Annotated in this window: 40 protein-coding genes; 28 read left to right on the top strand and 12 right to left on the bottom strand. The window is 69.9% G+C overall.

From position 1 onward, the window contains the following. Positions 1-76: 76 nt before the first annotated feature. Positions 77-739 carry an HdeD family acid-resistance protein gene (locus AC0IY1_RS20825; protein ID WP_471772064.1) on the bottom strand — a complete coding sequence of 221 codons (663 nt, stop codon included), beginning with the start codon at positions 737-739 and terminating at the stop codon, positions 77-79. A 220-nt stretch (positions 740-959) separates the two neighbouring features. On the opposite strand from AC0IY1_RS20825, the gene AC0IY1_RS20820 reads away from it, so the two are divergent. Next, entirely contained in the window at positions 960-2210 is a 1251-nt protein-coding gene (locus AC0IY1_RS20820) for an HlyD family secretion protein (RefSeq protein ID WP_471772061.1), read from the top strand. A 13-nt stretch (positions 2211-2223) separates the two neighbouring features. After that, the gene (locus AC0IY1_RS20815) at positions 2224-3840 is read left to right on the top strand and encodes a DHA2 family efflux MFS transporter permease subunit (protein ID WP_471772058.1); all 1617 of its coding nucleotides are present in this window, start codon (positions 2224-2226) and stop codon (positions 3838-3840) included. Positions 3841-3858: 18 nt separating this feature from the next. On the opposite strand, the gene AC0IY1_RS20810 is transcribed toward AC0IY1_RS20815, so the two are convergent. Beyond that, positions 3859-5043 (bottom strand): transglycosylase SLT domain-containing protein, encoded by a 1185-nt coding sequence (locus tag AC0IY1_RS20810; protein WP_471772068.1) that lies wholly within the window; start codon positions 5041-5043, stop codon positions 3859-3861. A gap of 317 nt (positions 5044-5360) precedes the next feature. Here AC0IY1_RS20810 and AC0IY1_RS20805 point away from each other — a divergent pair, with 317 nt between their 5' ends. Genes AC0IY1_RS20805 through AC0IY1_RS20755 form a run of 11 tightly spaced genes read left to right on the top strand, consistent with a single transcriptional unit; the run spans position 5361 to position 17265 of the window. Next, positions 5361-6551 (top strand): inositol-3-phosphate synthase, encoded by a 1191-nt coding sequence (locus AC0IY1_RS20805; protein ID WP_055948149.1) that lies wholly within the window; start codon positions 5361-5363, stop codon positions 6549-6551. Beyond that, positions 6551-7474 carry an HD domain-containing protein gene (locus AC0IY1_RS20800; protein WP_103710670.1) on the top strand — a complete coding sequence of 308 codons (924 nt, stop codon included), beginning with the start codon at positions 6551-6553 and terminating at the stop codon, positions 7472-7474. Before AC0IY1_RS20805 ends, AC0IY1_RS20800 begins: the two co-directional genes overlap by 1 nt. Positions 7475-7505: 31 nt before the next feature. Continuing rightward, entirely contained in the window at positions 7506-8690 is a 1185-nt protein-coding gene (locus AC0IY1_RS20795; RefSeq protein ID WP_471772056.1) for a class I SAM-dependent methyltransferase, read from the top strand. Further along, the gene (locus AC0IY1_RS20790) at positions 8690-9703 is read left to right on the top strand and encodes a Gfo/Idh/MocA family protein (protein WP_471772054.1); all 1014 of its coding nucleotides are present in this window, start codon (positions 8690-8692) and stop codon (positions 9701-9703) included. The genes AC0IY1_RS20795 and AC0IY1_RS20790 overlap by 1 nt, the downstream gene beginning before the upstream one ends. Before the next feature lie 19 nt (positions 9704-9722). Beyond that, on the top strand, positions 9723-11312 hold the full coding sequence (locus tag AC0IY1_RS20785) for a YcaO-like family protein (protein WP_471772052.1): 1590 nt from the start codon (positions 9723-9725) through the stop codon (positions 11310-11312). Next, positions 11309-12154: a sugar phosphate isomerase/epimerase family protein gene (locus AC0IY1_RS20780; protein WP_471772049.1), complete on the top strand. Its 846-nt coding sequence runs from the start codon at positions 11309-11311 to the stop codon at positions 12152-12154. Before AC0IY1_RS20785 ends, AC0IY1_RS20780 begins: the two co-directional genes overlap by 4 nt. After that, complete coding sequence (locus tag AC0IY1_RS20775; protein ID WP_471772047.1) at positions 12151-13374, top strand: glycosyltransferase family 4 protein; 1224 nt, start codon at positions 12151-12153, stop codon at positions 13372-13374. The genes AC0IY1_RS20780 and AC0IY1_RS20775 overlap by 4 nt, the downstream gene beginning before the upstream one ends. A gap of 4 nt (positions 13375-13378) precedes the next feature. Then, positions 13379-14143: a PIG-L deacetylase family protein gene (locus tag AC0IY1_RS20770; protein WP_471772045.1), complete on the top strand. Its 765-nt coding sequence runs from the start codon at positions 13379-13381 to the stop codon at positions 14141-14143. Further along, positions 14133-14843, top strand: coding sequence for a uracil-DNA glycosylase (locus AC0IY1_RS20765; RefSeq protein WP_471772043.1), 711 nt, complete (start codon positions 14133-14135; stop codon positions 14841-14843). Before AC0IY1_RS20770 ends, AC0IY1_RS20765 begins: the two co-directional genes overlap by 11 nt. Before the next feature lie 57 nt (positions 14844-14900). Then, positions 14901-15944: a lysylphosphatidylglycerol synthase domain-containing protein gene (locus AC0IY1_RS20760; RefSeq protein ID WP_471772041.1), complete on the top strand. Its 1044-nt coding sequence runs from the start codon at positions 14901-14903 to the stop codon at positions 15942-15944. A 28-nt stretch (positions 15945-15972) separates the two neighbouring features. After that, positions 15973-17265 (top strand): ATP-binding protein, encoded by a 1293-nt coding sequence (locus AC0IY1_RS20755; protein WP_471772039.1) that lies wholly within the window; start codon positions 15973-15975, stop codon positions 17263-17265. Between the two features lie 40 nt (positions 17266-17305). On the opposite strand, the gene AC0IY1_RS20750 is transcribed toward AC0IY1_RS20755, so the two are convergent. Further along, positions 17306-18799: an AMP nucleosidase gene (locus AC0IY1_RS20750; protein WP_471772037.1), complete on the bottom strand. Its 1494-nt coding sequence runs from the start codon at positions 18797-18799 to the stop codon at positions 17306-17308. A gap of 257 nt (positions 18800-19056) precedes the next feature. Between AC0IY1_RS20750 and AC0IY1_RS20745 the strand changes: the two genes are divergently transcribed. Continuing rightward, positions 19057-21432, top strand: coding sequence for a bifunctional diguanylate cyclase/phosphodiesterase (locus AC0IY1_RS20745; protein ID WP_471772035.1), 2376 nt, complete (start codon positions 19057-19059; stop codon positions 21430-21432). A 156-nt stretch (positions 21433-21588) separates the two neighbouring features. Then, positions 21589-22086 (top strand): tRNA (N6-threonylcarbamoyladenosine(37)-N6)-methyltransferase TrmO, encoded by a 498-nt coding sequence (gene tsaA, locus AC0IY1_RS20740; RefSeq protein WP_471772033.1) that lies wholly within the window; start codon positions 21589-21591, stop codon positions 22084-22086. Between the two features lie 27 nt (positions 22087-22113). On the opposite strand, the gene AC0IY1_RS20735 is transcribed toward tsaA, so the two are convergent. Genes AC0IY1_RS20735 through AC0IY1_RS20725 form a run of 3 tightly spaced genes read right to left on the bottom strand, consistent with a single transcriptional unit; the run spans position 22114 to position 27493 of the window. Beyond that, complete coding sequence (locus tag AC0IY1_RS20735) at positions 22114-25227, bottom strand: efflux RND transporter permease subunit (protein WP_471772031.1); 3114 nt, start codon at positions 25225-25227, stop codon at positions 22114-22116. Positions 25228-25286: 59 nt separating this feature from the next. Continuing rightward, positions 25287-26393 carry an efflux RND transporter periplasmic adaptor subunit gene (locus tag AC0IY1_RS20730; RefSeq protein ID WP_471772028.1) on the bottom strand — a complete coding sequence of 369 codons (1107 nt, stop codon included), beginning with the start codon at positions 26391-26393 and terminating at the stop codon, positions 25287-25289. Next, positions 26390-27493, bottom strand: a complete 1104-nt coding sequence (locus AC0IY1_RS20725) for an efflux RND transporter periplasmic adaptor subunit (protein ID WP_244477187.1) — start codon at positions 27491-27493, stop codon at positions 26390-26392. Before AC0IY1_RS20725 ends, AC0IY1_RS20730 begins: the two co-directional genes overlap by 4 nt. Positions 27494-27738: 245 nt before the next feature. Here AC0IY1_RS20725 and AC0IY1_RS20720 point away from each other — a divergent pair, with 245 nt between their 5' ends. Beyond that, positions 27739-28311, top strand: coding sequence for a TetR/AcrR family transcriptional regulator (locus tag AC0IY1_RS20720; protein WP_055948107.1), 573 nt, complete (start codon positions 27739-27741; stop codon positions 28309-28311). Positions 28312-28784: 473 nt separating this feature from the next. Next, a complete protein-coding gene (locus tag AC0IY1_RS20715) occupies positions 28785-31775 on the top strand; it encodes a PAS domain-containing protein (RefSeq protein ID WP_471772025.1) in 2991 nt (996 codons plus the stop codon). A gap of 41 nt (positions 31776-31816) precedes the next feature. Here the strand turns inward: AC0IY1_RS20715 and AC0IY1_RS20710 are convergent, their stop codons facing one another. Both AC0IY1_RS20710 and AC0IY1_RS20705 read right to left on the bottom strand, forming a co-directional pair. Beyond that, entirely contained in the window at positions 31817-32719 is a 903-nt protein-coding gene (locus tag AC0IY1_RS20710) for a histone deacetylase family protein (RefSeq protein ID WP_471772023.1), read from the bottom strand. Between the two features lie 52 nt (positions 32720-32771). Next, entirely contained in the window at positions 32772-33719 is a 948-nt protein-coding gene (locus AC0IY1_RS20705) for an NAD(P)/FAD-dependent oxidoreductase (RefSeq protein ID WP_471772021.1), read from the bottom strand. Between the two features lie 176 nt (positions 33720-33895). Here AC0IY1_RS20705 and AC0IY1_RS20700 point away from each other — a divergent pair, with 176 nt between their 5' ends. The 3 genes from AC0IY1_RS20700 (at position 33896) to AC0IY1_RS20690 (ending at position 38741) form a co-directional block, all read left to right on the top strand. Then, a complete protein-coding gene (locus tag AC0IY1_RS20700; RefSeq protein WP_471772019.1) occupies positions 33896-35080 on the top strand; it encodes a ceramide glucosyltransferase in 1185 nt (394 codons plus the stop codon). Between the two features lie 146 nt (positions 35081-35226). After that, positions 35227-36603, top strand: a complete 1377-nt coding sequence (gene eat / locus AC0IY1_RS20695) for an ethanolamine permease (protein WP_471772017.1) — start codon at positions 35227-35229, stop codon at positions 36601-36603. 308 nt (positions 36604-36911) lie between these two features. After that, positions 36912-38741, top strand: coding sequence for a glycosyltransferase 61 family protein (locus AC0IY1_RS20690; RefSeq protein WP_471772015.1), 1830 nt, complete (start codon positions 36912-36914; stop codon positions 38739-38741). 435 nt (positions 38742-39176) lie between these two features. Here AC0IY1_RS20690 and AC0IY1_RS20685 read toward each other — a convergent pair whose 3' ends face one another. Together AC0IY1_RS20685 and AC0IY1_RS20680 are read right to left on the bottom strand one after the other, a co-directional pair. Further along, on the bottom strand, positions 39177-39578 hold the full coding sequence (locus tag AC0IY1_RS20685) for a response regulator (protein ID WP_471772012.1): 402 nt from the start codon (positions 39576-39578) through the stop codon (positions 39177-39179). Positions 39579-39690: 112 nt separating this feature from the next. Further along, the gene (locus AC0IY1_RS20680) at positions 39691-41343 is read right to left on the bottom strand and encodes a sensor histidine kinase (RefSeq protein ID WP_471772009.1); all 1653 of its coding nucleotides are present in this window, start codon (positions 41341-41343) and stop codon (positions 39691-39693) included. 367 nt (positions 41344-41710) lie between these two features. Between AC0IY1_RS20680 and AC0IY1_RS20675 the strand changes: the two genes are divergently transcribed. From AC0IY1_RS20675 to AC0IY1_RS20640, 8 genes are all read left to right on the top strand, one after another. Continuing rightward, the gene (locus AC0IY1_RS20675; protein ID WP_471772007.1) at positions 41711-42409 is read left to right on the top strand and encodes a glutamine amidotransferase-related protein; all 699 of its coding nucleotides are present in this window, start codon (positions 41711-41713) and stop codon (positions 42407-42409) included. A gap of 143 nt (positions 42410-42552) precedes the next feature. Continuing rightward, positions 42553-42762 carry a hypothetical protein gene (locus tag AC0IY1_RS20670; RefSeq protein ID WP_471772005.1) on the top strand — a complete coding sequence of 70 codons (210 nt, stop codon included), beginning with the start codon at positions 42553-42555 and terminating at the stop codon, positions 42760-42762. Beyond that, positions 42722-43030 (top strand): hypothetical protein, encoded by a 309-nt coding sequence (locus tag AC0IY1_RS20665; RefSeq protein WP_244477186.1) that lies wholly within the window; start codon positions 42722-42724, stop codon positions 43028-43030. Before AC0IY1_RS20670 ends, AC0IY1_RS20665 begins: the two co-directional genes overlap by 41 nt. 3 nt (positions 43031-43033) lie before the next feature. After that, positions 43034-43690, top strand: a complete 657-nt coding sequence (locus AC0IY1_RS20660) for an SOS response-associated peptidase (protein ID WP_471772002.1) — start codon at positions 43034-43036, stop codon at positions 43688-43690. A 167-nt stretch (positions 43691-43857) separates the two neighbouring features. Beyond that, positions 43858-44310: a BLUF domain-containing protein gene (locus tag AC0IY1_RS20655; RefSeq protein WP_055948072.1), complete on the top strand. Its 453-nt coding sequence runs from the start codon at positions 43858-43860 to the stop codon at positions 44308-44310. A 307-nt stretch (positions 44311-44617) separates the two neighbouring features. After that, a complete protein-coding gene (locus AC0IY1_RS20650; protein WP_471771999.1) occupies positions 44618-44878 on the top strand; it encodes a hypothetical protein in 261 nt (86 codons plus the stop codon). Positions 44879-44950: 72 nt separating this feature from the next. Beyond that, the gene (locus AC0IY1_RS20645; RefSeq protein WP_103710690.1) at positions 44951-45490 is read left to right on the top strand and encodes a DUF2059 domain-containing protein; all 540 of its coding nucleotides are present in this window, start codon (positions 44951-44953) and stop codon (positions 45488-45490) included. A 40-nt stretch (positions 45491-45530) separates the two neighbouring features. Continuing rightward, positions 45531-45716 (top strand): hypothetical protein, encoded by a 186-nt coding sequence (locus tag AC0IY1_RS20640; protein ID WP_471771995.1) that lies wholly within the window; start codon positions 45531-45533, stop codon positions 45714-45716. Between the two features lie 59 nt (positions 45717-45775). On the opposite strand, the gene AC0IY1_RS20635 is transcribed toward AC0IY1_RS20640, so the two are convergent. Together AC0IY1_RS20635 and AC0IY1_RS20630 are read right to left on the bottom strand one after the other, a co-directional pair. Beyond that, entirely contained in the window at positions 45776-45985 is a 210-nt protein-coding gene (locus AC0IY1_RS20635; protein ID WP_471771992.1) for a hypothetical protein, read from the bottom strand. A gap of 205 nt (positions 45986-46190) precedes the next feature. Next, positions 46191-47060 (bottom strand): outer membrane protein, encoded by an 870-nt coding sequence (locus tag AC0IY1_RS20630; protein WP_471771989.1) that lies wholly within the window; start codon positions 47058-47060, stop codon positions 46191-46193. Positions 47061-47132 lie beyond the last annotated feature (72 nt).

Here is a 47132-nt window from a genome sequence, read left to right as displayed (position 1 = left end):
GTCACGGGGGGCGGCGCTCAGCAGCGAAGCGCCGCGCGGTGTCGGGTCGGGTCTAGACCATCTCGCGCGAGCAAAGCTACGCCGTTCCGGGACGCCCCAGGGGGCCGGGCCGGCCCGCCTCCGCATGGCGGCCGCGCAGGCGGAAGGCCAGGAGGACCAGCAGAAGTCCGAACACCATCGCGTAGCTGCCGATCCACCAGGTCAGCACCAGGGCCGACAGGCCGGGATTGATCAGGAGCGCGATGCCGAACAGGATCGAGACGCCGCCGCCGAGCACCAGCCACCAGCGCCCGTAATGGGCATGCAGGCGGAAGCCCGCCGCGACCATCAGGCCGCCGGTGACGAGGGCCCAGAACGCCACGAGATAGACGAAGGCCCAGACGGCCGCCGCCGGCACGAGCACGGCCGCGACGCCGACGACGATGTCGAGGAGCCCTTCGAGGAGGAGGAAACCCCAGCGCGCGTGGCGCTGGGCGGCCCGCACCGAGGCGACGATTCCGACGATGCCGTCCACCAGCATGTAGGCGGCGAAGAACAGCACGAGGGAGAGGACGAAGGCGCCCGGCGCCACGAAGGCGATCAGCCCGAACAGGATGGCGACCACCCCGCGCAGCGCGATCAACCACCAGTTGCGGGCCAGCACCGTACTCATCGCATCGCGACGCGCCCCTGCGTCGCGGCGATCAAGGCCGCCCGGGCCGGCGGCACCGGGTGGCGACAGGGGAGAACCGGCGGTCATGCGCGCCTCCTGCAGCTCGGGGACGGACCGCGACCCGGCCCTTCGAGCCCGAAAACGCGCGCCGGATTTCGGACGTTCCGTCCGGTCGCGGACGCGGTCCGCAAATGTGATCCGCCTCCGGAACAATCGCCTGCGCTACTTCTTGTTGTCGCCGAGGCGGGAATTTCGGGCGGCGCGGTTTCGATTGCGCGGCCCCTGGACGCGTTCGGACGATCAGTCGATGCTTCAGGATCAGCAGGCCGTGGGGAGCCAGCCCGCACGGGGCGAGTCGGTGCGGCCATCCGATGCGGACGGCTCCCAAGCGCATGCATCGAACGCGCGGGCGCCTGGAGAGGCGCCGCTGGAGGATACCGGAGCGCGCGACCGCGCCGGCGAGTCCGCGCCTGCCTCCACCGGCGAGACCGATCCGGCCCAGGAGTCCGACGGGACCGCGGACAAGAAGCCGAACATCCTGCGCCGGCATCCGTTCTGGGCCCTCGGCATCGCGCTCGCGGTCGTTGCCCTGGCGGCCGGCGCGTATGTCTATTGGCTGACCCGCCTGCACCCGTTCGAATCCACCGACGACGCCTTCGTCGATGCGCGGCAATTCTCCATCGCGCCGAAGGTCGCCGGCTACATCGTCGACGTGCCGGTCACCGACAACCAGCATGTCGAGACCGGGGCCGTCCTGTTCCAGATCGACCGGCGCGACTACGAGGTCGCCCTGGCGCAGGCCCGGGCGCAGGTCGCCTCGGCGGAGGCCTCGATCCGCAACTTCGACGCGCAGATCGAGGGCCAGAGGGCGCAAGTCTCGGCCTCCCAGGCGGAGGTGACCCAGGCCGAGGCCTCGTTGAAGTTCGCCCGGGAGGACGCGGCCCGCTACCGCGACCTCGCCGAGAAGGGCGCGGGCACGATCCAGCGCTCGCAATCCTCCGCCTCGACCCTCGACCAGCAGCAGGCCGCCTACGACCGCTCGAAAGCCACCCTCGTCGCGGCGCGCACCCAGGTCGGCGCGCTCGCCGCCCAGAAAGCGGGGGCCGAGGCCAGCCTCGCCACCGGCCGGGCCCAGGTGGCGCAGGCCGAACTCAACCTCGGCTACACCACCGTCACGGCGGCCCAGCCGGGCCGGATGGTGCAGCTGTCGGGGGCCCGGGGACAGTTCGCCCAGGCCGGGCAGACGCTGTCGACCTTCGTGCCCGACGACATCTGGGTGATCGCGAACTACAAGGAGACGCAGATCACCGACATGCGGCCGGGCCAGCACGCCGATATCGCGATCGACGCCTACCCGGACCGCAAGATCACCGGGCACGTCGATTCGGTGCAGCCTGGCTCCGGCACCGCCTTCAGCCTGCTTCCGGCCCAGAACGCCACCGGCAACTACGTGAAGGTGGTCCAGCGCATCCCGGTGAAGATCGTGGTCGACCAGTGGCCCACCGACGTCGCCATCGGGCCCGGCATGTCGATCGTGCCGCGGGTGCACGTCCGGTGACGGGCATCGCACGATGAGCGCCGCCGCGGCGGAGGCCGGCGGGGCCTCGGACGCCTCCGTCAAGGCCCCGGGCGGGCACAACCCCTGGGCCATCGCCCTCGTGGTCTCGCTGGCGACCTTCATGGAGGTGCTCGACACCACCATCGCCAACGTGGCCCTGCGCTACATCTCCGGCGGCCTCGCGGTGGGCCCGGACGAGGCGGCCTGGGTGGTGACGAGCTACCTCGTGGCCAACGCCATCGTGCTCACGGCCTCGAGCTTCCTCGCGAAGCGATTCGGGCGAAAAGCCTTCTTCATGTGGAGCATCGCGCTCTTCACTGTGGCCTCGGTGCTGTGCGGCTTCGCCTGGAACCTCGAATCGCTCCTGGTCTTCCGGGTGCTCCAGGGGCTGGGCGGGGGCGGCATGGCGCCGCTGGCCCAGTCGATCCTGGCCGATTCGTTCCCGCCGGCGAAGCGGGGCCAAGCCTTCGCCCTCTATGGGCTCGCCGTGGTGGTGGCGCCCGTGATCGGCCCGACCCTGGGCGGCTGGCTCTCCGACAACGTCTCCTGGCACTGGTGCTTCCTCATCAACGGCCCCATCGGCCTGATCGCCCTCGGGCTGATGCACCTGCTGCTGGAGGACCCGAAGGGCGCCGTGGAGGAGCGGCGGCGCCTGCGCCGCGAGGGCGTGCGCTTCGACCTGGTGGGGTTCCTGCTCGTCGCCACCTTCCTGGGGGCGCTCGAGGTCGTCCTCGACGAGGGCCAGCGCAAGGACTGGTTCGGCTCGAACTTCATCGTGGTGTTCGCGGTGATCTGCGTCGTCGCCTTCGTGGCGATGATCCCCTGGGAGCTGACCCGGAAGAACCCGGTGGTGGATCTCCGGCTCCTGGGCAGCCGCCAGTTCGGCGCCTGCTTCCTCGTGATGATGGCCACAGGCGCGATCCTGATCGCCACGACGCAGTTCGTGCCGCAGCTGGTGCAGGAATATTACGGCTACACCGCCACCCTTGCCGGCCTCGTCCTGGCGCCGGGCGGCCTCGTCACGGTGTTCATGATGCTGGTGATCGGCCGGATCTCGGGGAAGGTGCAGCCGAAATACCTGATCGCACTGGGCGCCGCGATCGTCTCCGCGGCGATGTACGACCTTACCCGCCTCTACGGCGACACCAGCTTCTGGTTCTTCGCCTGGTCGCGCATCTATATCGGCATCGGCCTGCCGATGATCTTCATCTCGATCACCGCCGCTTCCTACGAGGGCATCGAGAAGGGCCAGACCGACCAGGCCTCGGCGCTGATCAACGTGGCCCGCAACGTCGGCGGCTCGATGGGCGTGAGCCTCGCCCAGAACGTGCTCGCCTACCGGCAGCAATTCCACCAGAGCCGGCTCGGGGAGAGCGTCTCCAGCGCCAACCCGAACTACCAGGAGACCCTGCGGGTGGCGACGCAGTACTTCCAGGCCCATGGGGCGTCCGGCGTCGAGGCGCAGAACCAGGCGATGGCCTGGATCGGCCAGCAGCTCCAGACCCAGGTGGCGTACTGGGGCTACATCGACGTGTTCTGGTCGCTCTGCCTCGTCTCCGGCGCGGCGGTGCCGCTCGCGATGATCCTCAGCAAGGTCAAGCTCGGCGGCGGCGCACCGGCCGGGCACTGAACCGCGCCGCTTCGGGGCTCACTCGGCCGGCGTGGTCGCCTCGGTGACGTGGACGCGTCCGGCCTGGGCTGGGACGGGGGCCGCGTCGGTCTCGATCTCCGTGAGGGTGACTTCGGATTTCAGCTCCGGGGCCGCGAGGGCGGCCACGCCCTCGTAGCGGTCGAGGCGGCGGTCGATCATGCCGCCGATCTTTTCGCGGACCTCGGCGACCGTGAGGCTGCGGCGGCCCTTGCCGGCCTTCTCGGTGAACAGGCTGCGGTTCGCTTTCGCCGCGGCCTTGAACACCTGCTTGGCGACCTGGCCCGGCTTCTCGGCGGTGAGCTCGAGGAAGCGGCCGGCGCTGGCGGTGCCGAGGAAATGCGCGAAGTAGAGCTCGGCGGTGGAGAGGTCGCGGCCGATGCGCTGCTCGATCCGGCCCTTGTCGCGGTTGATGAGCTCGCCCGCCATCAGGGCGGCGACGTAGGGGTCCTGGCGCAGGCGCAGCACGCGGGTCCGCGTCGCCTCGTCGGCGATCGTGATGGCGCTGCCGCGCCCCTTCACCGCCGCCGCCTCGTCGGCGAGCCCATGGCGGGCGCCGTAGGTGCGGATCAGCTCGAGCCAGGTGCCCGACAGGAACTGGAACAGGCCCTCGGCGGAGGAGGTCGAGGCCTTCACCTTGGTGGCGAAGCTCGATTCCTTGTCGGCCAGCGCCATCATGTAGACCGGGTCGACGCCGGTTTCCGTGGCGGCCCGCAGGATGGTGTCGACGATCTCGCGCGGCACGGCCATGTCGCCGAAGCGCAGTCGCTCGGCGCCGGAGGCGTCGCGGCTCGGGGCGAGGGAGGCGAGGTCGCTCTCGATCAGCGACAGCGTCGCGGGTTCCTGCTCGACCACGGGAACCCCGGCCCAGTCGGACGCGTTAGGGGTCTCGGGAACAGGCGCGGACTGGTCCCGGACGAGAGCCTGCGCCGTCAGGGCGCGCTCGTCGATCCGGTCATGGGCCGCCGCGGCGGGTGCCAGGGCGTTCTGCGGCAGCGCGCCGCCCAGCAGCACGCCAGTGACGAGCGTCGCGAGGGTCCGGCGGCGGAGAGTGGCGAAGGTCCGGCGCGTCCTGCGCTCGGTCCGCGGCAGCCACGCCACGGTCGGGTCTGCGTCGAAGGTCTCGTTGGGCACGAGACGGCTCACGTCGTCGGCGCAGAGCGCCGGCTCCGGGAAAACCCCCATCATTGGTCCTTGTTCGTACCGCTGCCTTCGTCGGGCGCGGCTTCGTTGTCGTTCAGCGAGGGGACGTCTCGCCGGTTGCTGTGACCAGAATGGGACAGCTCCGTGATTCAACGATGGCAGGCTTAACGTTGGGTTAAGCCATTGTATTTACGAATTTTTAATAGATCGTTCGGTGGCCGTTCAGGTGCACCGCGTCAAAAAGGCGTCCTGGCCAGGGTTGGAACGCAACCCCGGAAGCCCAGTTAGTGAGGGCTGAGCGGAACGGCCCCCAGGTTGGGACAGGCTCCCGTTCGCCTGAAGAAGGAAGCCGTTTCCCAATGAGCATGCAGACCGGTCGCCGCGTCGGCGTTGCGTTCGTTGGCATGGGTGGCGCTGTCGCCACCACCGCCATCGCAGGCATCGAGATGATTAAATCCGGATCGAACCGCCTCGATGGCCTGCCCCTGGCGGGCGTCCCGGTCGCCGGGATGGCCGACTACAAGGACCTCGTGTTCGGCGGATGGGATCTGAACGACGATGACCTCGCCTCCGCCGCCACCGGCCACGGCGTTCTCACCGCGCAGGATATCGAGAATGGCGCCCAGGTCCTGAAGGGCATCAAGCCCTGGCCGGCCGTCGGCAGCGCCAAGTTCTGCAAGAACATCGAGGGTGCCAACCGCATCGTCGCCAAGGACCACCGCGAGGCGGTCTCGGTCATCGCCAACGACCTGCGCCGCTTCAAGGCCGAGAGCAATCTCGACGAGGTCGTGGTCATCAACCTCGCCTCCACCGAGCGATGGCCCGATCTGTCCGACCCGACCCTGAACTCGACGGCCGCCTTCGAGAAGGGCCTCGACAGCAGCGACGAGTCCATCAGCCCGGCGATGCTCTACGCCTATGCGGCGATCAAGAGCGGCGTGCCCTACGCCAACTTCACCCCGAGCGTGGCCGCCGATGTGCCGGCCCTGCTCGAACTGGCCAAGGAGATGAACGTCCCCGTGGCCGGCAAGGACGGCAAGACCGGCCAGACCATGATGAAGACGGTCCTGGCCCCGGCCCTCAAGGCCCGCGCCCTGCACGTGGACGGCTGGTTCTCCACCAACATCCTCGGCAACCGCGACGGTCTGGCCCTGAACGACAAGGACTCGCTCCAGTCGAAGCTCAACACCAAGGGCACGGTGCTCGACTCGATCCTCGGCTACCCAGTCGAGGACCACCTCGTGCACATCCACTATTACCGCCCCCGCGGTGACGACAAGGAAGCCTGGGACAACATCGACGTCAGCGGCTTCATGGGCCAGCGGATGCAGATCAAGGTCAACTTCCTCTGCAAGGACTCGATCCTGGCCGCCCCCCTCGTCATCGAGATCGCCCGCGTCCTCGAGCTCGCCAAGCAGCGCGGCGACGGCGGTGTCCAGGAGCAGCTCTCGAGCTTCTTCAAGGCCCCGATGGTGAAGAACGGCCACGGCCCCGAGCATGACTTCGGCAAGCAGCAGACCATGCTGCTCGAGTGGCTCGGCACGCACTGATGTCGACGCAGACGGAGGGCGCCGGTCCCGCGGCCCCGCTGGCGCTTCGCGCCCTCCTCGTCGAGGTCAACGACCTCAAGCGCGTGCACGCCGCCGGGCGGACGGGCTCCATCGCCGAGCGCCTGTTCGCGCAAGGCTGGGGCGCCCTCACCGGGGGCGCCGCGCCGGAGGCCGTCGCCCTCGACATCACCGCCAAGGCCCTCGCCGCGGCCCGCCTCTGCGATCTCGACGCCGCGTTCCTCAGCGCCGCCGGGCTCGACGAACGGGCAACGGCGGATGTCCTGGTGGCGGGTTTCGATGCCGTCAGCGACAGCGTCGCCTCCAGCCTGCGGGACCGCCTCCGGGCGGCCCTGCGCGCGCCGGAAAGCTTCGTGCCGGGTCCCCTGCCGGGCTTCGTCGCCGCCCTGGCGCATCAGCCCCGCGCCGGCGTCACCTGCCCCGGCAAGCCCCGCATCCTGCTGGAGCCGCCGGAGAACCATGCCGAGCATTGCCTGATGGTGGCGGTCTACGGCGTCGTGCTGAGCCCGTTCTACCGGGCCGACCCGACCCAGGTCTTCCTCGCCGCCATGGCCCATCACTTCCACAATGCCGCGATGCCGGATGCCGGCTTTACCGGCGAGATGCTGTTGGGCGACCACCTCCTGCCGATCATGGCCCGCACCACGCAATGGGCGCTCGACGAACTCGACCCGGCCCTGCGCGAGACGGTCGAGCGGGCGCGCAGCGTCCTGCCCGACGACGCCACGGCGGAAGGCCGGGCCTTCCACGCGGCCGACTGCATCGACCGCGTGCTGCAGATCGCCCAGCACCTGCGGGCCGCTACCCTGACCATGGGCACGGTTCTCGACGAGATGGAGCTCGTCCATGCGGGTCCGGTGAAGGGCTTCCACGACCGCGTGCTCAAGGACATGCAGATCCCGTGATTTCACCTCGCGACCGCGCGGGCGACCCGTCATGATCCCCTTCGATCTTCGCTCGCCGGAAACCGGCGAGCCCCTCAAGGCCGATACCCCTCACTCGCTGCGCGAGGCGGAGAGCGGCGCGCGCTGGCCGGTGATCGACGGCATCCCCTACCTGCGCACCAACCGCGCCGACCTCGTCGCGCAGACGCTGAAGCGGCTCGATGCCGGCGAGGCGGACCTCGCCCTCGAAGGTCTGCTCGCCGACCAGGACGACTGGTGGACCGGGCCGCCGGCCGACCCTCTGGAGCTGCACGAACTCGTGCGCGCGCGGGACAAGCATTCCCTGCGCGATGCGGTGCGGCTCCTCGGCTGGGGCCGGGTCGGCGACTACTTCCTGCATCGCTGGACCGACCCGACCTTCCTGGCCGGCCTCACCCTGCTCGAAGCGCACTGGAACAACCCGGTCTGCGTCTTCGAGTTCGCCTGCGGCATCGGCCACTACCTGCGCGAATTCCAGACCCGCGGCATCAAGGTCTCGGGCGCCGACGTCGTCTTCGCGAAGCTCTGGGTCGCGCGCCACTGGGTGGTGGGCAAGTCGGCCCAGCTCGTCTGCTTCGATGCCCATTCGCCCCACTGGCCGATCCCGGACGCGCCGGTCGACCTCGTGGTCTGCAACGACGCCTTCTACTTCCTCGACCGCAAGGCCGAGGTGCTGGAATGCCTGCGCCAGAATGCCGGCGACGACGGCTGGCTCGCCGTCAGCCACATCCACAACAGCGACCGACCGGGCTTCTCGGCGGGTCGCGCCGTCTCGGCGGCCGAGATCGACGAGCTCTTCCCCGACGGTCTCGTCTACGACGACGACGACCTGACGCGGGCCATGCTGGAGCGGCGCGCCCCCTCCCCCCGCAAGCCCCAGGACCTGACCGGCTGCGAGGCCTTCTCGGTGGTGGCGGGGCCGGGCATGCGCCCGGCCCCGCGCCCCGTGATCGACGGCATCACCGTGCCGCGCCCGGGCCGGACCCTGCGCCTCAACCCGCTCTTCGTCTCAGAGGGCGGCGCGGAACACGCGATCCGCTGGCCCTCCGAGCGCTACGAGGCCGAGTACGCCGCGCGCGCCACCTATCCGTCGACCTATGCCGGGCCGGACAGTCTCGACTGGCAGGGCGACCTCGATTCGCCCGAGGCCGACCGGGTGCGTGACCGGACCTATGTCGACCTTCCGGAGCGCTGGTGATGGCGTCGGCGCAGGACCCCGTCGCCTGGGGCATCGTCGGCTACGGCTGGGTCGCACGCGACTACATGGCGCCGGGCATCCGCGCGGCCGGGCATCGGCTCGTCGCCGTCGCGGATCCGGGCGAGGCCTCCCGCGCGGCGGCCGAGGCCGAGGGCGCCCGGGCCTATGCCCGGCTCGAAGACCTCGTGAACGATCCGGAGGTCGAGGCCGTCTACGTCGCCACCCCGAACCATCTGCACCGGGAGGCGATCGAGGCGCTGGCGGGCTCCGGCAAGGCGATCCTGTGCGAGAAGCCAATGGCGGCTTCCCTCGACGAGGCCGAGGCCATGGTCGCGGCGCTGCGCGGCGGGGAGACGTTCTACGGCACCGCCTTCGACCAGCGCCACCACCCGGCCCACCGGGCCATGCGGGACGCGATCCGCGCGGGCCGGCTCGGGACCGTCACGGCGATCCGCATCGTCTATGCCTGCTGGCTGCCGAGCACGTGGACGTCCTTCGCCGGCCAGGACAACTGGCGCATCGACCCGGCCAAGGCCGGCGGCGGCGCCCTGATGGATCTCGCTCCGCACGGCCTCGACCTCGTCGATTTCCTCCTCGACGAATCGATCCACGACCTCGCCGCCCTGACCCAGGCGCGGGCGCAGGACTACGCCGTCGACGACGGCGCCCTCCTGATCGGGCGCACCCCCTCCGGCGTCCTCGCCAACCTGCACGTCGCCTACAATTGCCCGGACGCCCTGCCCCGCCGCCGCCTTGAAGTGACCGGCACCAGGGGCCTGCTGACGGCCATCGACACGATGGGCCAGGTGGCGGGCGGCAGCCTTTCGTTCACCGACGGGTCAACCGGCCTGTCCGACACTCTGCCCTTCGACGGGGAGGCCTCGCCTTTCCTCGAACAGGTGAAGGCCTTCGGCTCGGCCCTGCGCCGGCCGGCGGAGCGCGAGGCCTACAGCGCGACCCGCGACCTTCACACCATGCGCTTGCTGGCCCGCGCCTACGCCGCGTTGCCCTGAGGAACGGAACACCACGACCGTGAACGAGCAGGACCAGGACGACCGCGCCCGCCACAGCCGGATCAAGGCGCCGCGCGCCTACACCCACGGCGCCCCCCGCCGGATCGAGGGCCTCCCGGCCGCTCTGCCCGAGCCCGTGCGCGCCTATCTCGACATCCTGCCGGAGGGCCGCATCGTCGGCTTCCCCCTGGCGCCCCTCGACCGCACCGGCATCCCGGTCTGGTTCGTGTCGCTGTTCCTCGACGACCCGTTCTTCGTCGGCGCCATGCCGAGCGGCATCGGCTACGGCGCCACCGACGACGAGGCCATCATCGGCGCGGTGGCGGAGATCGCCGAGAACCTGATGCCGTCGCTCGCGGTGATGCCGCGCAAGAAGGAGCGCGCCAGCTACGACGACCTCGTGCGCGTCTACGGCGCCGGCGCGGTGGCGGATCCCCTGACGCTCTGCCTGCCGGCCGGCAGCCCGGTGGGGCGCGGCACGACCCTCGAATGGACGCCCACCCTCCGCGCCCGCAGCGGCGAGACGGTGCTGATGCCGCTCGACATCGCCGCCACCGACTATTTCGAGCTGTCGGAGGGCTACAAGCCCTTCACCAACCTCATCACCAACGGTCTCGGCGCCGGGCCGGACGTGCCGTTCGCGCTGGGCCACGGCCTGCTCGAACTGCTGCAGCGCGACGGCAACGGCCTGCTGTTCCGGGCCCTCGACCAGGGCGTGATGCTCGATCTCTCGGAGGGCCTCGGCCCCGAGACGCGCGGCATGCTCGACCGGCTGGACGAGCTCGGGATCAAGGCCCTGCCGAAATTCGCCACCGACCAGTTCGGCCTGACCAACCTCTACGTCGTCGGCCACGACCGCAACCTCGCCGACACGCCGGTGCCGATCGCCCTCTCGGCCTGCGGCGAGGCCTGCGATCCGGATCGCGAGCGGGCCCTGCGCAAGGCGCTCCTCGAATTCCAGGCCGCCCGCGTGCGCAAGGCCTTCGGCCATGGGCCGCTCTCCTTCGCGGAGCGGGTCACGCCCCCGGGCTACGTCAAGGCCTTCATCGACAAGGCGCTGCCGAGCCTCGACCTCGAGGAGAGCCGCGCCCTCAAGGCGATGCTCGAATGGATCGTGCAGCCGCCGGAGGGCATCGCCGCCACCCTGCGCGACACCGTCTATTCCGAGCGCTCGACCAAGCGCTTCACCGACCTGCCGACCACGGAGGCGCCGGACGGCCACGCCCGCGGCCGCATCGCCCGCGAGCGCCTGGAGCAGGCCGGCTTCGACGTCCTCTACGTCGATTGCTCGCCGCCCGGCGGCGGCGTCGGCGTGGTCAAGGCCATCGTGCCGGGACTCGAGGTCGAGACCATGAGCTACCACCGCATCGGCGCGCGCAATACGCAGAAGCTCATCGACCGCGACCACCCGCTGATCCGTTTCGGCGCGGCCACCGACACCCTCAAGCCCGTGCGCCTGACCCCGGAGGCGATCGAGCACTTCGGCGGCCAGCCGCTGTTCGACACCGCCCTGGCCGACCGGATCGTCGGCGCGCACTACCCGCTCTACCGCGAGCCGGAATCGCACCACGCGCCGTTCCGTCTGGCCCAGCAGGGCCGTGCCGCATGAGCCTGCGCTTCGCCTACAACACCAACGGCACCGCCCATCACCGCCTCGACGATGCGATCGATCTCATCGCCGAGGCCGGCTACCAGGGCGTGGCGCTGACCCTCGACATCCACCACCTCGACCCCTTCGCCGAGAGCTGGCGGCCGGAGGCGCAGCGCGTGTCGAGCCGGCTCCAGCGCCTCGGCCTCGGCTCGGTGATCGAGACCGGCGCGCGCTTCCTCCTCGACCCCAAGGCCAAGCACGAGCCGACCCTGGTGAGCGGCGATGCCGTCGGCCGGGCCCGCCGGATCGGCTTCCTCAAGCGCGCCGTCGACATCGCGGCGATCCTGCACTCCGAGGCGGTCTCGTTCTGGGCCGGCGTGCCGAAGCCCGGCATCGATCCGGCCGAGGCCCAGGGCTGGCTGCGGGAGGGGCTGAGCGAGATCGTCGCCTACGCCGGCGCGCAGAACGTGGTGGCCTGCCTGGAGCCCGAGCCCGGCATGCTGATCGAGACCCTGGACGACTACGCCGCCCTCGACCTGCCGGGGCTGAAGCTCGCCCTCGACACCGGCCACTGCCTCGTCACCGGCGAGCGCGACCCGGCGGTGGCGGTCGCGGAATTCGCCGACCGCCTCGGCACCGTGGCGATCGAGGACATGGCGCGGGGCGTCCACATCCACCTGCCCTTCGGCGAGGGTGACATGGACGTGCCGGGCGTGCTGGCGGCCCTCGACGCGATCCGGTTCGACCGGTTGATCTGCGTGGAGCTCTCCCGCGAGAGCCACCGGGCCGACCTGATGGTGCCGGCTTCACTGAAATACCTCCGCGATTGCCGCAACCCGAACCCGGGAGTCTCCGCGTGAGGATCTGCTTCGTCTCGCGCCGCTACTTCCCGGCGATCTCCGGCATGAGCGTCTACGCGCAGAATCTCCTGCGCGAGCTGGTCGAGGCCGGCCACGACGTGACGATGATCTCCCAGTACCGCGGCGACGCCTTCGGCACCCGCGTCTACGGCGGCGGCCCGCCCCCCGCCGTGCCGGGCGTCACCGTCATCGGCCTGGAACAGGTGGGCGAGCAGGAGAGCGGCGATTTCGAGCGCGACATCGACACCATGGTGGCGACGATTCGCGCCGAACACGCCCGGAAGCCCTTCGACATCCTGCACGCGCAGTACGGCTACCCCACCGGCTGGGCCACGCTCCTGGCCTCGCGGACGATCGGCGTGCCGAACGTGGTCTCGATCCAGGGCGGCGACGGCCACTGGGTCGGCTCCTGCTGCGAGACCCACCGGGTCGCCATGTGCGAGGTGCTGGCCCATGCCAACGCCCTGCTGATCGGCGGCGCCTCCTTCGTCCAGGAGGTCTGCGACCGGCTCGGCTCGGACCCCGCCCGCTTCACCATCGTGCCTGGCGCCGTCGACACCGCGCGTTTCACGCCAGGGCCCGGCGACCATCCCGGTCCGGTGCGGCTGTTCTATCACGGCCGCGTCGACCGCCGGAAAGGGGTGCTCGACTTCATCGACGCCCTGGCTCTGGTGCGCGCCCGCGCGATCCCGTTCGAGGCGATCATCTCCGGCATCGGGCCCGACGTGGAATCCTCGAAGGCCCGCGCGGCGGACTTGAACTTCTCCGAGGCCGAGATCCGCTTCACCGGCTACGCCGACTACGACACCGTGCCGGACCTCTACCGGGCGGCGGACGTCTTCGTGTCGCCGACTTATGCGGAGGGGTTCTCCAACACGATCCTGGAGGCGATGGCGGCCGGGCTCGCGGTGGTCTCGACCCACTCGGTCGGCGTCTCGGACTGCCTGCGCGACGACGAGAACGGCCTCCTGGTCCAGCCGGGCGACGTGCCGGCCCTGGCCGAGGCCCTCGCCCGGGTGATCGAGGACGCGCCCCTGCGGAAGCGCCTCGCCGCGGACGGCCTGGCCGAGTGCCGCCGGGTCTATTCCTGGCGCGCGGTGGGCCGGCAGATCATGGAGGTCTATGCCGGCATCGCCCGGGCGCGTCCGGCCACCGACTTCCCGACGGTCTTGCCGCATGATCCGTCCTGCCGCTTCCGCGCCGAACCGCACCTGCTCTGAGCCGATGCCCACCGCCCTCGCCCTGTCGCCCCATCTCGACGACGCCGCCTTCTCCTGCGGCGGCCTCCTGCACGCGCTCGGTGTAGCGGGCTGGGACGTGGTGACCGTGACGGTGTTCACCGCCTCGGTGGCGAACCCGGCGGGGTTCGCCCTCGCCTGCCAGACCGACAAGGGGCTCGGGCCGGAGGTCGACTACATGGACCTGCGCCGGGCCGAGGATGCGGCGGCGATCCGGGCCCTCGGGCTGGCGCGCCCGCGCCACCTGCCCTTCCGGGAGGCGCCCCATCGCGGCTACGCCTCCGCCCCCGCGCTGTTCCAGGACGTGCGGGCGGATGACGGGATCGTGCCGGACCTGACCGGTGCGTTCCGGGCGCTCCTGGCCGAGACGACGCCCACCCTTATCCTGGCGCCCCAGGCCATCGGCGGCCATGTCGACCACGTCCAAGTGGTGCGCGCCCTCGATGCGGCCGAGCCCGCGGCACCGATCCTGTGGTGGCGCGATTTCCCCTACACGGTGCGCGACCAGACCCCGAAGGAGCCCCTGCGGGCGCGCTTCGCCCCCCTCCCGGAGGCCGAGATCCGCTGCGGAGCCGAGGGCCGCGGCGCCAAGGCCGAGGCCTGCGCCGCCTACGCGACGCAGCTCGGCTTCCAGTTCGGCGGCCCCGAGGGCCTGGTCCGGCGCCTGGCGCAGGAGGACGGCCGCGAGCGCTTCCGCCGGCAGGGCGCCCTGCCCGAGAGCCTGAGGCGCCTCGTCGCCGATGTCGGCTGAGGCGCCGCCCGCCGAACCGAAGAGCCTGCGCGACCCCGTCGCCCTAGCCGCGCGCAAGTCCCTGCTGGCCAGCCCCCACATCGCTCCGATCCGCGCCCTCGGCCGGCAGATCGCCGCGGCACAGGGCGCCGAAGTCCCCGATCCCGATCCCCTCGACGGCGGCGTCGCGGCCCGCCTGCTCCTGCTCCTGGAGACGCCCGGTCCGAGCATCCGCGGCACCGGCTTCGTCTCGCGGGACAACCCGACCGGCACCGCCGCCAACCTGTTCCGCTTCCTGGCCGAGGCCGGGATCGCCCGCCGCGACACCCTGATCTGGAACACGATTCCGTGGGTGATCCACGCCCCTGGGGCCCTGAACCGCGCGCCGCGCCGGTCCGAGGTGCGGCAGGCCCTGCCCTGCCTGGCGCCCCTCCTCGCCTGCCTGCCGCGGCTCGGCGTCGTCGTGCTCTCCGGGCGGGTCGCGGGCTTCGCGCGGCCGGAGCTCGAAGCCCTGCGCCCGGACCTGACGCTGATCCCGATCCCGCATCCGAGCCCGACCTATGTCTGCACCGCCCCCAGCGTCGCCGCGCGCATCCGGGCGGGCCTGAGCGAGGCGCAGGCGTGCATCGCCGGTGGGCATTGCGCCTCTCTCGCTGGCAATTGCCGGCCGATGCCCCTAAATGCGGGCGACGGGCCGTGGTCCGGCACAAGCTCGGGTTGACCCATGCCGCCGATGCGGCCGTGCGCAGGGAGCCCAGCGGAGGCGGACGCCGACACGATGAATTTTGCAGGACAGCAGAAGCAGGTCGAGACGGCCGAGGCGCTCGCGCCCGAGGCGGCCCCGATCGACGCGACGGAGACCGAGGCGGCGCCGGTGAAATCCGGCATGCGCGGTCGCTATGCCTGGCTCGGCACCATTGCCAGCCTCGCCATCCTGGCGGGCTCGCTGTTCGTCCTGTGGAAGCTCGTCGAGACGGTCACCTGGGCCGAGATGCACGCGGCCTTCACGGGTGCTTCGGCGGAACAGCTCGGCTTCGCCTTCCTGTTCGTCGGCGTCAGCTACCTCTTTCTCACCTGCTACGACGCCCTGGCGCTGCGGCAGCTGAAGCTGAAGGTGCCGTACCGAACGACGGCCCTGGCCTCGTTCACGAGCTACGCCGTCAGCTTCACCCTGGGCTTTCCGCTCCTGACGGCGGGGACGATCCGCTACTGGATCTATTCGAGCAAGGGCCTGGGGGCGGCCAAGATCGCCGCCCTGACGGTCATCGCCGGCTTCACCTTCTGGCTCGGGATGGGCGTCGTCCTGGGCTTGAGCCTGATCGTCGAGGCCGGCCAGCTCGCCGCCCTCACCTTCACCAGCATCGCGCTGAACCAGGGGGTGGGCTTCGGCGCCCTCCTCGCCGTGGTGGCCTATCTGCTCTGGGTTTCCCTCAAGCGCCGGCACGTGCGGGTGAAGAGCTGGCGGCTCGAGCTGCCGGGCGCCTCGGTCTCCCTGAGCCAGATGGTGGTGGGCATCGGCGACGTCTGCGCGGCGGCCGCGACGCTCTACGTGCTCCTGCCGGCGGGCACGTCCATCGGCTTCACCACCTTCGTGGCGATCTACGTCCTGGCGGCCATGCTGGGCATCGCCTCGAACGCGCCGGGCGGCATCGGGGTGTTCGAGGCGACGATCCTCCTCGCCCTGTCGAGCCTGCCCCGCGACCAGGTGCTCGGATCGCTGCTGCTGTTCCGGGTCTGCTACTATCTCGTGCCCTTCGTCATCGCGCTGGCCATGTTGACCGTCTACGAGATCGTCAAGCGCACCCGGGCCGCCAGGGCCTGAGGCGCGGGGCTGAGCCGGGAGGGTCCGCATGGCACGGGGCGCGCGCCGATCGTCCTGGACCGCCGCCGCCATCGCGACGGTGGGGCTCGGGGTGTTCGCGGCCGGACGGGGGACCCTCGACGCGCCGATGATCGCGGCCTCCCTGGTCGTGCTCTGCCTCGGGGGCGTCATCGGCAGCCTCGGGCGGGCCCGCGTCGTGCGGATGCCCGAGAGCCCCGGAACCAGCCGCCATTCGGTGGCGGAGGCGCTCCTCGCCAACATTCCCGATCCCGTCATCCTGGTGGACCGGCGCGCGGTGGTGATCGAGGTCAATCCCGCCGCCCGGGCCCTGCTGCCGGCCCTGAAGCTGCGGCACCCGCTCTCCTTCGCCCTGCGCGCCCCCGACGTCCTCGACGGGATCGAGGAGGTCCTGCGCACCGGCGCCTCGCTCAAGACGCTCTACGCTACGCGCGTCCCCACCGAGCGCGCCTTCGAGGTTCAGATCGGCGCCCTGCCGATGCCGGACGGGGTCGTGGGAGGGGTCTTGGGAGGCCAGCCCAACGTGGTGCTGTTCCTGCGCGACCTCACCTCGGCCCGGCGCCTGGAGGCGATGCGGGTCGACTTCGTCGCCAATGCGAGCCACGAGCTGCGCACGCCGCTGGCCTCGCTCCTCGGCTTCATCGAGACCCTGCAGGGCCCGGCCCGCAACGACCCGCCGGCGCGCGAGCGCTTCCTCGGCATCATGAAGACCCAGGCGCAGCGGATGGCGCGCCTCGTCGACGACCTCCTGTCGCTGTCGCGGATCGAGCTGCGCGAGCATGTCCCGCCGACGCGCCCCGTCGACCTGACCCGGATCGCCCGGCAGATGGTGGATACGCAGGGGCCGCTGGCCCGCGACCGCGGCGTGATGCTGAGCGCCGCCGTCGAGGGCGCCTTCCCCATCCTGGGCGAGCGTGACGAGCTGCTGCGGGTGGTCGAGAACTTGATCGAGAACGCGGTGAAGTACGGCGGCAGCGGGGGGCGCGTCGAGGTCGCGCTCCGGCGCCAGACCGATGCCGCCAGCGGGCGGACGAGCGTCGAGCTTGCCGTGCGCGACTACGGGCCGGGGATCGCCGCCGAGCATATCCCGCGCCTGACCGAACGGTTCTACCGGGTCGACGTCGCCTCGAGCCGCGACCAGGGCGGGACCGGCCTCGGCCTCGCCATCGTCAAGCACATCGTCAACCGGCACCGGGGCCGCCTGCTGATCGAGAGCGTGCCCGACGAGGGCACCACCGTGCGGGCGATCTTCCCGGCATACGAGGCTGCCGAGGCCCCGGACGTCCTGGCCGAGCCGGCGTAAGGCCGTCCGTCTGGCAGGATGGCGGCCTGAGACCGGCAGCCTAGCGGAACGGCGGCTCGTCGAAGCTGCGCAGCTTGCGCGAATGCAGGCCGTGGCGCTCGGCCCGCAGGTTGTCGAGGGCGGCGAGCCCGATCAGCAGGTGCTCGGCCACCGCGCGCTCGTAGAAGGCGTTGGCGGCACCCGGCAGCTTGATCTCGCCGTGGAGCGGCTTGTCGGAGACGCAGAGCAGGGTGCCATAGGGAACCCGGAGGCGATAGCCCTGGGCCGCGATAGTGCCGCTCTCCATGTCGACCCCGATGGCGCGGGAGAGGTTGATGCGCCGCCGCTCCTGGCTGAAGCGGAGCTCCCAGTTGCGGTCGTCGTAGGTCACGACCGTCCCGGTCCGGAGCCGGCGCTTCAGGGCCTCGCTCTTCTCGCCGGTGACGTGGGCGGCCGCGGCCTGCAGGGCGAGCTGCACCTCGGCCAGCGCCGGCACCGGCACGTCGGGCGGCACCAGCTCGTCGAGGATGCGGTCGCGGCGCAGGTAGCCGTGGGCGAGGACGTAGTCGCCGATGGTCTGCGACTGGCGCAGGCCGCCGCAATGCCCGACCATCAGCCAGCAATGCGGGCGCAGCACCGCGAGATGGTCGGTGATGGTCTTCGCGTTGGACGGGCCGACGCCGATATTCACCAGGGTGGTGCCCTGCTGGCTGCCGTCGGGGCCCCGCGCCACGAGGTGGTAGGCCGGCATCTGGTACTTGTGCCAGGGCGAGGCGGCGATCAGCGCCGCCGGATCGACGCTGGCGGCCTCCGCCCGCGAGACGCTGACGCCGCCCGGCAGGATCAAGCGCTCGAACCCGTCGTCGCCGCGCGCGAGGCGCTCCAGGCCGTGACGGATGAAGCCGTCGACGTAGCGGTGGTAGTTGGTCAGCAGGATCCAGGGCTGCACGTCGCCCCAGTCACTGCCGGTGTAGTGCACCAGGCGCCGGAGCGAGTAGTCGGTCCGGATCGCGTCGAAGAGCGCCAGCGGGCGCGGCGCGTCCGGCAGGTCGTGCCAGAGCCCGTCCGCGATCTCGTCGCCCACCACCGAGAGCAGCGGCACCGGGAAGTAGGTGGCGAGGTCCCGCGGGGTGACGCCGCCGCGCCCGAGATCGGCTCCCGGCTCGATCACGTAGGGGTAGGGGATCTCCTGGGCGCTGAGGCCGACCTCGAGGGTGACGGCGTAGTCCCGCACCAGGGGCCGCAACTGCTCCAGCAGGTAGCCGCGAAAATGGTCCGGCTGGGTCACCGTGGTGGCGTAGGTGCCCGGTGCCTGCAGCTTGGCCGTGGCGCGGGAGACCTGCGGCATCGGCCCGGTCGGCTGGTAGGTGAGACGCAGCTCCGGATAGCGGAACTGCAGCCGCTCCGTCGCGTCCGGCGGCGGCCCGCCGTCGAGGTAGCGCGCGAGGGCCGAACGCAGCGCCTCGATCGCTCCCGCATGGAGGGACGCCAGGCGGTCCACCGCCGTCTCGGGATCGGAGACGGACTCCATCGGTCGCAACTCGTCGCGGATCACGGTGACTCCTGCCAGGCGCTCGGTCCCCAGGGTCTTACACCCGGCGAACCCGGGAGGCGAACGCGGGGCGGACCGGGGATTTTTCCCAACGCGATCGCGACCCGGGCGATTCCAAATTGCCCTTCGGTTCCGATACAACCATTTCGTTACGGCTCCGATTCCCTTAACATATGCGATGTATCCGCTTTGCCTCGAAGAGACGAAGATGGGATCCACGGACTGGCATAAGCGGCGACGACAGGGGGAACAGGGCGTCGATGCTCACAGTCATCGGTTGCTTCATTATCGAACACGATCCGTGGCTGCTGACGCTCGCGGCGATCATTTGCGCCCTGGCGTCGACGTCTACGATCGCGCTTCTGCACCACGCGAAGCAGACCCGGGTCGGCCGGCGCAGCGGATGGGTCGCGGTGGCGGCCGTCGCCGGTGGCTCGGGGATCTGGGCGACGCATTTCCTCGGCATGCTGGCCACCGATCCGGGCCTGATCCCGGCCTATGCGGTCGGGCTGACGGTGCTCTCGCTGGTGTTCGCCATCGTGGTGAGCGGGCTCGGCCTGGCGATTGCGGTGTTCTGGCGCGCCCGCAGCGCCGCCCTGGCCGGAGGGGCCGTCGTGGGCCTCGGCATCGCCGCGATGCATTACACCGGGATGGCCGCCTATCAGGTGGCCGGGCGCCTGGTCTGGAACCCGGCCCTGGTGGCGCTCTCGGTCGCGGTGGGCGTCGGGCTCGCGATGGCGGCCCTGTGGATCGGGCTGAGCAGCCGGCGGGCACGGGGCCGGGTCGTCGGGGCCGCCCTCCTGGCGGGCGCGATCGGCAGCCACCACACCCTCGGCATGATGGCCCTGTCGATGGTGCCGGACCCCTCGGTGATCGTCCCCGAGGAGACGGTCCCGGCGCTCTGGCTCGCCCTGCCGGTGGGGCTGGCGAGCCTGACGATCCTGATCATGGCCTGCACGACCCTGGTGCTCGACCTGCGCGACCGCCAGCGCGAGGTCTATCGCGGGCGCCTCCTCAGCCTCGCCAATGCGGCCGTCGAGGGCCTGGTGATCTGCCAGGACGGGGTCATCGTCAGCGCCAACGACAGCTTCGCGGATCTGGCCGGCGGCGAGGCGAAGGCCCTGGCCGGATTGCCCCTGGCGCAGTTCGTTCCCGACAGCGCGACCCGCACCAGCCTCGCCGACAACCTTAACGACGTGGTCGAGGGGACCCTGTACCGGCTCGACGGATCCGACCTCCCGGTCGAGCTCATCATGCGCCCGGTCGCCTACGGGCGGACGCCGCACGTCGCCCTGGCGGTGCGGGACCTCACGACGCGGCGGCGGGCCGAGCGCCAGATCCGCTTCCTGGTCGGGCACGATCTCCTCACCGGACTGCCCAATCGCCGGCATTTCCAGGACTGCCTGGATCGGGACATCCGGCAGGCGGGGAGCGGGCACCTGGCGCTCCTCCACATCAACCTCGACGGGTTCAAGGAGATCAACGACCTCTTCGGAAACCCGATCGGGGACGCCACGCTCGTGCGGGTCGCCCACCTCATCGGCGGCCTCCTCGACGAGACCCAGACGATGGCGCGGATCGGCGGCGACGAGTTCGCCGTGCTGACGCCCTGCACCCACGCGGTGGCGGCCGGCCGCCTCGCCGAGGCCATCCGGGCCACCCTCCAGGCCGCGGCCGAGGGGGCCCCCCAGGGCGAACCCGTGCCGGCCGCCACCATCGGCATCGCGGTGTTCCCGGACGACGCGCGCGACCGCAACGACCTCGTCAACGCCGCCGATACGGCGCTGCTCCTGGGCAAGGCCGAGGGCCGGGGAAACTACCGCTTCTTCGAGGCGTCGATGGGACAGGATGTCCGCGAGCGCCGCCTCCTCGAGAAGCAGCTGCGCCGCGCCCTGGCGGAGGACCAGCTGCGCCTGGTCTACCAGCCACAGATCGAAACCCGCTCCCGAGCCGTGATCGGCTTCGAGGTCCTGCTGCGCTGGCACCTGCCCGGGCGCGGGCTGGTCTCGCCGGCCGTCTTCATCCCCATCGCGGAGGAGAGCGGACTGATCCGGGAGATCGGCGCCTGGGTGCTGCGGGAGGCCTGCCGGGAAGCCGCGCGCTGGGAGGTGCCCCTGTCCGTCGCGGTCAACGTCTCGGGCATCCAGGTCCATGATTCCGGCTTCGCGCCGGCGGTCCGGGCGATCCTGGCCGAGACCGGCCTCGATCCGGGGCGCCTCGAACTCGAGATCACCGAGACGGCCCTGATCCGCGATCCCGACAGGGCCCTGACCAACCTGCGCCAGCTGAAGGCGCTGGGCCTGCGCCTCGCCATGGACGATTTCGGCACCGGCTACTCGTCCCTCTCGAACCTGCGGCTGTTCCCCTTCGACACCATCAAGATCGACGGCTCCTTCATCGCGGCCGTGGATTCGAACCCGCAGGCGGCCGCCATCGTGCGCTCGGTGCTCGGGCTCGGTGCCGGACTCGGCCTGCCGGTCATCGCCGAAGGGGTCGAGACCGCCGAGGAGCTCGGCTTCCTCGTCGCCGAGAAGTGCCACGCCGCGCAGGGCTACTTCATCGGCCGACCCGGCCCGATCAGCGGCTTCGAGCAGCAGACCCGCGGCGCGCGGCAACGGTCGCCGGTCGCAGCCTGACCGGTGCCGACCCGCTTGCTGCCGAGCGGGACTTGCTGCCGATCCGGACTTGCTGGCGATCGGGACTTGCTGGCGATCGGGACTTGCCCACGTTTCGGACATGCCCGAAACGAGAGGCCCGGCGGCTCGGCCCGCGCCGGAGGAGAGGCGCCGCGCATGAACGACGAGACCGGACATCGTCCCGGCGAGGTGGCGATCCCGCTGCCCGAAACCTTCGACGCCGGGCTCTACTTCATCGGCCGCGTCCGCACGCCCTGGGCGACGCGCGGCGCGTGCCCGAAGAACGGGCTGAAGACCGACGCGGTCTGCACGCTCGCCGTCGATGCGCCCTTTGCCGAGGCCCTCCAGAACGTCGAGGGCGCGAGCCACCTCATCGTCCTCTACTGGATGGACGAGGCCGCCCGGGACCTGGCGCTGCAGCGCCCCCGCCACGCCGAGGGCAGCCGGGGCACCTTCTCCCTGCGCTCGCCGGTGCGCCCCAATCCCATCGCCCTGTCGGTGGTCGAGCTCCTGGAACGGGACGGGGCGACCCTGCGGGTGCGCGGCCTCGATTGCCGCGACGGCACCCCGCTCCTCGACATCAAGCCCTACTTCGCGACGACGGATGCGCGCCCCGGCGCCACGGTGGAGCGGGCCGGGACGACGCCGCGCTGACGCGGCGCCCGGGCGTGGATCCGCGGATCAGCCCGCGGGTGTCGGCGCCTCGGCGCCGTGGACCCGCCCGTCCGCGCCGTGGATCTTGCGCGGGGCGCCCTTCGGCGGCGCCTTGATCCGGTACCAGCCGACATAGAGGGCGGGCAGGAAGAACAGCGTCAGGAAGGTCGCCGCCAGGATACCGCCGATCATGGCGTAGGCCATCGGTCCCCAGAACACCTCGCGGGCGATGGGGATGAGGCCGAGGCTGGCGGCGGCCGCCGTGAGGAGGATCGGGCGCATGCGGTGGCAGGTGGCGTCCACCACCGCATCCCACGGGGGAAGCCCGTCGCGCTCGTACTCGTCGATCTGGGTGACCAGGATCACCGAGTTGCGCACGATGATGCCGATCAGGGCCAGGACGCCCAGGATCGCCACGAAGCCCATCGGCTTGTTGAAGGTCAGCAGCGCGAGCGCGACGCCGATCAGCCCGAGGGGCGCCACGCTGGCCACCAGGAAGAGCTTCTGGAAGCTCTGGAGCTGGATCATCAGGAACATCGCCATGGTGAGGAGCATCACCGGCGCCACGGCCGCGATCGGGCCCTGGCCCTTGGCGCTCTCCTCCACGGCGCCGCCCACCGCCAGCACGTAGCCGTCCGGCAGGCTCGTCCGGAACGCGGTGATCTGCGGGTCGAGCTGGCTCACCACCGTGGCCGGCTGGGTGTCGTCCGAGATCGAGGCCCGCACCGTGATGGTCGGCAGGCGGTCGCGGCGCCAGACGATGGGCTGCTCCAGCTCGTACCCGATGGTTGCGAAGGCCAGGAGCGGCACCACGCTGCCGTTGGCCAGCGGCACCTGCAGGCTCTGCAGGGTGTCGAGAGAATTGCGCTCCACCGCCTGCGCGCGGGCGACCACGTTGACGAGATAGATCGAGTCCCGGACCTGAGTGATCGACCGGCCGCCGACGATGCCGTTGAGGAGCCCGGCGATGTCCTCCGAGGTGACGCCGAGCTGGCGCGCCTTGTCCTGGATGATGTCGACCTTGAGCACCTTGCCGGGCTCGTTCCAGTCGAAGGTCGGCACGTCGAGATGCGGGTTGGCGCCGACGATGTTGCCGAGGGTGAGCGCGTAGGCCCGCAGGGTCTGCAGGTCGGGGCCGCTGAGACGGTACTGCACCGGCCGCCCGACCGGGGGGCCGAGGTCGAGGGAGTGGATGAGGAAGTCGGTGCCGACGAACTTCTCGCGCGCGAGCGTGTCGAGCTTCAGCTTCATGCGCTCGCGCGCCTCGATCGACTTCGTCTCGATGACGATCTGGCCGAAGAAGGCGTTGCCGAGCTGCTGGTCGAGGGGCAGGTAGAAGCGCACCGCGCCCTGGCCGACATAGGACGACCAGCGCACGATCTCGGGGTCGCCCACCAGGGTCGCCTCGAAGCGGTCCATCTGGCCCTTGGTCTCGGCGATGCTGGCATTCTGCGGCAGCGTCATGTCGACGAGGAGCTCGGGCCGGTCGGAGGCCGGGAAGAACTGCTGCTGCACGAAGCCCATGCCGACGATCGAGGCGCCGAGCATGCCGACGCAGACGATCACGGTGGTCCAGCGCCAGCGCATGGCGCCGAGGAGCAGGCCGGTGAAGATCCGCATGGACCGGCTCGGGGCGTCGTGGTCCTTGTGCTTCATCTGCTTGGGCAGGAGCTTCACGCCGATGAGGGGCGCGAACAGGACCGCCACCACCCAGGAGACGAGGAGCGAGGCGGCGATGACGACGAAGAGCGAGTAGGTGTACTCGCCCGCCGACGAGCCGTTGAAGCCGATGGGCAGGAAGCCCGCCACGGTCACCAGGGTGCCGGTGAGCATCGGGAAGGCGGTGGAGGTATAGGCGAAGGTGGCGGCCTTCTTCAGGCTGTCGCCGACCTCCAGGCGCGCGACCATCATCTCCACCGTGATCATCGCGTCGTCGACGAGCAAGCCGAGCGCGATGATGAGGGCGCCGAGCGAGATGCGCTGGAGCGTGACGCCCATGATCTGCATGATCACGAACACGATGGCGAGCACCAGCGGGATCGACAGCGAGACCACGAGGCCGGCGCGCCAGCCGAGCGAGATGAAGCTCACCGCCAGCACGATCACCACGGCCTCGACGAGCGCCTTGGTGAAGCCGCCCACCGCCTCCTCGACGATCTTGGGCTGGTCCGAGACGAGGTGGATGCCGACGCCCACCGGCAGCTCGCCTTCCAGCTTGCGCATGCGCTCCTTCAGGTCGTGGCCGAAGGTGAGCAGGTTGCCCGAGGGCTGCATCGCGATGGCGAGGCCGATGGCCGGCTGGCCGTTGAATCGGAACAGGTCGGTCGGCGGGTCGGTGAAGCCGCGGGAGATCTCGGCGACGTCGGAGAGGCGGAAGAAGCGGTCGTTCACCCGCAGGTTCACGGCGCGCAGGCTCTCCTCGTTGACGAACTGGCCGCCGACCCGGACGGAGACCCGCTCGGGGCCCGCCTGAATCACGCCCGAGGGCGCGATGGCGTTCTGCGACTGCAGGGTGCGGATCACCGAGTTGGTGTCGAGGCCGAGACCCGCGAGCTTGCGGGTCGAGAAGTCGAGGTAGATGACCTCGTCCTGCGCCCCGAGGAGCTGCATCTTGCCGGCGCTCGGCACCTTCTTCACCTCGGCGCGCACGCGCTCGACGTAGTCGCGCAGCTGCCGCGGGGTCACGCCGTCGGCCGTGAAGGCGTAGACGTTGCCGAACACGTCACCGAACTCGTCGTTGAAGAACGGACCCTGGATGCCCTGCGGGAAGGTGCCCTGGATGTCGCCGATGCGCTTGCGGACCTGGTAGAAGATCGCCGGAATGGTTTTCGGCGGCGTCGTCTCGCGCAGCTGCACGAACACCGTGGCCTGGCCCGGCGTGGTGTAGCTGCGGCTGAAATCGACGGCATCGATCTGCTGCACCTCCTTCTCGATCCGCTCGGTGACTTGATCGAGGGTGTCGCTGATGGTGGCGCCCGGCCAGCGCGCCTGCACGATCATGGTCTTGATCGCGAAGGGCGGGTCTTCCTCGCGGCCGAGGCGCTCGTAGGCCAGGAACCCGGCCACCACCGAGATCAGCATCAGGAACCAGACGAAGGAGCGATGCTCCAAGGCCCATTCGGAGAGATTGAAGGTCTTCACGGGTTTGCTCTCGCCTCACCGGGGTGGCGGCTGATGATGGATGGCGGCGGCGCCGAGGATCAGGGCGCCTGGTCGGGCAGGCGCACGGCCTGTCCCTCCTGGAGCGAGTGGACCCCGGCCAGGACCACCCGGTCTCCGGCGTTCAGGCCCGTGCCGATGCTGATGCGCTCCCGGTCGCGGCGGGTCACGGTGACGGGCCGCTTGCGCACGCTCTTCCCGTCCGGCGCGACGATCCAGACTGCATCGCGGCCGTCCTCCGTCAGCACCGCGGTGGCGGGCAGGTCCACGTGGGGGGCCTCGGCCCGCGCCAGGGTGACGGTGAGGGTCGAGCCGAGGCGGAAGGCCTCGGAGGGCTTGATCAGGGTCATGCGGATGCGCCGGGTCCGCGTGGTCTGGTCGGCGAAGGGCGCGATCTCGCGCACCCGCGCCGTCGCCGTCACGTCCGGCGCGCTCTGGAGCGCCACGGTGAACTCGGCGTCCGTGGGCATCGTCCCGACGAGCTCCTCCGGAATGTCCACCACGGCCTCGCGCTCCTCGGGGCGGGCCAGGGTCGCCACCGCCTGTCCGGCGCTGAGGACCTGTCCGACCTCGGCGCTGCGCACCGTGACGACGCCGTCGAAATCCGCGTGCAGCTCGGTATAGCCCATCTGGTCGCGCGCCCGCTGCAGGTTCGCCTCCGCCTGGGAGACGCGGGCCTGGGCCGTGTCCCGGCTCGCCACGGCGGTGTCGAGCTGCGCCTGGGTGACGTTGCCGCCGGCCAGCAGGCGCCGGCGCCGCGCTTCCGTGGCGCTGGCGTTCTCGGCCTGCGCCCTGGCGTCGGCGAGGTCCGCCTCGGCACGGGTCAGGGCGAAGCGCGTCACCACGGGATCGAGGGCCGCGATGCGCTGGCCCTTGTGGACGATGTCGCCGACCGTGACGTCGCGGGCGATCATCCGGCCGGCGATCTGGAAGCCGATCTCCGACTGGTAGCGCGGGGCCACGACCCCGGCGAAGGGGCCGAAGACCTGGGCCGCGACCGGCTTCACGACCCGGTACAGCACCGGCCGCACCGGCGGCGGCGGCGCCGTCTCCTCGGCGGCCTGGCAGGCCCCGAGGGGAAGGGCGAGCGCCAGGGCGCGCAGGGTCGGGCGGAGCAGGGCTGGAGAGAGCAGGGATGGGCGGATCATCGCGCCGCCTCCAGGGTCTGCGCGACGGCGACGGTCTGGCCCGGGCGCAGGAGCTGGATTCCCGCGATGACGACCTCCTCGCCGGGCTCGACCCCGCCCTTCAGCGCGATGGTGTTGGGCCCGTAGCGCTCGATCACGACGCGGCGGGGCGCGACGGTGCTGTTGCGGGGATCGCGGACCCAGACCGCCGGGCTGTTCTCCCAGCGGTAGAGGGCCGACCAGGGCAGCACGATTGCCTGGCGCGGCCGGAACTTGCCGGTGCCGATCACGACGGCGCCGAGCGTCATGGCCTTGGGCGTCTCGTCGAGCCCGACCTTGACCCGGACCGTGCCGGAGGCCGCATCGACGCTGGGCGAGATCTCGCGCACCCGGCCGACCGCCTTGACCCGCGGGTCGGCCTGCAGCGTCACCTCCACGGTCTTGCTCTCGGGGGGCGCGGCCAGCACCGCCTCGAAGATGTTGAAGACCGCGTCGCGGGGGCCGTCCTGGGCCATCGCCAGGACGGTCTGGCCGGTCTGCACCACCTGGCCGACCTCGAAGGTCCGGCTCAGGACCATGCCGTCCACGCCGGCCTTCAGGTCCGTGTAGGAGTACTGCTCCTCGGCGCTGCCGAGGGCGGCCTTGGCGGAATCCACCGAGGCCTGCGTGGTGCGCAGCTGCTGCTCGGCATCGTCGTAGCTCGGGCGGGTGGTGTAGCCGCTGGCGAGGAGCTGCTCCTGGCGCTTGAAGTTCAGCTTGGCCTGGGTCAGGAGCGCCTCCGCGGAGGTGAGCGCGGCCTGGGCGTTGTTGAGGTTGGCGCGCTGCTCCTGAGGATCGAGCTTGGCCAGCACCTGATCGGCGGTGACGTGGTCGCCGACCTCCACCAGCCGCTGCGCGATCTTGCCGTTGGTTCGGAAGGCCACGTTGACCTGGGACTGGGCCTGGATATCCCCGGTGAAGATCAGGTCGGAGGCGATCGTGGTGGCGCGCGCCACCGCCGTGCGCACGACGGCCACGGCGGGACTCGCCGGCTTGGCCGTCCCCTTCTCCGTCTCCGCGGCCGCCTCGGCGCCCCGGGCCGGCAGCAGCGTGGCGGCACAGGCCGCGAGCACGAGGGCCACGCCCCCGCACCTGCGCGGCCACACGGTCAGCCTACCCACCATCGCGTCCTCGAACTCGAAAGGCCCCACTCCGGCGTCACCCATATCGGCTCCGTTACCGACCGTCCAGACGGTTTCTTTTTTCGGCGAACCATCTTCCCGGCGCCGTCGTTCCCCGGTATCCCGTTGACGTTTCCGATCGTCTCGCCGGCCCTGGCAACGGATCTCCCGCCCTCGAAACCGCCGGTGAACCGGCCGGATTGTCGATGATGAAGGCGCGCACCCGCCGCGAAGACAGACCGGTGGTCATCCTGGATGCCGCCGAACGCCTGATCCGGCGCATGGGCACCCGAACGCTCACCATCGATGCGGTGGCGGCCGAGGCCTCGCTCAGCAAGGGCGGCGTGCTGCATCACTACGCCTCGAAGGACGCGCTGATCTCGGCGCTGGCCGAGCGCAAGCTGCGGGAGATCCGCGAGAGCGTGGCGGCCCACGAGGCGGAGCAGGGTCCGGGCCCGGCCGCCCTCCCCCTCGCCCTGATCGCGCATGCGCGTCAGGTCTATGCCGACGAGGACGGGTTTCCCCGCGCGCTCCTGCTGGCCTCGGCGGAAAATCCCGAGGCCTTCGCGGGCTTCAACGCCTTCCTGAAGCAGCGCCTCGCCCAGATGGAGGACGTGGCCTGCTGCCCGGGCGCCGGAGCGATGCTGACCTTCGCCACCCTGGGGCTGCTGCTCACCCGGACCCTGGGCTTCCACTGCCTCGAGGGCGCGGAGCTGGAAAAGCTGTTCGACGCCATGGAGAACACGGCCCAGAGCCTGCCGAAGCCGGTTCGGGCCTGAGGTCGCAAGCGACCCGCGCGTCCGCTTTCGGACACTGATGAGCGAAAGCCGACACAGGCCACCGCCGCGTATTGATGCAGACGAGTTTCGCCGCGGCGCCCTGGGCACGCTGTGATTTCCAAGATGGTCAACGAAAATTCACCGACCGGCTTCCCGGCCGATACTTTCCAGCCCCCGCTCAACCCTCGCGGGTCCCGGCCGGGCAAAAGTCTGGCCGGCAGGATCTAGTTGGGATTCCCGGGATCTGTTCTGTTCGGCGATGGAGGATCGCTGTACGACCCGGCGCGGCAGCGCTATGTCTTGCGGATGCCATCCGGAACGACCCCGTCGCATGCCCGAACTTCCGAGAGGCCGGCTTCCGAGGCTAGGCTGCGTCGGCTCGCGGTGCGGACGATCGCCACGCCGGAGCCTCGCGAGCCGGGCGCCGGAGGGCCGATCTCGGACCGAAGCGCGCGCTCCCGGATGCGCGCCGCGTGACTTTCTCCCTGGGGTTCCTCGACGCGGGCAGCGCCACCGGCGCCGAGATCCGTGCCCACGACTGGTCGGGAACGACGCTCGGTCCGCCGGAGCGCTGGCCGCCGGCCCTTCGCAACACCCTGGCGCTGATGCTGGCCTGCCCCCAGCCGATGTTCCTGGCCTGGGGTCCCGAGCTGCTCTGCTTCTACAACGATGCCTATCGGCCGATCCTCGGCTACCGGCTGCCGCAGGCCCTCGGCCGCCCGTTCCGCGAGGTCTGGGACAGCATCTGGGAGGATATCGGCCCCCTGGTCGACGCCACGCTCGCGGGCGAGACGCGCACCCTCACCGACATGAAGCTCGACCTGGCACGGACGGGCCGGGCCGAGGAGAGCTGGTGGTCCTTCACCTACTCGCCCGTCTACGACGACGCGGGCGCGATCAACGGATTGTTCTGCATCACCGCGGAAACCACGGACCGCGTGCGCGGCGAGGCGGCCCTGCGCGAGAGCGAGGACCATTACCGCCACGCGGTCGAGCTGAACCCGCAGGTTCCCTGGACCTGCGATGCCGCCGGCAACATCACCTCCTACGCGACGCGCTGGTTGACGCTGACGGGGCAGGCGCCCGGCGACCCCCTGGGCGACGGCTGGACCCGGGCGGTCCACCCCGAGGACCTGCCGCAGGCCCTGGCCGTGTTCGGCACCTGCCTCGCCTCGGGCGAGCCCGTGGACGTCGACTATCGCATCCGCCTGGCGACGGGGCAGTATCGCTGGATGCGCGCCCGGGCCTTTCCGCGCCGGGCCGAGGACGGCTCGATCCTGCGCTGGTACGGCGTGGTCGAGGACATCCACGACCGCAAGCAGGCCGAGATGCGGCTCCAGCGACAGGAGGAGCAGCTGCGGCTGGCCACCGAGGCGGCGGAGATCGGCACATGGGACCTCGACCCGATCGGCGACACGCTGATCTGGTCTGACCGGACCAAGGCGATGTTCGGCCTCGGGCCGGAGGCCGCGGTGACGATGGACGACTTCCATGCCGGGCTGCACCCGGAGGACCTGGCAGCCACCCGGGCCGCCTTCGCCTCGGCCCTCGATCCCGCCGTGCGGGCGACTTACGACGTGGAATACCGCACCATCGGCCGCAATGACGGCCTGATGCGCTGGGTCGCCGCCAAGGGCCGTGGCGTCTTCGACGGAAGCGGGCGCTGCGTCCGGGCCCTCGGGACCGCCATCGACATCACGGCGCGCAAGTCCGCCGAGGGTCACCTGCGCTTCCAGATCGCCCTCGCGGACCGCCTGCGGACGGCGGGCACGCCCCTGGAGCTCAAGATGATCGCCGCGGCCAGCCTCGGCGCCTATCTGGGCGTCGGGCGGGCGGGCTACGGGCACCTCCTGAATGGGGGCGAAGTGATCTCCGTCGAGCGCGACTGGTGCGACGGGCGCATGCGGTCGCTCGCCGGCGAGACCCGGGTGCTGGACGCCTTCGGCCCGACCCTGATCGCGGAGCTGCGCCGGGGCCGGACCCTCGTGGTGTCGGATTGCCGGACGGATCCGCGCACGGCGGAGGCCGCGTTCCAGGCCACCTGGGACAGCATCGGCACGCGGGCCCTGATCGTGGCGCCGATGATGCGGGGGCAGGAGGGCGGAAGCCTCTCCCTCGGTGGCCTGTTCTACGTGCATTCCGCCGAACCGCGGCACTGGACCGATGCGGAGGTGCGGCTGACCATGGAGGTCGCGGCGCGGACCTGGTCGGCCTACGCGCAGGCGGAGGCCGAGGCGGCCCTGCGCGAGCTGAACGCGACCCTCGAGGAGCGCGTGGCGGGACGGACGGCGGAGCTGGAGCAGACCCACGAGGCCCTGCGGCAGGCGCAGAAGATGGAAGCGGTCGGCCAGCTCACCGGCGGGGTCGCGCACGACTTCAACAACCTCCTCACCATCATCCGCTCCTCGGTCGACTTCCTGCGCCGGCCGGACCTGCCCGAGGCGCGCAAGAGCCGCTACCTCGACGCGGTCTCCGAGACCGTCGACCGGGCCGCCAAGCTGACCGGCCAGCTGCTCGCCTTCGCGCGGCGCCAGGCACTCAAGCCCGAGGTGTTCGAGGTCCGGGCGCGGCTGGTCGCCGTCGCCGAGCTCCTCGAGACGGTGACGGGCGCCTGCATCCAGGTCGTCACCGCCTTGCCCGACGAGACCTGTCACATCCGTGCGGATCTCAGCCAGTTCGAGACCGCGCTGATCAACATGGCCGTCAATGCCCGGGACGCGATGGCGGAGCGGGGCACCCTGACCATCCGGCTCGAATGCGGCGCGCCGCTGCCGCCCCTGCGCAATCACGGCGGCAGCGCGAGCCGGTTCGCCGCGATCTCCCTCACCGACACCGGCAGCGGGATCCCGCCGGAGCATCTCGACCGGATCTTCGAGCCGTTCTTCACCACCAAGGGCGTCGGCAAGGGCACCGGGCTCGGGCTGTCCCAGGTCTTCGGCTTCGCCAAGCAGTCCGGCGGCGACATCGCGGTGCGGAGCGCGGTCGGGGCCGGAACCACCTTCACGCTCTATCTGCCCGCGGTGGCGGCCGACCAGATTCCGGCCCCGGCCCCCGTGACCGCCGAGCACCCGGCCGTCTCGGGGGACGGCCTGCGCGTCCTCCTCGTCGAGGACAACCTGGAGGTCGGCCGCTTCGCGCGCCAGATCCTGGAGGATTTCGGTTACCTGCCGACCTGGCATACCGATGCCGAGAGCGCGCTGGCGGAAGTCGAGCGCGACACCACCCCCTTCGACATCGTGGTCTCGGACGTGGTCATGCCCGGCATGGGCGGTGTCGCCCTGGCGCAGGAACTGAAGCGGCGCCGTCCGAAGCTGCCGGTGCTGCTCGCCTCCGGCTACAGTCACATCCTGGCGCAGGAGGACGCCCACGGCTTCGAACTCCTGCACAAGCCCTATTCCGCCGAGCAGCTGGGCCGGACGATCAATCGGATCGTCGCCCGCCACGCGGTACCGTCGGACACCTGAGGTCGCCGGCGCCGCGCCGCGACGACCGAAGTCGTGCCCGCTCAGGCCGCCCGTTCGGCCATGGCTTCGAAGACCAGGGCGTGACGGGCCGCGAGCACATCGATGTCGGTGGCGTAGCCACCGCCGATCACCCCGACGAAGGGGATGCCCCGCCGATGCGCCTCGCCGACGACGAAGCGGTCACGCGCCAGCAGGCCCGCATCGGTGAGGTCGAGACGGCCGAGGCGGTCGTCGCGATGCGGGTCGACGCCGGCATTGTAGAACACGATGTCGGGGCGCAGGGCATCGAGCAGCGGCCCGACATAGGCCTCGAGCACCGCGAGATAGCCGGCATCGTTTACGCCGTCGGGCAGGCCGACATCGCGGTCGCCGGCGATCTTGCGCGTCGGATAGTTCTTCTCGGCATGGATCGAGAGGGTGAACAGGTCGGGCGTCCCGCCGAGGCAATCGGCGGTGCCGTCGCCCTGGTGGACGTCGCAATCCACCACCAGGGCCCGGGCGATGCTGCCCTCGGCGTGCAGGGTCCGGGCGGCCACCGCCACGTCGTTGAAGATGCAGAAGCCGGCGCCGGTCTCGCGCCGGGCATGGTGACTGCCCCCGGCGGTGCTGCCCGCGAGGCCGTGCGTCAGGGCGAGGCGGGCCGCCAGCAGGGTGCCGCCCACCGAGGCGCAGGAACGGGCCACCACCGAGGCGCCCACGGGCAGGCCGATATTGCGCTCGATCTCGCGGGAGACGTCCAGGGCGAGCACGGCCTCCACGTAGGCGCGCTCGTGGGCGGCGACGAGGAGGTCGGCCCCGGCCGGCTCCGGCCGCGCGAAGCCGCCCGGGACCAATCCCCGTTCCGCCAGGAGCTCGGCCAGGCGCCCGTACTTGCGCATCGGGAAGCGATGGCCCTCCGGCAGGGTCGCTTCGTAGGCCGGGTGGAAGACGATGGGCAGGCTCATCGTAACAGGCTCATCGTTGCAGGCTCATCGTGACGGGCTCATCGTGACGGGCTCATGCGAGATCCGCGATCAGCCGGTCCGCCAGGGCGAGCCCGCTGTCATGGGCGGCCTCGATGCGCGGCCCGAGGCAGCCGTCGCCGGCATAGCCGAGACGCTGGACCGGATCGTAGAGGCAGGATGCGCCGCAGGTCTCCTCCACGAGGGCGTAGCGCCAGCGATGGGCGCGGGCCTGCAGGGAGGCGATGGGTCCGCCGAAGAGGTCGGCGACGGCGGCGAGCAAGGCGGCCCGCACGGCCTCCGGGGTGTCTTCGAGATGCGTCTTCGACCAGTCGGGCGTGGCATGGACGGTGTAGGCGGCGGGCGCCGTCGGGCGCCCCGGCTTCGCACCCTCGCGGAACAGCGCGGCGACCGGTCCATCCGCGGGGCGCAGGACGTCGCCCGCGAAGGGCAGGTCCCGCCCGCAGGTCAGCATCAGCGACCAGCACGGCGCGTAGGTGGCCCGCGCAACCCCGGGCAATGCGAGGCCGCTGGCGGCGAGGAGGCGCCGGGCCTGCGGGCCCGGCAGCGTCAGGACGACCGCGTCGAAATGCCGGTCCTCGCCGGCCTCCGCCAGCGTCAGACGCCAGCCCCGGTCGGCCCGCGCCAGGGCGGTGACGGTGCGGGCGACCTGCACGTCGAGGCCTGCGAGGAGATCGCGCACGGGCGCGGTCATGTCGGGTACGGCGGTGACGCGGCCGGGCGCCTCGTAGGGCGCGACGAGGCCACGGGCTTCCCAGTCGGCCAGGCGGGCACGAAAAGCGGGGCCGTGCGCCCGCATCACCTGCGCGCCGTGGTCGAAACTCAGCCCGCTCTCGCGGTCGCGGCGGTTCGCCATGCGGCCGCCCGGCTGCCGGCCCTTGTCGAACACCGCGACGGAGAACCCGGCCTCGTGGAGACAGCGTGCCGCGCTGGCCCCCGCCATCCCGGCCCCCACGATCGCCACTTGTGTCGGTATCGCCATTTGCGCCGGTCCCGTCACCCGTGTCCCCCCTCGTGATCCGAGATTGTCATACGACTGAAGCAGCACGGCTGTTAGGGGCGCTGTGCAGTCCGGGACGCGACGCGGTGTCCAGCCCGCGCCGGGCTGCGATGTCGGGGCTTCGCGGACGGGAGACGTCGCGGATGTGGGATCAGGCGATGCGGGAGCTGTCGGAGCCGGGCGCTGCGGTCGCCCTCTGGCTCTGCGTCGCCCTGACCCTCATCAACCTCGCCGGCATCGCGGTGGCGGCCCTGCGGATCGGCCGGCGCAACGGCGCGTCGGTGTTTCCCGAAGCTGCCCCCCTCTCCCTGGTGCGGCCGGTCTGCGGCGTCGAGGCCTTCAGCGAGGAGCTGCTGACGCGCGGCTTCCATCTCGCCTATCCGGACTACGAGCTGATCTTCTGCGTGGCGCACGGGGCCGACCCCATCGTGCCGCTGCTGGAGCGCCTGATGGCGGCGCATCCGCGGGTGCCGGCCCGCCTGATCGTCGGCGACGAGCGGATCAGCGACAACCCGAAGCTCAACAATTGCGTCCGTGGCTGGGAGGCGGCCCGCCACGACTGGGTGGTGCTCGCCGACTCGAACGTCGCGATGCCGCCGGATTACCTGCAGCAGCTGCAGGCGGCGTGGCGCCCGAACACCGGTCTCGTCTGCTCGACACCGATCGGGGCCCGCCCGACCGGCCTGTTCGCCGCGGTGGAATGCGCCTTCCTCAACACCCTGCAGGCGCGCTGGCAATATACCGGCGAGGCCCTCGGCCTCGGCTTCGCCCAGGGCAAGAGCATGCTCTGGCACAAGCCCTTCCTGGAGGCCCGCGGCGGTATCCGGGCCCTGGCGGCCGAGATCGCCGAGGATGCGGCGGCGACAAAGCTCGTGCGGGCGGCAGGCGCGCAGGTCCACCTCGTGGCCGCCCCCTTCGACCAGCCCCTCGGACAGCGCACCCTCGCGGAGGTCTGGTCCCGGCAGCTGCGCTGGGCCCGCCTGCGCCGGGTCACCTTCCCGCTGTTCTTCGCCCCCGAGATCGGCTGCGGACCGCTCCTGCCCTTCGCCCTCGCCCTCGCGGCCGCGCCCTCTCCGGCATTGGCCGGCCTCCTCCTCGGGCTCGCCGCCCTGTGGTACGGGGCCGAAATCGGCCTGGCCGCCCGGGCGCGCTGGTACCGTCAGCCCCGGCTTCTCCTCGCCTTCCTGATCCGCGACACCCTGGTGCCCGCCCTGTGGGTCAGCGCCTGGATGCGGGGCGCCATCGTCTGGCGCGGCAATCCGATGGACATCCGGACGAAGGCGTCCGAGCCGTCCGGCCGCAGCCCCTGGCGTCGCCTGCGGGCCCGCGCCAGCGCCGCCTGAGCGCGCCGGTGTGGGCCCTCCGCCCCGGGGGGATGAGCCCGCAGCGCTCCTGGACACAGGCGGTCTTGGACGGCAGCGCTTCTGGACGGCAGCGCTCTTGCTTGAGGCACTCTGCCCACGGCGGGCGAGCGGACGGAGCCTGGGCGTTGCAGACCGAGACGAACGGACTTCACAAGGGCCTGAACGCCTTCCACCTCTGGGGCATCGCGGTCGGGCTCGTCATCTCGGGCGAGTATTTCGGCTGGAGCTACGGCTGGGCCACCGCCGGGACCCTGGGCTTCCTCATCACCACCATGGCCGTGGCGGCGATGTACGTCGCCTTCATCTTCAGCTTCACCGAACTCACCACGGCGATCCCGCAGGCCGGCGGGCCCTTCGCCTACAGCCGGCGCGCCTTCGGGCCGGTGGGCGGCTGCATCGCCGGCTACGCCACGCTGATCGAGTTCGTGTTCGCCCCGCCCGCCATCGCCCTGGCGATCGGGGCCTATCTGAACGTGCAGTTCCCCGGCCTCGATCCGAAGCACGCGGCCCTGGGCGCCTACCTCGTCTTCATGACCCTCAACATCGTCGGGGTGCAGATCGCCGCGACCTTCGAGCTGTTCGTGACGATCCTGGCGGTGGCGGAACTCCTGGTCTTCATGGGCGTCGTCGCCCCGGCCTTCGCCTGGTCGAACTTCGCCGCCAACGGCTGGGCCGGCGCGGACCGGTTCGGCCTGCCGGCGATCGGCGGCATGTTCGCCGCGATCCCGTTCGCGATCTGGTTCTTCCTCGCCATCGAGGGCGTGGCGATGGCCGCCGAGGAGGCCAAGGACCCCAGGCGCACCATCCCCATCGCCTACATCACGGGCGTGCTGACCCTGACGGCCCTGGCCTTCGGCGTGATGATTTTCGCCGGCGGCGCGGGCGATTGGCGGATCCTCAGCAATCTCAACGATCCCCTGCCCCAGGCGATGAAGGGCGTGGTGGGCGAATCCAGCGGCTGGCTGCACATGCTGGTCTGGCTCGGCCTGTTCGGCCTCGTCGCCTCGTTCCACGGCATCATGATGGGCTATTCGCGCCAGATCTACGCCCTGGCCCGCGCTGGCTTCCTGCCCCGCGGGCTCGCCCGATTGCACCCGCGCTTCCGCACGCCGCACATCGCCACCCTCGCCGGGGGCGTCGTCGGGATCGCGGCGATCTACAGCGACAACCTCGTGACCCTCGCGGGCCAGTCGCTCACGGCCAGCATCGTCACCATGGCGGTGTTCGGCGCCCTGGTGATGTACGGGATGAGCCTGGCGAGCCTGTTCCGGCTGCGCCGGATCGAGCCGGGCCTCGTCCGTCCCTATCGCGCGCCCCTCTACCCGGCGGCGCCCGCCTTCGCACTCGTCATGGCGGCGATCTGCTTCGTCGCCCTGGTCGTCTACAACCCGGTGATCTTCGCGATCTTCCTCGTCCTGATGGGGTTGGCCGTGCTCGCGGCGAAGGCGCTGGCGACCCCGGACCCGGTGGCCGTGCAGCCTATCTCCGATCCAGTCCCGTGAGGGCGAAGGAAACGCCAGCCCGCTCGCCACCAGGACTTCGGCCCCTCGGGGACGCCTCGGCCAGGGCCGCCAGTCCAGGCCCCGGAGCGTCACCCGACACCCTTCCTCCAGAAGAAGCGAAAATCGAGGGAGCCAACCCGTTCCGGGGCGCCAGCCTGTGAAGGCCCTGAGGGACGTGGGGTAACAGTAACGCGCGCACCGCATTACCAGATACCCTGAAGGCTATCCTCGCTTCGGTCCGCGATCGCAGTTGACATTTTGCTGCTAGACGCTGTCTAGTCAGATCAAACACCCGCGGCGGATGCCAGATGCCCTTTTTATCCTCTTTGGCATATTTCGGCGAAGTGGAAGTGAAGCCGGAAAACCCCGCTGTCTTAAACAACGTTGATTGTGCATATGCGCCCTTCTCGCGAGATGTCTTTTTCGCCGGTGATCCGTCTTGGGGCGTTTATACGACGGATGGCAGTCTCATACTTGAGGCATCCTACCGGCGCGGCCCAGAACTGCAATTGATCGGCCAAAGCCCTGCACGCGACTTGAGCGGTCGGAGCCTCGATGTCGAACAGGCCGAGCACATTTATTTCGGGGCCTTGATCCCGCACTACGGCCATTTTCTCGTCGGCAGCCTCGCGAGAGCGTGGTTCGCGGCGCAGCCGGACAACGTCGATCGGCCTCTGCTCTGCCACTCCGACCACGCGATTCACGACCATTTTCGCGGGTACATGGGCGTTCTCACGTCCGCACTGGGCTTGAAGCCGGAGCGGTTCGTGGCGCCAACGAACGAGGTCCGCTTCCGGAATCTGACGATCCCCGCTCCTGCATTCCTCGAACAGAAACTCGCCCACGAGGCATTTCTTCCCCCCATGCGCCGGATCGGGGACGCCCTGGGAAAGGGTGCTCCCTTGGGGAGCGAGCCCCGACCGGTCTGGCTCTCCAAATCCCGCATGGGTATCAATAGCGTCGCCCATATCGCCAACGAGGCCGAACTGGAAGAGGTTCTGGTCTCGTTCGGATTCGATATCGTTTACCCGGAACAACTTACCCTTCCGCAACAGATCGATCTATTTTCGAATCGCCAGAATATTTTTGGTTTCGCCGGGTCGGCATTTCACAACCATATCCTTTCGCGGCAAAGACCTCGGATAACTTGTATAACCCTGGATAAATTCATCAATACAAACTTCCTGATACTCGACAAACTCAACGCCTCAGACACGAGATATCTCTATCCGTTCGATAATATTGAGAATATCGAGATTTCTGGCTATATCTGCTCCCGGAAGATCAGAGATATAAACCGGTTCGCCCGAGAGCTTTTGGAAATTTCCAGCCTCCCGACGCGCAACAAAATTCCCGGACACGCCTTTGCAGACAACTCGCTCACGGGTTCAGCTATGATTTACAATGCCAATTGCTTGCCCGATCTCGCCGGAGAAAGCTATCGGGACACATTAACCAAGCTTCATCACGAACTGAGCCCCGCAGCCTATCTGGAAATCGGCACGCTGACCGGAGGAACACTGGCGCTCTCGCGATCCCCATCCATTGCGATCGATCCCAAATTCCAGATCACCTCGGAAGTGATCGGCGAAAAATCTGTGTGTCTGTTCTATCAACTGGAGAGCGATACATTCTTCCGGGATTATACACCGGAGGCGTTGCTGGGATCCGCCCTCGATTTCACGTTCCTCGATGGGATGCATCACTGCGAGTTTCTGCTCCGCGACTTCATGAACGCGGAACGACATTCGGCGCCGTTCGGTGTCATCGCCCTTCACGACTGCATTCCGGTCGAGATACCCATGACGGATCGAACCCAGAACGGAACACCGCCGATCGCACCGCACAGGGGCGGCTGGTGGACCGGCGACGTCTGGAGGACGGTTCTCGCGCTCAAGCGTCACCGGACAGATCTCAACATCCTCTGCTTGGATTCCGCACCCACGGGACTTGTGCTGATCTCACGCCTGGATCCAACCTCGACGCTCCTCAATGATCGCTACGATTCGATCGTCAACGACATGCTGGCGATGGATCTTGCCACGATGACGGTCGCCAAATTCATGCAGGAAGTGGATGTCACGCCCACCACGGCATACCATTCGCCCGGATCCCTGGCGGCAGCCCTGCGGAGATAGCCCCCGATCCGGAAAGGCTTGGCGGACTCTCTGCGGCCGGCCCGTCATCGGGTGCGCCTCGGCCGACACCGGTGGCGGCGGGGGCACGCGAACCTCCACGCCTCTCGGCGTTCGAATTCGACCCGAACGCCCCTACCACGCCACCGCGCGGGTCTGGTGGTCTCCAATCCGGTGCGCTTCGCGATCGTTCTCGTGCTGTTCCGTGCGGGTGGCGCCCGCGATCCTTGCCGCGAAGGGGCTGGCGACCGCGGCCTTGATGGCCGGCAGGCCGCTCCACGATCGGCGCTGCGAGGTCGAAATCCGACCGGGAGTCGTCGCGGGTCGCCACGCTGGCGGAGCGTTCAGCGCATCGAGGGTGGCTAGCGGGGGCGGAGAACTCCACCAGACCTGCGGGAACGCCCCCACAAGCAGCCGGACCCGGATCCGATCCCCGATCTACTGAACCTTTACCCCGTTCTCGTCGATCATCTGCTGCAGATGGCGTTTGACGATGCGGGCGCTGAAGGGCTTCTCGATGAAATGGGCCTGATCCGGCATGTCGCCGAGGACCGGGCGGGTGATGCCCGACGAGACCAGGATGGCGATGTGGGGATAGGTCCGCGCGGTCTCGCGCGCCAGGGAGAAGCCGTCCTGCGTGCCGGGCATCCGCACATCCGTGAACAGGACGGACACATTCTGATGGCAGCGGCGCAGCAGGTCCAGGGCCTGATCGGCGGTCTGAGCCTCGAGGGTCGCGTAGCCGGCCCGCTCGAGAATATCGACCGCATCCATGCGGATCAGGCCGTCATCCTCCACCACGAGAGCGTGAGAGCCTTTGGAGGAGGTCGGGTAGGTCATGAACCTCAATGCTTCGCTGGCGAGAAAAGGTCCGGCCTGGCGGCTCTTTTGCCGCCACCTGCCCCAAGCGACCCTCACGTCCAGCGCTCCAAGCCGGCGGACCCTACGCGCCTTACTCCTCCGCTTCAATCCCGCGCAGGGGTGCGGCCAGGGTACAGACGAGGCCAGTGGGCGCGTAGACGGTACGCACCGCCCCGCCCACGGCGCCGGCGAGGCCCCGCTCGATCAGGCGGCTTCCGAAGCCCCGGCGCGTCGGGGTGGCCACCGCGGGGCCGCCACGCTCGGTCCAGCACAGGGACAGCATCGGTTCGGGTCCCTCGGTCTCGATGGTCCAGATCACCGCAACCGACCCCTCGGATCGAGACAGCGCCCCGTACTTGGCCGCGTTCGTCGCCAATTCGTGGACCATCAAGGCCAGGGAGAGGGCGGCCCGGGAGCCGACCTGGACGAAGGGACCGGCCAGGTGCAGCCGCTCCGACCGGGCATCGTCGTGGATCTCGAGAGCCGCGCGGATGATCGCCTCGATGCTGGCGCTCTCGCGGGTCCCGCTGAGGAGCAGGTCGTGGGCCTTGCTCATCGCGATCAGGCGGTCGGCCAGCACGTCCTGCGCGGTCTCGAGGTCGGGTGCGCTGCGCAGGGTCTGGGTGGCGATCGCCTGGACCATGGCCAGCATGTTCTTCATGCGATGGCTGATCTCGCGATTGAGCACCGCCTGCTGCTCCTCGGCCCGCAGGCGCGCGATGCCCACCTGGACGCGATCCGCGACGTTGCGGACGAAGGCGACCTCCTCGTGCCGCCACGGGCGCGGTGCCGCGCTGTGCACGAAGAACAGGCCGACGCTGCGACCCCGCTCTCGCACCGGGACGTTGAGCATCGCGGCGACATTGATCCGGGAGAGGAGGGCGGCCGTCTCCACGGTGCGCGGATCCTCGGCCACGGCGTCGACCACGAGGGTTTCCCCCCGCGAGAGGCAGGGGCCGAGGGTCTCGTGGTCCATGAACCGATGGCGCCCGACGAGGCTGTCCGAGCCGACGGTGGTCCAATCGCGATGGATGGTGATGTGCTCGCCGGCCGCGTCGAGTTCGCCGTATCCGGTGCGGCTGGCGTCCAGGGTTCGGCCGACGATCTCCGCCGCCCGGTGCGTCATCGCCGGAATCGAGGCCTCGTTCCGCAGGAAGTCGCCGAGTTCGATCAGCGCGGCGCGCCGGAGCGAGGCCGCGCGGGCATAGATCTCCTCGGCCTTCACCAGGGCGATCTGCCGACGCTCGTTGATCAGGGTCGTCACCTGACGCGCCAGGCGCCGGAGACCGTCCGCCTGATCCTCCGTCAGGCCACCCGGGCGCGGCTGGTGGTCGAGCACGCACAGGCTGCCGAGCACGCGGCCGCTGGGCATCCGCAGCGGGGCGCCGGCGTAGAAGCGGATATGCGGGTCTCCCGTGACGAGGAGATTCCGACAGGTGCGGGGATCCGCCATCAGGTTGGGGATCACGAGGAGGTCGGGCTCGCTCAGGGCGTAGACGCAGACGGAGGAATTCAGATCCGTCTCGCATCGCGGAAAGCCGACGCGTGCCTTGAACCATTGCCGGTCGCTGTCGACCAGGCTGATCAGGGCGACGGGCGATCCACACAGCAGCCGGGCGAGTTGAACGACGTCATCGAACGCCTGCTCCGGAGCCGTGTCGAGGATGTCGAGCGCGGCAAGCTCAGCAAGCCGCTGCGGATCGGATGTATCCGGTCTGATACCCTGATCGAGATGATAGCTCATGAAGGGAACGTTCCCGGCGGTCAGCCGTTGTATCCTCCGTTTCGCGTGAAGTCACTTAGCCCTTGTTGGCGCGATGGCACCGCTTAATCGCACCGATGGGTGAGGTCCACCTGGGCACAGGCCGGGACTGTCGCACAACGTAGGCGCGTGCGAAACCGGCACCTGCGTCGGACCGCCTGTCCGACAGGTTATTCCGCGCGTCGGACCGCCTGTCCGACAGATTATTCCGCAAGACGCAAGCACCTTCGCCGGCCGTCCAGTGGCTGAAACGCGAATCACCGCGGACGTGAGTCGCGCGGGAAATGCCGGGCCGAGCGTGCGGGGCTCTGGTATCAGGAGTTCCCCGCCGGCTTTCCAACGCCCATCCATGAAGATCGCGATACTCGAAGCGGGCACACCCCCCGACCGGCTCGCCGGCCGATACCCGGGCTACGGGCGGATGACGGCCGAAAGGCTGTGCCCCGGCCACGACGTCTCGGTGTTCCGGGTGAACCAGGACGACTGGCCCGTCGATCCCGACGCCTTCGACGCCACCCTCGTGACGGGTTCGCCGGCCGGCGCCTACGATCCCCTGCCCTGGATCGGAACACTGATCGCCTACCTGCGCGATCTCGATCCAACAAAGCCGCTCGTCGGCCTCTGCTTCGGGCATCAGGTCATGGCAGCGGCCTTCGGCGGACGGGTCGAGAAATCACCGAAAGGCTGGGGGATCGGGCTGCACAGCTACGACATCCATCGGGCGGCCGACTGGATGGATGGACAGGCCCGGGTCTCCGTTCCGGCCATCCACCAGGATCAGGTGGTCTCGGCGCCGCCGGGCAGCCGAACCCTGGCGGGCAGCGCCTTCACGCCCCACGGCATCCTCGCCTATGTCGACCGGCGCGCCCTCTCCGTCCAGTTCCATCCGGAATTCACGACCGACTATGCCCGTGCCCTGATCGCGGGCCACCGTCCGGGCGACCTCGACGAGACCGTCCGCACCCGGGCCCTGGCTTCCCTCGATGCCCCCGACGACAGCGCGCGCGTCGGCCGATGGATTCGACGATTCCTCGGCGATCCCGCTTGACAGGTTTGTCGAACCCCAGCGTGACGCTGCCCCTAGCAAGGGAATTCCACGGCCTGTCCCCGCTCTGCACAGGTCATCCACAAAGGGTTTGACCCCGGCTCCGCGAGAATGTTCCTGCTTTGTACTGGATAGGGACAAGGCCGATGACCGCAGCACAGATCGCCGAGATCGCAGCCATGAGCGAGGCCGAGTTGATCGCCCTGGCCTACGAGGAAGCGGTGGGTGGCGACGCACGCCGAGCCCTGCTGCAGGCCATCGAGGACATCCTGAGCCTGGAGACGAAGCTGGCGGTGGCCGAGCGGCGGATCTCCTATGGCTACGTTCGTGGTGCCGTTCCCGGTCAGGGCACCTGACATGGAGCGCCTGTGCGATGTCCGGGGCGAACGCATCGTCGTCGCGTGTCGTCCCTGTGGCCGGAGCGGGTCCTACGGCGTCGAGCGGCTGCGCCAGCGTTTCGGGCCGCATGCCTCGATGCTGGACGTGTACCTGGCTCTGACGCAAACCTGCCGGTTCCAGCGCGAGGTCGGAAGCCGGACGCCCAATGTCTACGGCATGACCTGCCGGGCCAAGCTCGACACGACGGGTGGCCCGACACCCGCAGGACTGCCGTCAAGGACCTGAGTCATGTGCAACCTCTACAGCCTGGTCACGCCCCAGGCGGAGATCCGCGCCGCCTTCGACGTCTCGGTGGATCGCGCCGGCAACCTGCCGCCGCTGCCGGGTATCTTCCCCGACCAGCGCGCCCCGATCGTCCGCGTGGCCCAGGACGGCACGCGTGTCCTGGAGATGTTCCGCTGGGGCATCCCGGGCCCGAAGCAGTTCGGCGAGCACCCGGTCACCAACGTGCGCAACGTGAAGAGCCCGCACTGGCGGCCCTGGCTGAAGCCGGAATACCGCTGCCTCGTGCCGGTCTCTTCGTTCAGCGAGTATGCCGACACCAAGCCGAAGAAGACACCGACCTGGTTCGCGCTTGATGAGGACCGGGCGTTGTTTGCCTTCGCGGGGATCTGGCGTCCCTGGACGGGCGTGCGCGGCACCAAGGCCGAGAATCCCGATCGGGCGGAGGAGGACCACCGGCTGTTCTCGTTCCTGACCTGCGAGGCCAACGGCGTCGTCGGCCCGGTCCACCCGAAGGCCATGCCGGTCTTGCTGACGACGCCGGAGGAGTGGAGCACCTGGCTCGCGGCTCCCACCGAGATCGCGCTGGAGCTTCAGCGTCCCTTGCCGGACGCGATGATGCGGATCGTGGCGACGGGGGCCCGGAAAGACCCATCGGAATAAGGCACCGGACGACATGAAGCGTCGCGGCTTTTCGTTTGATTAACTGAGCCAACAAACAAGCAGATCGCACCAAAAACGATCTGCGCTTGGCCGCGTTATCGAGCCATCTGGTCGTGAGTGACGAAGATCTACTCACGCAACGCCTGATGGCAGAAGCAAAAACTGCGATGATCCACCAGCTTGTTTATTACAGCCGCAACGTCGTCCTCGGCAACGACCGGGCGATGCTCACGAATTTGCGGGAGATCGTCGCCGCCTCACAGCGCAACAACAGCCGGGACGGGATCACCGGGTTCCTGATCTTCGACAAGACCTGGTTCATCCAGATCCTGGAGGGCGAGCAGGCGCAGGTGAGCGCGACCTACACCCGTATCGCCCGTGATCCACGCCATACGACGGCGACCATCATGGATGCGCGCAACAGTCCGAGCCGCTCCTTCCCCAACTGGACCATGGGCGGCGCCATGCGGACGCCCGAGGTGGAAGAGGTCTACCTGCAGCACGGCATCGGCAGCGCCATCGAGCCGACACGCCTGAAGAGCTCCCAGATCATCAACCTCGCCCTGGATCTCCAGGCCTTCGATGCCGCCAAGCGTCAGGCGCAGCGTCTCGCCAGCTAGACGCCGGCACCCGGCCGTCGACCGATCGTTTCCTCGAACATGCAAACGGCGCAGGGCCTGAAAGCCGCTGCGCCGTTCGTCGTGGTCGCCGAAGGGGGGGCAAGACGGCGACCACCCGTGTGATGGCCCCAAATTCCGAGCGCGGATGTGCGGTCCAGCACGATCGGCAGGTGCGTTCGCCGGACACGGCAGCGGCGCTGGCCCGTCGTGCGGCCGTCAGCGTGCCACCGCCGCCAGTGCGCCGCGGCGTCGACTTCCGTGCATCCGGCAGGCTAGGGAGGGTTCAATCCAGCAATCGGAGTTTGGCATGGCAGGTGAAGCGCAGCGCCCTCAGTCGCGATTGGCCCTGGCCCTGACGGTGGCCTGCGGGATCCTCGTCGCCGGCTTCGGGACCATCGGCTGGCGCTGGTACGCTTACGTGACGGCCGGCGCCACGCCCTACGACGAGGTGGGCATCGAGGTGAACCGTCGCCTGCCCGCATCGCTTCGGACCTGGGGCTGCGAGCGCATCAGGGATCGATTTCCTCGCGCCGCCCCACCCTACGGCTGTCAGCCGGGACAGATCTGACACGGACGTGTACGAGCAGTGCACACCCGCCGCGCAGATTTGAATTGCGCGATGCCCGTGATCGGAACAGCCATGCGCCACTCTCGACTGCTCGCCAGCCTCTGCCTCGGTCTCGCCCTGCCTTGCGCAGCGATGGCACAACCTGCGCCCTCCCCCGCAACACCGGCCCCGGTCTCCGACCCGGCCACCCTGAAGGCGGCCCGCGAAGTGGTCATGCAGATGCAGGGCGATCGAAACGCCCTCCTGAACGCGATCGCGGCCCCCATGGTCGGAATGATGCAGCAGATCGGGGTCAAGCAGCAGGACCAGGCACAGGCGCTCGTGCAGGAGGTCGTGATGCCGACCCTGTCGGCGCATTACGACGAGCTTCTCGACATCCAGGCGCGCAGCTTTGCCGCGGCGCTCGGGAAGGACGACCTCCAGGCGATCGCGGCGTTCTACGCGACGCCGGCCGGCAAGCGCCTGGTCACGGCGCAGCCGCAACTCGCCCAGGCCCAATTGGCCGGCACTCAGCAGTGGATGCAGTCCGTGATGCCCGAGTTGCAGGGCAAGCTGGCCAAGGCGATCCAGGCGCATGGCTGGACCACGAGCGGTCAGCCGAAGGCGCGCTGATCCGCAAAGCCCGCCGTCGGGATCGAGGAGGAACAATTTCATGACGCGCGATGACAGCGGCGCCCAGGATCGTCGCGAGACGAAGGCCGCCAAACATCTGGAACGGGCTCGCGCCGGGGGTGAGGCCCGGGCCGAATACGACGCGACCCAGCAGGCCACCGAGGACAAGACGGCGCGGCTCAAGGCCCTTCGACTCGCCAAGGAGAAGGCCGACAAGGGCTTGTAGCGACCCGCGCGCCCAGGAGCCGTTTCAGCAACGCGCCTTCGCTCTGCGGCGACGGGGCCTCAATGGCACCAGGGCGCAGCACCGCACCAGCGCATCGCCCTCTGGTCGACCGAGCCGGTCGTTTCCGGCGCGACGCGTTCTGACGCCGCGACGATCGGCTGACCCGTCCGGTTCGCATCGACGAGCCGCCCGCCGACGAACCCGCCCACACCGAGAGCGGAGAGCCACAGGATCAGCCGGCCGGTCTTCTTCATCGCGCGCTTGGTCATGCCGCCGAGCGTGCGACGGTCGCGGTTAGCGGAACCCTAACAGGCGCGACCCGGACGGTTCCGGGTCTCCGTCCGCACCGCGAGATCTGACGGTGCCTCGAAACGAAAGCGCCCCGAGGATGTCTCCTCGAGGCGCGTTGCGACGAAAGCGGCCAGGTGATCGGGGCTGGGGACGCTCAGGCCGAACCGAAAAGTCCCGTCGATCCTAGTAGGAGCCGAACTTGTAGTTCAGGCCGGCGCGGACGACGGCGAACTCGGTGTCGCGCACCTGACGGCCGCCGCTGACCAGGACGACGCCCGGGCTGGTGGTGGTGACGACGTTGCCGATGTTGTTGACCGCGAAGGCGCCGTTGTTGCGGTTGCCCTGGTCGAGGTTCACGTACAGACCTTCGATCTTCAGCGTCACGGCCGAGGAGCGGAAGAAGTTCAGGAACGAGTCGGTGGGGAGCGCGTACTCGATACCGCCGCCGGCAGCCCAGCCGGTCTGGAAGTCGTCGCGGCTGGAGTTGGTCAGACCGAAGTCGCGACCGCCGCCCGAACCGTAGGCGAAGCCGCCGGTGCCGTACACGAGGGTGCGGTCGAAGGCGTAGCCGAGGCGACCGCGGACGGTGCCGAAGTAGTCGAGGCCCGAGACGCCGGCCGGGTTGAAGACCTGCTGGGCGGCCAGGGGGCCGGTGGCCGAGAAGCGGTTCCGCTCACGACCGAAGTCGACGTACTGGGCGTCGGCTTCGATACCGACGACCACGCCCGAGCCCGGGGTGAACTGGTAGTTGTAGCCGACCTGGCCACCGCCGACGAAGCCGTCGTTGCTCTGGCCGTTGCTGAAGGCGATGGCGGCCGTGGTGCCCGGCAGGACCAGAGTGCTGGCGCCGTTGACGCCGATGACGGTCGGCTGGCTGTTGCTGGAAGCGTCGAAGCCGTAACCGGCGTTGAAACCAGCGTAGAAGCCGGTCCAGGTGAACACCGGCACCGGCACGAACACCGGGGGCGCCGCGCGGCGCGGAAGGTCGGCGGCGGAGGCGGCGCCGGCGAGAAGGGCCGTGGCGGCGCTGGCGAGGAAGAGGGTCTTGATCATGGTGGGTCTGCCGGTGAAATCTGCCGCGCACTCTCGGTGCGGTGTGAAGACACCTTAGCGACAGGGCAGACT

The sequence above is a fragment of the Methylobacterium sp. AC690 genome, from assembly GCF_979256535.1.
Note: the sequence above shows the minus strand (reverse complement) of the source record. Positions and strands in the feature narration are given on the sequence as shown.

Coding starts and splice junctions, on each gene's coding strand:
- AC0IY1_RS20825 (WP_471772064.1), bottom strand. CDS start 739: ATGACCGCCGGTTCTCCCCTGTCGCCACCCGGTGCCGCCGGCCCGGGC.
- AC0IY1_RS20820 (WP_471772061.1), top strand. CDS start 960: ATGCTTCAGGATCAGCAGGCCGTGGGGAGCCAGCCCGCACGGGGCGAG.
- AC0IY1_RS20815 (WP_471772058.1), top strand. CDS start 2,224: ATGAGCGCCGCCGCGGCGGAGGCCGGCGGGGCCTCGGACGCCTCCGTC.
- AC0IY1_RS20810 (WP_471772068.1), bottom strand. CDS start 5,043: ATGGGGGTTTTCCCGGAGCCGGCGCTCTGCGCCGACGACGTGAGCCGT.
- AC0IY1_RS20805 (WP_055948149.1), top strand. CDS start 5,361: ATGAGCATGCAGACCGGTCGCCGCGTCGGCGTTGCGTTCGTTGGCATG.
- AC0IY1_RS20800 (WP_103710670.1), top strand. CDS start 6,551: ATGTCGACGCAGACGGAGGGCGCCGGTCCCGCGGCCCCGCTGGCGCTT.
- AC0IY1_RS20795 (WP_471772056.1), top strand. CDS start 7,506: ATGATCCCCTTCGATCTTCGCTCGCCGGAAACCGGCGAGCCCCTCAAG.
- AC0IY1_RS20790 (WP_471772054.1), top strand. CDS start 8,690: ATGGCGTCGGCGCAGGACCCCGTCGCCTGGGGCATCGTCGGCTACGGC.
- AC0IY1_RS20780 (WP_471772049.1), top strand. CDS start 11,309: ATGAGCCTGCGCTTCGCCTACAACACCAACGGCACCGCCCATCACCGC.
- AC0IY1_RS20770 (WP_471772045.1), top strand. CDS start 13,379: ATGCCCACCGCCCTCGCCCTGTCGCCCCATCTCGACGACGCCGCCTTC.
- AC0IY1_RS20765 (WP_471772043.1), top strand. CDS start 14,133: ATGTCGGCTGAGGCGCCGCCCGCCGAACCGAAGAGCCTGCGCGACCCC.
- AC0IY1_RS20760 (WP_471772041.1), top strand. CDS start 14,901: ATGAATTTTGCAGGACAGCAGAAGCAGGTCGAGACGGCCGAGGCGCTC.
- AC0IY1_RS20755 (WP_471772039.1), top strand. CDS start 15,973: ATGGCACGGGGCGCGCGCCGATCGTCCTGGACCGCCGCCGCCATCGCG.
- AC0IY1_RS20745 (WP_471772035.1), top strand. CDS start 19,057: ATGCTCACAGTCATCGGTTGCTTCATTATCGAACACGATCCGTGGCTG.
- tsaA (WP_471772033.1), top strand. CDS start 21,589: ATGAACGACGAGACCGGACATCGTCCCGGCGAGGTGGCGATCCCGCTG.
- AC0IY1_RS20730 (WP_471772028.1), bottom strand. CDS start 26,393: ATGATCCGCCCATCCCTGCTCTCTCCAGCCCTGCTCCGCCCGACCCTG.
- AC0IY1_RS20720 (WP_055948107.1), top strand. CDS start 27,739: ATGATGAAGGCGCGCACCCGCCGCGAAGACAGACCGGTGGTCATCCTG.
- AC0IY1_RS20710 (WP_471772023.1), bottom strand. CDS start 32,719: ATGAGCCTGCCCATCGTCTTCCACCCGGCCTACGAAGCGACCCTGCCG.
- AC0IY1_RS20705 (WP_471772021.1), bottom strand. CDS start 33,719: ATGGCGATACCGACACAAGTGGCGATCGTGGGGGCCGGGATGGCGGGG.
- AC0IY1_RS20700 (WP_471772019.1), top strand. CDS start 33,896: ATGCGGGAGCTGTCGGAGCCGGGCGCTGCGGTCGCCCTCTGGCTCTGC.
- AC0IY1_RS20690 (WP_471772015.1), top strand. CDS start 36,912: ATGCCCTTTTTATCCTCTTTGGCATATTTCGGCGAAGTGGAAGTGAAG.
- AC0IY1_RS20685 (WP_471772012.1), bottom strand. CDS start 39,578: ATGACCTACCCGACCTCCTCCAAAGGCTCTCACGCTCTCGTGGTGGAG.
- AC0IY1_RS20680 (WP_471772009.1), bottom strand. CDS start 41,343: ATGAGCTATCATCTCGATCAGGGTATCAGACCGGATACATCCGATCCG.
- AC0IY1_RS20675 (WP_471772007.1), top strand. CDS start 41,711: ATGAAGATCGCGATACTCGAAGCGGGCACACCCCCCGACCGGCTCGCC.
- AC0IY1_RS20670 (WP_471772005.1), top strand. CDS start 42,553: ATGACCGCAGCACAGATCGCCGAGATCGCAGCCATGAGCGAGGCCGAG.
- AC0IY1_RS20665 (WP_244477186.1), top strand. CDS start 42,722: ATGGCTACGTTCGTGGTGCCGTTCCCGGTCAGGGCACCTGACATGGAG.
- AC0IY1_RS20660 (WP_471772002.1), top strand. CDS start 43,034: ATGTGCAACCTCTACAGCCTGGTCACGCCCCAGGCGGAGATCCGCGCC.
- AC0IY1_RS20655 (WP_055948072.1), top strand. CDS start 43,858: ATGATCCACCAGCTTGTTTATTACAGCCGCAACGTCGTCCTCGGCAAC.
- AC0IY1_RS20650 (WP_471771999.1), top strand. CDS start 44,618: ATGGCAGGTGAAGCGCAGCGCCCTCAGTCGCGATTGGCCCTGGCCCTG.
- AC0IY1_RS20645 (WP_103710690.1), top strand. CDS start 44,951: ATGCGCCACTCTCGACTGCTCGCCAGCCTCTGCCTCGGTCTCGCCCTG.
- AC0IY1_RS20640 (WP_471771995.1), top strand. CDS start 45,531: ATGACGCGCGATGACAGCGGCGCCCAGGATCGTCGCGAGACGAAGGCC.
- AC0IY1_RS20635 (WP_471771992.1), bottom strand. CDS start 45,985: ATGACCAAGCGCGCGATGAAGAAGACCGGCCGGCTGATCCTGTGGCTC.
- AC0IY1_RS20630 (WP_471771989.1), bottom strand. CDS start 47,060: ATGATCAAGACCCTCTTCCTCGCCAGCGCCGCCACGGCCCTTCTCGCC.